The sequence below is a fragment of the Xanthomonas hawaiiensis genome (assembly GCF_031834635.1).
Classification (GTDB): Bacteria; Pseudomonadota; Gammaproteobacteria; order Xanthomonadales; family Xanthomonadaceae; genus Xanthomonas_A; species Xanthomonas_A sacchari.
Genome location: NZ_CP115873.1, coordinates 1,575,708 through 1,633,378 on the forward strand (window position 1 = coordinate 1,575,708; position 57,671 = coordinate 1,633,378).

At 70.3% G+C, this 57,671-nt stretch carries 45 protein-coding genes and 1 pseudogene (2 of these 46 cut by a window edge); 22 read left to right on the forward strand and 24 right to left on the reverse strand.

Going from position 1 to position 57,671, the window contains the following annotated elements; all coding sequences use genetic code 11:
* Positions 1 to 991 carry the 3' portion of a homoserine dehydrogenase family protein gene (locus PG878_RS06860; RefSeq protein ID WP_209029866.1) on the forward strand. The gene continues 50 nt to the left of window position 1, outside the view, so 991 of the gene's 1,041 nt are visible here — the last part of the coding sequence; its start codon lies beyond the left edge, outside the window; its stop codon occupies positions 989 to 991.
* Positions 992 to 1,129: 138 nt separating this feature from the next.
* Here PG878_RS06860 and PG878_RS06865 read toward each other — a convergent pair whose 3' ends face one another.
* The 5 genes and pseudogenes from PG878_RS06865 to PG878_RS06885 all read right to left on the reverse strand — a co-directional run bounded on the left by PG878_RS06865 (position 1,130) and on the right by PG878_RS06885 (position 9,276).
* Positions 1,130 to 2,374: a glycoside hydrolase family 18 protein gene (locus tag PG878_RS06865; protein ID WP_244672462.1), complete on the reverse strand. Its 1,245-nt coding sequence runs from the start codon at positions 2,372 to 2,374 to the stop codon at positions 1,130 to 1,132.
* Positions 2,375 to 2,434: 60 nt separating this feature from the next.
* Positions 2,435 to 3,181: pseudogene (locus tag PG878_RS20840) on the reverse strand (Ig-like domain-containing protein); the annotation flags it as partial.
* Between the two features lie 429 nt (positions 3,182 to 3,610).
* On the reverse strand, positions 3,611 to 4,621 hold the full coding sequence (locus PG878_RS06875) for an alpha/beta fold hydrolase (protein ID WP_209029683.1): 1,011 nt from the start codon (positions 4,619 to 4,621) through the stop codon (positions 3,611 to 3,613).
* Between the two features lie 68 nt (positions 4,622 to 4,689).
* Positions 4,690 to 7,698, reverse strand: coding sequence for a diguanylate cyclase domain-containing protein (locus tag PG878_RS06880; protein WP_311186028.1), 3,009 nt, complete (start codon positions 7,696 to 7,698; stop codon positions 4,690 to 4,692).
* A gap of 195 nt (positions 7,699 to 7,893) precedes the next feature.
* Entirely contained in the window at positions 7,894 to 9,276 is a 1,383-nt protein-coding gene (locus tag PG878_RS06885; RefSeq protein ID WP_010344168.1) for an L-serine ammonia-lyase, read from the reverse strand.
* Positions 9,277 to 9,362: 86 nt separating this feature from the next.
* On the opposite strand from PG878_RS06885, the gene PG878_RS06890 reads away from it, so the two are divergent.
* Complete coding sequence (locus PG878_RS06890; protein WP_209029685.1) at positions 9,363 to 9,602, forward strand: glutaredoxin family protein; 240 nt, start codon at positions 9,363 to 9,365, stop codon at positions 9,600 to 9,602.
* A 77-nt stretch (positions 9,603 to 9,679) separates the two neighbouring features.
* Here the strand turns inward: PG878_RS06890 and PG878_RS06895 are convergent, their stop codons facing one another.
* From PG878_RS06895 to PG878_RS06905, 3 genes are read right to left on the reverse strand one after another with little or no spacing between them, the layout of a single operon-like run.
* Positions 9,680 to 10,249, reverse strand: a complete 570-nt coding sequence (locus PG878_RS06895) for a YceI family protein (RefSeq protein ID WP_209029686.1) — start codon at positions 10,247 to 10,249, stop codon at positions 9,680 to 9,682.
* 12 nt (positions 10,250 to 10,261) lie between these two features.
* Positions 10,262 to 10,828: a cytochrome b gene (locus PG878_RS06900; protein WP_017907780.1), complete on the reverse strand. Its 567-nt coding sequence runs from the start codon at positions 10,826 to 10,828 to the stop codon at positions 10,262 to 10,264.
* The gene (locus PG878_RS06905; protein WP_209029687.1) at positions 10,825 to 11,493 is read right to left on the reverse strand and encodes a YceI family protein; all 669 of its coding nucleotides are present in this window, start codon (positions 11,491 to 11,493) and stop codon (positions 10,825 to 10,827) included. The genes PG878_RS06900 and PG878_RS06905 overlap by 4 nt, the downstream gene beginning before the upstream one ends.
* Before the next feature lie 231 nt (positions 11,494 to 11,724).
* On the opposite strand from PG878_RS06905, the gene PG878_RS06910 reads away from it, so the two are divergent.
* The gene (locus PG878_RS06910) at positions 11,725 to 15,288 is read left to right on the forward strand and encodes a hybrid sensor histidine kinase/response regulator (RefSeq protein WP_209029688.1); all 3,564 of its coding nucleotides are present in this window, start codon (positions 11,725 to 11,727) and stop codon (positions 15,286 to 15,288) included.
* 111 nt (positions 15,289 to 15,399) lie between these two features.
* Complete coding sequence (locus tag PG878_RS06915) at positions 15,400 to 18,954, forward strand: hybrid sensor histidine kinase/response regulator (RefSeq protein WP_209029689.1); 3,555 nt, start codon at positions 15,400 to 15,402, stop codon at positions 18,952 to 18,954.
* Positions 18,955 to 19,127: 173 nt separating this feature from the next.
* On the opposite strand, the gene mdtD is transcribed toward PG878_RS06915, so the two are convergent.
* From mdtD to PG878_RS06950, 7 genes are all read right to left on the reverse strand, one after another.
* Positions 19,128 to 20,558, reverse strand: coding sequence for a multidrug transporter subunit MdtD (gene mdtD, locus PG878_RS06920; protein WP_209029690.1), 1,431 nt, complete (start codon positions 20,556 to 20,558; stop codon positions 19,128 to 19,130).
* Positions 20,559 to 20,874: 316 nt separating this feature from the next.
* Positions 20,875 to 21,261 (reverse strand): VOC family protein, encoded by a 387-nt coding sequence (locus PG878_RS06925; RefSeq protein ID WP_209029691.1) that lies wholly within the window; start codon positions 21,259 to 21,261, stop codon positions 20,875 to 20,877.
* Between the two features lie 172 nt (positions 21,262 to 21,433).
* Positions 21,434 to 21,721 carry a hypothetical protein gene (locus PG878_RS06930; protein ID WP_209029692.1) on the reverse strand — a complete coding sequence of 96 codons (288 nt, stop codon included), beginning with the start codon at positions 21,719 to 21,721 and terminating at the stop codon, positions 21,434 to 21,436.
* Positions 21,718 to 22,659 carry a hypothetical protein gene (locus PG878_RS06935; protein ID WP_209029693.1) on the reverse strand — a complete coding sequence of 314 codons (942 nt, stop codon included), beginning with the start codon at positions 22,657 to 22,659 and terminating at the stop codon, positions 21,718 to 21,720. Before PG878_RS06935 ends, PG878_RS06930 begins: the two co-directional genes overlap by 4 nt.
* 264 nt (positions 22,660 to 22,923) lie before the next feature.
* The gene (gene hemE, locus PG878_RS06940; RefSeq protein ID WP_209029694.1) at positions 22,924 to 24,000 is read right to left on the reverse strand and encodes a uroporphyrinogen decarboxylase; all 1,077 of its coding nucleotides are present in this window, start codon (positions 23,998 to 24,000) and stop codon (positions 22,924 to 22,926) included.
* A gap of 10 nt (positions 24,001 to 24,010) precedes the next feature.
* On the reverse strand, positions 24,011 to 24,265 hold the full coding sequence (locus PG878_RS06945) for a WGR domain-containing protein (protein WP_010344159.1): 255 nt from the start codon (positions 24,263 to 24,265) through the stop codon (positions 24,011 to 24,013).
* A 63-nt stretch (positions 24,266 to 24,328) separates the two neighbouring features.
* The gene (locus tag PG878_RS06950) at positions 24,329 to 25,282 is read right to left on the reverse strand and encodes a GlxA family transcriptional regulator (protein ID WP_209029695.1); all 954 of its coding nucleotides are present in this window, start codon (positions 25,280 to 25,282) and stop codon (positions 24,329 to 24,331) included.
* 92 nt (positions 25,283 to 25,374) lie between these two features.
* On the opposite strand from PG878_RS06950, the gene PG878_RS06955 reads away from it, so the two are divergent.
* The 5 genes from PG878_RS06955 (at position 25,375) to PG878_RS06975 (ending at position 32,499) form a co-directional block, all read left to right on the forward strand.
* A complete protein-coding gene (locus PG878_RS06955) occupies positions 25,375 to 25,998 on the forward strand; it encodes a cysteine hydrolase family protein (protein WP_209029696.1) in 624 nt (207 codons plus the stop codon).
* Positions 25,995 to 26,318, forward strand: coding sequence for a cupin domain-containing protein (locus PG878_RS06960; RefSeq protein WP_209029697.1), 324 nt, complete (start codon positions 25,995 to 25,997; stop codon positions 26,316 to 26,318). The genes PG878_RS06955 and PG878_RS06960 overlap by 4 nt, the downstream gene beginning before the upstream one ends.
* A 363-nt stretch (positions 26,319 to 26,681) precedes the next feature.
* A complete protein-coding gene (locus PG878_RS06965; RefSeq protein ID WP_244672441.1) occupies positions 26,682 to 27,857 on the forward strand; it encodes an efflux RND transporter periplasmic adaptor subunit in 1,176 nt (391 codons plus the stop codon).
* On the forward strand, positions 27,854 to 31,054 hold the full coding sequence (locus PG878_RS06970) for an efflux RND transporter permease subunit (protein ID WP_209029698.1): 3,201 nt from the start codon (positions 27,854 to 27,856) through the stop codon (positions 31,052 to 31,054). Before PG878_RS06965 ends, PG878_RS06970 begins: the two co-directional genes overlap by 4 nt.
* Positions 31,054 to 32,499 carry an efflux transporter outer membrane subunit gene (locus PG878_RS06975; RefSeq protein ID WP_244672442.1) on the forward strand — a complete coding sequence of 482 codons (1,446 nt, stop codon included), beginning with the start codon at positions 31,054 to 31,056 and terminating at the stop codon, positions 32,497 to 32,499. Before PG878_RS06970 ends, PG878_RS06975 begins: the two co-directional genes overlap by 1 nt.
* A 68-nt stretch (positions 32,500 to 32,567) precedes the next feature.
* Here PG878_RS06975 and PG878_RS06980 read toward each other — a convergent pair whose 3' ends face one another.
* Positions 32,568 to 33,593 (reverse strand): alpha/beta hydrolase, encoded by a 1,026-nt coding sequence (locus PG878_RS06980; RefSeq protein WP_209029700.1) that lies wholly within the window; start codon positions 33,591 to 33,593, stop codon positions 32,568 to 32,570.
* A 112-nt stretch (positions 33,594 to 33,705) separates the two neighbouring features.
* Between PG878_RS06980 and PG878_RS06985 the strand changes: the two genes are divergently transcribed.
* Positions 33,706 to 34,524: an AraC family transcriptional regulator gene (locus PG878_RS06985; RefSeq protein WP_209029701.1), complete on the forward strand. Its 819-nt coding sequence runs from the start codon at positions 33,706 to 33,708 to the stop codon at positions 34,522 to 34,524.
* 62 nt (positions 34,525 to 34,586) lie between these two features.
* On the opposite strand, the gene aroB is transcribed toward PG878_RS06985, so the two are convergent.
* Positions 34,587 to 35,696 carry a 3-dehydroquinate synthase gene (gene aroB, locus PG878_RS06990; RefSeq protein WP_209029702.1) on the reverse strand — a complete coding sequence of 370 codons (1,110 nt, stop codon included), beginning with the start codon at positions 35,694 to 35,696 and terminating at the stop codon, positions 34,587 to 34,589.
* A complete protein-coding gene (locus PG878_RS06995) occupies positions 35,693 to 36,235 on the reverse strand; it encodes a shikimate kinase (RefSeq protein ID WP_010344147.1) in 543 nt (180 codons plus the stop codon). The genes aroB and PG878_RS06995 overlap by 4 nt, the downstream gene beginning before the upstream one ends.
* 134 nt (positions 36,236 to 36,369) lie before the next feature.
* Here PG878_RS06995 and pdxH point away from each other — a divergent pair, with 134 nt between their 5' ends.
* Positions 36,370 to 36,969, forward strand: coding sequence for a pyridoxamine 5'-phosphate oxidase (gene pdxH, locus PG878_RS07000; RefSeq protein ID WP_209029703.1), 600 nt, complete (start codon positions 36,370 to 36,372; stop codon positions 36,967 to 36,969).
* Positions 36,970 to 37,039: 70 nt separating this feature from the next.
* The gene (locus PG878_RS07005; protein WP_209029869.1) at positions 37,040 to 37,840 is read left to right on the forward strand and encodes a cobalamin-binding protein; all 801 of its coding nucleotides are present in this window, start codon (positions 37,040 to 37,042) and stop codon (positions 37,838 to 37,840) included.
* Between the two features lie 147 nt (positions 37,841 to 37,987).
* Here PG878_RS07005 and PG878_RS07010 read toward each other — a convergent pair whose 3' ends face one another.
* Positions 37,988 to 39,379: an MFS transporter gene (locus tag PG878_RS07010; RefSeq protein WP_209029704.1), complete on the reverse strand. Its 1,392-nt coding sequence runs from the start codon at positions 39,377 to 39,379 to the stop codon at positions 37,988 to 37,990.
* Positions 39,380 to 39,481: 102 nt separating this feature from the next.
* On the opposite strand from PG878_RS07010, the gene soxR reads away from it, so the two are divergent.
* Complete coding sequence (gene soxR / locus PG878_RS07015; RefSeq protein WP_010344143.1) at positions 39,482 to 39,919, forward strand: redox-sensitive transcriptional activator SoxR; 438 nt, start codon at positions 39,482 to 39,484, stop codon at positions 39,917 to 39,919.
* Between the two features lie 550 nt (positions 39,920 to 40,469).
* Here soxR and PG878_RS07020 read toward each other — a convergent pair.
* From PG878_RS07020 to PG878_RS07035, 4 genes are all read right to left on the reverse strand, one after another.
* Positions 40,470 to 40,922, reverse strand: coding sequence for a DUF4426 domain-containing protein (locus PG878_RS07020; RefSeq protein WP_209029705.1), 453 nt, complete (start codon positions 40,920 to 40,922; stop codon positions 40,470 to 40,472).
* Between the two features lie 14 nt (positions 40,923 to 40,936).
* The gene (proC, locus tag PG878_RS07025; RefSeq protein WP_209029706.1) at positions 40,937 to 41,782 is read right to left on the reverse strand and encodes a pyrroline-5-carboxylate reductase; all 846 of its coding nucleotides are present in this window, start codon (positions 41,780 to 41,782) and stop codon (positions 40,937 to 40,939) included.
* Between the two features lie 129 nt (positions 41,783 to 41,911).
* Complete coding sequence (locus tag PG878_RS07030; RefSeq protein ID WP_209029870.1) at positions 41,912 to 42,940, reverse strand: hypothetical protein; 1,029 nt, start codon at positions 42,938 to 42,940, stop codon at positions 41,912 to 41,914.
* 317 nt (positions 42,941 to 43,257) lie between these two features.
* Positions 43,258 to 43,914 carry a YggS family pyridoxal phosphate-dependent enzyme gene (locus PG878_RS07035; RefSeq protein ID WP_244672465.1) on the reverse strand — a complete coding sequence of 219 codons (657 nt, stop codon included), beginning with the start codon at positions 43,912 to 43,914 and terminating at the stop codon, positions 43,258 to 43,260.
* A gap of 122 nt (positions 43,915 to 44,036) precedes the next feature.
* Between PG878_RS07035 and PG878_RS07040 the strand changes: the two genes are divergently transcribed.
* The 9 genes from PG878_RS07040 to PG878_RS07080 all read left to right on the forward strand — a co-directional run bounded on the left by PG878_RS07040 (position 44,037) and on the right by PG878_RS07080 (position 56,557).
* A complete protein-coding gene (locus PG878_RS07040) occupies positions 44,037 to 45,074 on the forward strand; it encodes a type IV pilus twitching motility protein PilT (RefSeq protein ID WP_010344138.1) in 1,038 nt (345 codons plus the stop codon).
* 127 nt (positions 45,075 to 45,201) lie between these two features.
* The gene (locus tag PG878_RS07045; protein WP_209029708.1) at positions 45,202 to 46,332 is read left to right on the forward strand and encodes a PilT/PilU family type 4a pilus ATPase; all 1,131 of its coding nucleotides are present in this window, start codon (positions 45,202 to 45,204) and stop codon (positions 46,330 to 46,332) included.
* 149 nt (positions 46,333 to 46,481) lie between these two features.
* On the forward strand, positions 46,482 to 47,762 hold the full coding sequence (locus PG878_RS07050; RefSeq protein ID WP_209029709.1) for a WD40 repeat domain-containing protein: 1,281 nt from the start codon (positions 46,482 to 46,484) through the stop codon (positions 47,760 to 47,762).
* Positions 47,759 to 49,258 carry a GGDEF domain-containing protein gene (locus tag PG878_RS07055; RefSeq protein ID WP_209029710.1) on the forward strand — a complete coding sequence of 500 codons (1,500 nt, stop codon included), beginning with the start codon at positions 47,759 to 47,761 and terminating at the stop codon, positions 49,256 to 49,258. Before PG878_RS07050 ends, PG878_RS07055 begins: the two co-directional genes overlap by 4 nt.
* Positions 49,259 to 49,965: 707 nt before the next feature.
* A complete protein-coding gene (locus PG878_RS07060; protein WP_209029711.1) occupies positions 49,966 to 50,565 on the forward strand; it encodes an MFS transporter permease in 600 nt (199 codons plus the stop codon).
* A gap of 175 nt (positions 50,566 to 50,740) precedes the next feature.
* Entirely contained in the window at positions 50,741 to 51,415 is a 675-nt protein-coding gene (locus PG878_RS07065) for a YitT family protein (protein WP_160960052.1), read from the forward strand.
* A gap of 500 nt (positions 51,416 to 51,915) precedes the next feature.
* Entirely contained in the window at positions 51,916 to 53,286 is a 1,371-nt protein-coding gene (locus PG878_RS07070) for a hypothetical protein (RefSeq protein WP_311186029.1), read from the forward strand.
* 37 nt (positions 53,287 to 53,323) lie between these two features.
* Positions 53,324 to 55,393 carry a LodA/GoxA family CTQ-dependent oxidase gene (locus PG878_RS07075; protein WP_209029712.1) on the forward strand — a complete coding sequence of 690 codons (2,070 nt, stop codon included), beginning with the start codon at positions 53,324 to 53,326 and terminating at the stop codon, positions 55,391 to 55,393.
* Between the two features lie 45 nt (positions 55,394 to 55,438).
* Positions 55,439 to 56,557, forward strand: coding sequence for an FAD-dependent oxidoreductase (locus PG878_RS07080; protein ID WP_311186030.1), 1,119 nt, complete (start codon positions 55,439 to 55,441; stop codon positions 56,555 to 56,557).
* A 256-nt stretch (positions 56,558 to 56,813) separates the two neighbouring features.
* Here PG878_RS07080 and PG878_RS07085 read toward each other — a convergent pair whose 3' ends face one another.
* A protein-coding gene (locus PG878_RS07085; RefSeq protein WP_209029714.1) for a DUF72 domain-containing protein crosses the window boundary here: on the reverse strand, positions 56,814 to 57,671 show its 3' portion. The gene runs 57 nt beyond the window's last position; only the last 858 of its 915 coding nucleotides appear in the window; its start codon lies off the right edge, out of view; it ends in the stop codon at positions 56,814 to 56,816.

A 57,671-nucleotide genomic window follows, 5' to 3' on the forward strand; every position in this document is an offset into this window, starting at 1 on the left:
GGGCCGCGCCTTCGTCGCGCGCTACCAAACGCTGCAGCAGCGCCGGCCCGGCTTGCCGACCTTCGCCTGGCTGGCCAATTCGCGCACCGTCGCCGACTGCGCGCTGACCCCGGCGCAGGCCCTGGCCGCGGCCAATGCCGCCGTGCGCACGGCGCAGGCGGTGACGTTGCCGGAGGACCTGGGCCGTGGCGACATCGTGGTCGACGCCACCGCCAGCGAGGCGGTGGCGCAGCGCCATGCCGAATGGCTGCGGCGCGGCGTGCACGTGGTCACCGCCAACAAGCTCGGCCAGGGCGCCGCGCTGGCACGGGCCGAACAGATCCAGGCCGCACGGCATGCCGCCAGCACCCACTACGGCGACAGCGCCACGGTCGGTGCGGGGCTGCCGTTGCTGAGCAGCCTGCGCGCGCTGGTCGCCGGCGGCGACCATATCCACGCGGTGGAGGGCGTGCTGTCCGGCTCCCTTGCCTGGCTGCTGCATCGCTACGATGGCCGCCGCGCTTTCTCCGCGTGCGTGCGCGAGGCTGCGGCCGCCGGCTACACCGAGCCCGATCCGCGCGAGGACCTGTCCGGCGAGGACGTGCGGCGCAAGCTGCTGATCCTGGCCCGCGCCGCCGGCCTGCCGTTGCGTGCCGAGCAGGTGCAGGTGGAGTCGCTGGTGCCGGCCGACCTGGCCTCGGTGCCGCTGGCGCACCTGGATGCCGCACTCGAACACTTGGACGCGCCGCTGGCGTCGCGCCTGGCGCAGGCACAGGCCGCCGGCGCCTGCCTGCGCTTCGTCGGCCGCTTCGATGCGCACGGTGCCTCGGTGGGACTGCGCGCGCTGCCGCTGACGCATCCGCTGGCCAGCGGCGCCGGCACCGACAACCGCGTCGCCATCCACAGCGACCGCTACCTGCAGCAACCGCTGCTGATCCAGGGGCCGGGTGCGGGCGCCGACGTCACCGCGGCGGCCTTGCTCGACGACGTGCTGCGGATCGCGGTGCGCTGAGCGAAGCGAACGACGCCCGCATCACGTGCGGGCGTCGCGGTTCGGACTGGCGTCGACGGCCAGTCTGGGGAGTGCCGGCGTTGCCCGCAACGCCGATGCCGATGCGGGCACGCCATACGCGGCGGCCGGCGCCTCAACTCATTGCAGACCCTGGCCCATGGTCTTCAGCAACTCGCCCTGGTAGTCGCCGCTGAATTCCCAGAAGAACGCGCCGCCCAGGCCCTGGGTCTTGACGTAGTTCATCTTCTCGGTGACCAGTGCTGGGTTGTCGTAGCTCCAGAAGGTGCTGCCGTCGTACTTCCAGTGCGCGTGCGCCTGGGCGTCGACGTAGTCGGTGCCGCTGCGGCCGCGCAACACCTTGTAGTCCTCGATGCCGGCCTCGTAGGTGCCCGCCGCGGCGCTGCCGCTCTGGTACAGGCCGTGGTTGACGTTGGGCACGTTGGTCCAGCCGCGCCCGTAGAAGCCGATGCCGAGGTTGAGCTTGGCGGCGGGTACGCCGCGGTCGAGGAAGGCCTGGATGGCGTCGTTGCTGTTGTAGTAGCGCTGGTCGCCGCTGGACGGATCGGCCGACGACTCGAACAGGGCGGAGTGGTGGTTGGTCTGCGGATCCCAGGCGCCGTGGAAGTCGTAGGTCATCACGTTGAGGTAGTCCAGGTACTGCGCGTACAGGTTAGGGTCGGTGACCCGGATCTTGTCGATGCCGGCGCCGACCGCCACGGTCAGCAGCAGCCCCGGCCGCACCTGGTCGAGCTGGCGGCGGAATTCGGCCAGCAGCGCGGTGAAGTTCTGCCGGTCCTCGGCGCTGCCGCAGGCGATGCCGCATGCCACCGGGTATTCCCAGTCGATGTCGATGCCATCGAACACGCCGGCCGCGGCCGCACTGCCGCCGGCGCCGTCGGTGACCGGCAGGTTGCCGCGGATGTAGGCGTCGATGCACGAGGCGACGAAGGCTTGGCGGTTCTCGGCGCGCGCAGCGCTGGAGAAGCCGCGCGACCAGGTCCAGCCGCCCAGCGAGATCAGCACCTTCAGCCCCGGGTGCGTGGCCTTGAGCTTCTTCAACTGGTTCCAGTTGCCGCGCAGCGGCTGGTCCCAGGTATCGCCAACGCCGTCCACGCTCTGCGCGGCGGAGAACGCCTTGGTGTAGTCGGCGAAGGCGTCGCCGCCGGCGCCGGTGCTGCTGTCCGACGGCTGGGTCACGCCGACTTCGCAACGGTTGTTGCGCACGTTGCCGAAGGCGTAGTTGAGGTGGGTCAGGTAGCCGGCGGCGCCGCTGGTCTGGATGTCGCGCACCTGGTAGTTGCGGCCGTAGATGCCCCACTGGGTGAAGTAGCCGATCACGCGCTTGCCGCCGCCGGCACTGGCGGGCAGGGTGCGCACGTTCAGCGTGGCGCTGCTGGCCGAGACGTTGCCGGCGTTGTCGCGGGCGCGGACGGCGTAGCTGTAGGCGGTGTCGGCGCTCAGTGCCGAGTCGGTGTAGCCGGTGGTGGTGGACGTGCCCACGCGATTGCCGTCGCGGACGATGTCGTAGCCGGCCAGGCCGCTGCCGCCGGCGTTGTCGGAGGCCGCGTTCCAGCTCAGGGTGATGGCGTTGCTGGCGCGCGTGGCCGCGGCCAGGCCGGTCGGCACGCTCGGCGCGGTGGTATCGGTCGATGCCGCCGCGATGGTGATCGCAACCGCGGCCGAGGTGGTGCGGGCACCGGCGTTGTCGGTGGCCACGGCGGTGAGGCTGTAGTCGCCGGCCGCTGCGCCGCTCCAGGACAGCGTGTACGGCGCGCCGCTGACGCTGCCGAGCGAGGTGCTGCCGCGGAAGAATTCGACGCGCGCCACGCTGCCGTCCGCATCGCTGGCCGACGCCTGCAGGGTGATGGTGGTGCCGACCACGAAGCGGGTGCCACTCGTGGGTGCGGTCATGACCACGCTCGGCGGCTGGTTGCTGGAACTGCCGTCGCAGGTGCCCAGGTCCTGGTACCAGCCGCAACTGGTGCAGTAGGTCGGCGCGGTGTTCCAGATCGGACCGTTGGCGCGGTACAGGTGGCCGGCGTAGGTCATGGTGTCGCCGGCGGCGTAGATCGTGGCCGGGTTCCAGGCGGCGACGCCGCTGCACGCGGCAGCCGAGGCTTGGCCGGGCACGAGGCCGGCGAGGGCGAGACAACAGAACAGCAACCACGATCCAGCGGATTTCGTGTTCATGGTGACGCCTCCGATGCGGTAGGTAACGCGACTGAGGAGCGGCGGTTCGCCGCTGTCTGGTTCCTTGGATCCGATCACCCGGGAGCGTTTGGCGCCGACGTCGTGTGGCGTTCGTGCGCGGACCGGGCAGGCGCAGGGTTCTGGCCAGGAGACAACGTTGTCAACAGACAATTCGGACGACTGCGAGATGTATCCAGAATCACCGCGATGACAACGTTTTCATGAACGGCCGATGCTGCAGCGCAATGGCTGCACATCGGGTGCATCGGCGCGTGGGTGGCGCGAGACTGGCACGGCCAATGGCGGCCAGGCCCGCGCAGCGCGCCGGGCGGCGTGCTGTCGTCGCCGGTACGCCGCCACACTCCCCCTAGCTGTGCGACAAGACGCGGTGGCGCCGCCGCGCAGGCGCGAGGCGTGGCGAACGTCGGGTCAGGGCGCCTTGCCCAGTGCCTCGAGCAGCGCGGCGTTGAAGCGCTGCGGCGCTTCCACCTGCGGCGAATGACCGAGGTCGTCGAAGGCGACCAGCTGCGCGCCGGGAATCGCCGCGGCCGCACGCTTGCCCAGGGCCGGGTAGTCGCCCAGGGTCGCTGCCAGCGCCGGCGGTGCCAGGTCCTTGCCGATCGCGGTCCGGTCGCGCTGGCCGATGAACAGCGTGGTCGGCACGCGCAGTTGCGCGAAGCGCTGCACCACCGGCTGGTTGAACACCATGTCCGAGGTCAGCGCCTGGTTCCAGGCCACGCGGTCGCCGCCGGGGCCGGCATAGAGGCCGGCCTGCATGCTCACCCAGCGGTCGTACTCGGGCTTCCACTGTCCGCCGTAGTAGGCGTTCAACTGGTACTGCTTGATCGAGGCCGCATCGGTCTTGCGCTCCTTGGCATACCAGTCGTCGACGCTGCGCCAGGGCACGCCGGCCGCCTTCCAGTCCTCCAGCCCGATCGGGTTCACCAGCAGCAGCTGGCTCACGTCTTGCGGGTATTGCAGTGCGTAGTGCGCGGCGAGCATGCCGCCCATCGAGTGGCCGACGATCGCGGCGCGGCTCACCCCGGCCTGCTGCAGCAATGCATGGGTATTGGCCGCCAGTTGCGCGAAGGTGAACTGGTAGGCCTGGGGCTTGCTCGACTTGCAGAAGCCGATCTGGTCTGGCGCCAGCACCCGGTAGCCCTGTGCCACCAGCGCGGCGATGGTCGATTCCCAAGTCGCGGCGCAGAAGTTCTTGCCGTGCAGCAGTACCACGGTGCGGCCGTTCGGCGTGCCGGTCGGGCCCACGTCCATGTACGCCATCTGCAGCGGCTGGCGCTGCGAGTCGAAGCGAAACCAGTGCACCGGGTAGGGATAGGCGAAGCCTTCCAGTTGCGCGCCGTAGCGCGGCGGTGCGTCGGTGGCCGCGGCGGATGCGAGCGGCGACAGGGCGAGGGCGGCGATCAGCAGGCAGTGGCGCATGGGAGCGGGTCGGCAGACATGATGGACCCCGACCTTAGCCGTGCCCGCGCTTGCCAGGCGTCAACGCGTCACGCGGGCGGCGGCAGGCCGCCGCCGTTGTGCACCAGGGTCAGGCAGGCGTGGCGCTGCATCTGCGCCAGCGGCTCCTGCAGCGCCGCCAGTACCTGTTCGGCCTGCGCGCCCAGCACCGGCCGGTACGCGGCCCAGCCGTTGCGGCCCTTGGCCTTGGCCTGGTACAGCGCGCGGTCGGCCAGCACCAGAAGTTGCTCCCAGCCGAGCAGGTTGTCGGGGTCGTGCACGAACGGGAATTCGGCCAGCCCGATCGAGCAGGTGACCCGGCCCTGGCGTCCGTGGTCGAACACGAACGGATGCGCAGCGACCGAGCGGCATAGCCGTTCGGCGGCCATGGTGAGGTTCTCGCGCGGCGCCGAGCGCAGCACCAGCAGGAATTCCTCGCCGCCCCAGCGCACCACGTAATCGCTCTCGCGGGTCAGCCGCACCAGCAACTGCGCCATCTGCTGCAGCACGGCGTCGCCGGTGTGGTGCCCGCCGCTGTCGTTGATCGACTTGAAATGGTCGATGTCGATCAGCGCGAACAGCATGCCCGAGGACAGCATGTCCTCGTCGTTGGCGGCCATGCGCCGGTACAGCGCGATGTCGCTGGGGATGTGCAGCGACAGGTAGCGGCGGTTGCGCAACTGGGTCAGCTCGTCGGTGAAGCTGGCCTCCTGCAGGCGTTGGTTGGCCGCCTGCAATGCCTGGGTGCGCTCGCGCACCTGGCGTTCGAGGATGTCGCGCTGGCGCCGGTTGTGCAGCCGTGCCAGGGCCACCGCGCACAGCAGCAGGGCGAACGCGCCCAGCGTCAGCAGCAGCTTGTAGTACGGCGTTTCCTGGAAGCGCAGCGCGATCCGCAGCGGCAACTGCGCCGGCGCTGCTGCCCACACGCCGGCGTTGTTGCTGCCGGTGACTTCGAAGACGTAGTCGCCGCCGGGCAGGTTGGTGTAGCTGACCGAGCGCTGGCGGATGTCGTCGAGGGTGCGCCAGCCGCGGTCGTAGCCGCGCAGGCGGTAGCGCAGCTCGACGTTCTGCGGGGCCTGGAACGAGGCGGCGGTGAACTCGAAATCGAGGTCGCGCGCGGCTTCCGGCAGCGGGGTGGGCAGCGCCTGCGGCGTCAGCCACAGGCCCAGCGCACGTACCCGCTCCACCACCGGCTGCGGCGCCACCGGATTCTTGACGATGCCGGCGGTGTCCAGCGCGACCACCCCATCGCGGCTGGGCAGCCACAGCGTGCCTTGCTCGATGAAGCCCTTGCCGTTGCCGGCGCCGTTGCAGCACATGCCCTGCACGCCGCCGTGGCGCTGCGCGCGTTCGGTGAGCATCAGTTCGGCGTTCAGCGGCGCCTGCGGCGACGCCGCGTGGCGCTGCAGGTCGGCCAGGCGCACGCGGTAGACCCCGCGCAGGCCGGCCACCCAGATCGCGCCGCGGCCGTCGTCGGCGATGAAGAACGCGGCGTTCACCGGCAGCCCGTCCTGCTCGCCGAACGCATACCAGTGCGTGCCGTCGAACAGCCACAGTTGCTCGTTGAGGGTGCCGACCAGCCATTGTCCGCCAGGCAGTTCGTGGATCGCGGTGATGTCGGCGCTGGCCAGCGCCGAGCCCGGCGGCGCCAGTGCGACCAGGCGCTCGCCGCGCAGTTCGTACAGGCCGGACTGCGCGCCGATCAACAGGCGCCCGTCGCGGGTCTCGTGGATGAGCCGCACGCGCGGATCGCGCAGCCCCTCGGCCGTGCCGTAGCGGCGCAGCCGCGTGCCGTCGGCGCGGAACAGGCCGTCGGTGCTGGCGAACCACAGCCGCTGCGCGCGATCGCGGACGATCCCGCTGATCTGCAGGTCGCGCAGCGGCGCCAGCCAGGCCGGCTGGCCGAGCCGGCCGTCGCGGTACAGGGCGGCGCCGTGGCGGGTGCCGATCCACAGCTGTCCGGGCTCGGCCAGCAAGGTGTAGGGGGCTTCGTTGTGCAACTGCGCCAGGTTCAGCACCGGCTGGTAGCGGCCATCGCGCAGCTGCGACAGGCCGCTATCGGTGCCGGCCCACAGCGATCCGTCCGGATCGCGCGCCAGGGTCCACACCAGCGCATCGTCCAGGCCCTCGTGCGTGCTGTAGCGACGGGTCCAGCCGTTCCACAGCCGGGTGGCGCCGTTCCAGCTGCTGCCCAGCCACAGGTTGCGCTCGCGATCCTCGAAGATCGCGTTGACGCCCACGTTCGGCTTGGTTTCCGGGGTGCGTTCGGCGATGGCGCCATCGCGCACGCGCAGCAGCGCGCCGGGCTGTCCCACCCACAGGTTGCGGTCGCTGTCCTCGAACAGGGCCAGCACGGCGCGCCGGCTGGTCCCAGTGGGGTCGGGCAGCCATTGCCAGCGCCCGTCGCGGCGCAGCAGCAGGCCGTCGCGAGTGCCGGCCCAGAGCATGCCTTGCGCCTCCAGCAGATGCTGCACCGGCACCGCGGCGGCCTCCTGCGGCAACGGCAGCGACACCGGCGCGTCCTGGCCGGCGACGAAGCGCAGCACTTCGCCGCGGGCGCCCACCCACAGCGCGTCGGCGCGCGGCAACAGCGCCGAGGCACCGCCGGCGATGCGATGGCGCAGTTGCAGGTGGTCGCCCTGTACCGCGTACACGCCATCCTGCGCCGCGACCAGCACGGTGCCGCGCGCATCGGTCGCGATCGCCTCGATGTTGAGCAGCGGCGCCTGCGGATCCTGCGGCAGCAGCGTGGCGAAGCGCCCGTCGCGGTAGCGCGACAGGCCGCGGTAGGTGCCGATCCACAGCGTGCCGGCGGCATCCACGTGTAGCGCCTTGATCAGGTTGCCGGGCAGGTGCGCCGGCGCGCCCTCGTTGAACGAGGTCATGCGCACGCCGTCGAAGCGGGTCAGCCCGCCCATCGTGCCGATCCACAGATAGCCCTGGCGGTCCTGCGCGAACGCCTGCACGCTCAGTTGCGGCAGGCCCTGGTCCAGGCCCCAGCCTTCGCGCTCGTAGTGATTGAACTGCTTGTCCGGCTGCAATGCCCGCGCCTGCGGCACACACGCGCTCCACGCTGTCGAGAGCATGGCCAGCTGTAGCGCCAGCAGGCGCCAGGAGGCGTGTGGAAACCGCAAGCGCATGCCCATGCCGGATCGGCCGACGTCTCTGTCGTTAGCGGCATCGCCGCGCGGATCTTGATGCGCGCGGCAGCGAGGACGCTGGTGATCACCTGGGCCAGCGTCCATCGGGCTGGCTCAGCACTCGATGACGTTCACCGCCAGCCCGCCGCGGCTGGTTTCCTTGTACTTGTCCTGCATGTCGCGGCCGGTGTCGCGCATGGTGCGGATGACCTTGTCCAGCGACACCTTGTGCTTGCCGTCGCCGCGCATCGCCATCCGGCTGGCGTTGATCGCCTTGACCGCGCCCATCGCGTTGCGCTCGATGCACGGGATCTGCACCAGGCCGCCGATCGGGTCGCAGGTCAGGCCGAGGTTGTGCTCCATGCCGATCTCGGCGGCGTTCTCGATCTGTCCCGGCTTGCCGCCGAGCGCGGCGACCAGGCCGCCGGCGGCCATCGAGCAGGCCACGCCGACCTCGCCCTGGCAACCCACTTCTGCGCCGGAGATGGAGGCGTTTTCCTTGTACAGGATGCCGATCGCCGCGGCGGTGAGCAGGAAGTCGAACACGCGCTGTTCGTCGGCGCCGGGGCAGAACCGGTCGAAGTAGTGCAGCACCGCCGGGATGATCCCGGCCGCGCCGTTGGTGGGCGCGGTGACCACGCGACCGCCGGCCGCGTTCTCTTCGTTGACCGCCAGCGCGTACAGGTTGACCCAGTCCAGCGTGGTCAGCGGATCGCGCATCGCCGCTTCCGGCTTGGACGACAGCTCGCGGTACAGCGCCGGTGCGCGCCGCGACACGTGCAGACCGCCGGGCAGCGTGCCTTCCTCGCGGATGCCGCGCGTCACGCACGCCTGCATCGCGCCCCAGATCTCGCGCAGGCCGGCGCGGATCTCGTCCTCGCTGCGCCAGCATTTCTCGTTCTCGAACATCAGCGCGGCGATGCTCAGGCCGCTGCGCGCGGCCTGCGCCAGCAGCTCGTCGCCGCTCTTGAACGGGTAGGGCAGCGGCGTTTCGTCGGCGACGATGCGGTCGTCGGCGGCGTCGTCCTGGTTGACCACGAACCCGCCGCCGACGGAGTAGTAGTCGCGCGTGGCGACGACTTCGTCGTTGGCCGCGTAGGCGGTGAAGCGCATGCCGTTGGTGTGGTACGGCAGCTTCTGCCGCTTGTTCATCGCCAGGTCGCGCTTCTCGTCGAAGGCGATCTCGTGCTGGCCGAGCAGGTTGATGCGCTTGCTGCCGCGGATGCGCTCCAGCGCGCCGGGGATGATGTCCGGGTCGATCAGGTTCGGACGCTGGCCTTCCAGGCCCAGCAGCACCGCCTTGTCGGTGCCGTGGCCGCGCCCGGTCAGGGCCAGCGAGCCGAACACTTCCGCGCGCACCCGCACCACGTCCTGCAGGCGGCCCTGGTCGAACAGCCAGCGGTGCACGAAGCGCTCGGCGGCACGCATCGGCCCGACGGTATGCGAGGAACTCGGCCCGATGCCGATCTTGAACAGGTCGAACGTACTGACAGCCATGCGCGTGCCGAAGGGTGGGCGAAAGACCGTCTATTCTATGCTTCCGGCGCGCGGCACAGGTCCGCAGCGCAGCATTGCACGCGAGCATGGCCCCGACCCTGTACCAGCGCGACGACTGCCATCTGTGCGACCAGGCCCTGCAGGTGCTGGCGCAGGCGCGCGTGGCCGATCTGGAAAGCGTTTTCATCGACGACGACGCGGCGCTGGAGGCGCGCTACGGTGTGCGCGTGCCGGTACTGCGCGCCGCCGACGGGCGCGAGCTGGACTGGCCGTTCGATGCGGACGGCGTGCGCGGCTGGCTGGCGACTTCGGCCGACCGCACATGAGACGCGCATAAAAAAAGCGGCGGACCCGACGAGGAAATCCGCCGCTCAGCGGCCGCGCGCCCGCGGCCTGTGGCGAATCACTTCGCCTTGAACACCACCTTGGTGCTGATCGCGGTTTCGTTGGGAATGGTCTTGGTGTTGGCCCAATCGCCGCCGCCCACGCCGAAGTCCAGGCGCTTGACCGTGGCCTTGCCGGCCAGTACCGGCTGCGCGCCCGGGGTCCAGGTGAAGGTCAGGGTCACCGGCTTGGACACGCCGCGCAGTTCCAGGGTGCCGTCGGCGGCGAACTGGTTGTTGCCCAGCGCGCGGAACTTGTCGGCGCGGTAGTGCGCGGTGGCGAACTTGGCCACATCGAAGAAATCCGCGCCCTGCAGGGTGGAGTCGCGGTCGTTGTTGCCGCTCTTGGCGCCTGCCAGCGGGATGGTGACGTCGAGCTTGGCGCCGGCCAGGTTGGCCGGGTCGAAGCTGAGCTTGGTGTCGAAGCCGGGGAACTGGCCGGTGAACACTTCGCCGTCGTACTTGCTGGCGAACACCAGGGTGGAGCCGGGGGCCTGCACATAGTCGGCGGCCCGCACCGCGGGGGCGGCGGCGAGCAGGGCCACCAGGCTGGCGGCGACGGCGGCGGGGGACGCAAAACGGGTGGACATCGAAACGGCTCCTCAGGACTTGGGGGTGAGCCAGCCGCGCGGCAGCATCCGCGCCAGGGTGGCATCGCGTTGGAACAGGTGGTGGTAGAAGGCGGCGCCGGCATGCGCCAGGACCACCGCGATCAGCAGCCAGAAGCCCCATTCGTGCACCGTGTGCGACAGGTCGCGCAGGTGCTCGTTCGGGGCGCTGAGCTTGGGCACCGCGACCAGGCCGAACCAGCGGAACGGACGCAGGCCGCTGGCCGAGTCGTACAGCCAGCCGGACAGCGGGATGGCGAAGATCATCACGTACAGCAAGGCGTGGGTGGCGTCGGCGATGCGCTCCTGCCAGCCGGGCGTGCCCGGCACCGGCTTGGGCGCGCCGGCGTACAGGCGCCAGCCCAGCCGCACGATCACCAGCGCCAGCACGGTCAGGCCCAGCGACTTGTGCGCGGTGTAGACCCAGAAATACTTGGGCGTCTTCGGCAGCTCGCCCATGGTCAGGCCGACCACGCCGAGCAGCAGGATCAGGGCGGCGATCAGCCAGTGCAGGGTCTGGCTGACGCTGCCCCAGCGGTCGGGGGTGTTGCGGGCGCTCATGGCGTGCCGTCCTGCGCATTCGGCGCGGTGGGGGTGTCGGTGGGCGTGGCGGGCGGGGTGCCCGGTGCCGGATCCGGCTCGGTCTTGGCGCCGCCTTCGCGGGTGGCCTCGGCCTCGATGCGCAACTCGACCGTGCCGCCGATCACCGACGGCCAGGCGCTGATGCCGAAGTCGGCGCGCTGCAGGGTCGTGGTGGCGGAGAAGCCGGCGGTGCGGCGGAATGGCGGCAGCGGATGGCGCTTGACCGCATTGAGGGTCACGTCCAGGGTCACCTCGCGGGTGACGCCGTGCAGGGTCAACTGCCCGATCACCTTGGCGTGCTGTGCGTCGATCGGCTCGACGCGGGTGGAGACGAACTGCGCCTCGGGGTAGCGGTCGCCGTCGAGCAGGTTGTGCGCCAGCGCGGCGCGGTTCCACTTGGCGTCGCCCAGGTCCAGCCGCTGCAACGGCACCCGCGCCTGCAGCCGCGCGCTGCGCCAGTCGTCCGGGTCGAACACCAGGGTGCCGGTGCTACCGGACACGGTGCCCAGCGCCTTGGAGAAGCCGGCGTGCTCGATCGCGAACAGCACCCGTGTGTGTACCGGGTCCAGCGCGTACTGCGCCGGCGCGGCCAGGGCGGCGCCCGGCAAGGCCAGCAGGAGCGCCACGAGAGAGGGTTTGAGCATGAAGCGGGCCGCGCTGGGAGGGTCGCCGGATTCTAGTCACAGTCCGGCCTGGCTGCGTACCTGTCGCGCGTAACGGTTCGTTGCACGTCGCGGCAGGTGTGATTTTTCCGCGGCCGCGCGGTATAAGAACGCTGCCGCGGCGAGCGGCACACGGAGCGGCCGCCTTGCGCGTCCGGCCCCGGCAGTGCGCCGGTGTTCATCCGCCGACGTCCTTTGCCGGAGCCGATGTCCATGCCCATCCCGCATCCCCCACGCCGGTGGCGCTGCTGGGGGCTGGCCTGCCTGTTGACGTTGGCCGCCGTCTGCGCCGACGCCTGGGCCGGGGTGCCGCAACTGCCGCGCTTCCGGGTGTTCTCCAGCGAGCAGGGGCTGCCGTCCAGCGACATCTCCGGGCTGCTGCTGGACCGCGACGGATATCTGTGGATCGCCAGCGGCGACGGCCTGGCCCGCTACGACGGGCGCGAGTTCCGGGTCTGGCGCCACGACCCGGCCGATCCGGCCTCGCTGCGCTGCAACTACGTGCAGGACCTGCACATCGACGCGCGCGACCGCATCTGGGTGGCCTGCGAGGGCGGCGGCCTCAGCATGCTCGGCGCGGACCGGCGCGGCTTCCGCCACTTCAACATGGCCAACCAGCCGGCGATGCGCAGCGACGAGGTGTTCGCCATCGCCAGCCGTGGCGATGCGGTGTTCTTCGGTACCTACCGCGGCGGCCTGTACCGGCTGGGCGACGATGGCCGGGTGCAGCGCATCCGCGCCGGCGACCCGAAGGTGGACGCGCTGCTCGACAGCGCGGTGCTGACCCTGGCCTTCGACGACGCCGGGGTGTTGTGGGTGGGCACCTTCAAGGGCCTGGTGCGCTACGACGGCCGCCACGCCACTGCCTACCGCATCGACGACGGCATGCCGCAGGAGGAGCAGGTGATCATGTCGATCACCCGGCTCGGCGATGGCCTGTGGTTCAGCGGCAACACCGGCCTGTTCCGGCGCGACCGTGCCGGGCGCTGGTTGCGCGCGGACTGGATCGGCGCGCTGCACCGCGCCGCCAACGCGATCGCCGAGGACGGCGCCGGCGGCTACTGGCTCGGCAACGGCGAAGGCCTGTGGCACAAGCCGGCCGACGGGCCGGCGCGGCGGGTGGACACCGGCGGCGCGGCGGTGTCCGGCGCCAGCGTGGTGGAGACCCTGCTGCGCGATCGCGAGGGCGGCCTGTGGGTGCCGTTGCCGACCCGCGGCCTGGGCTACCTGCGTCCGGACTGGCGCCGGCTGGCGGTGCTGGGCACCGCGCAGGGGCTGCCTGCCGACCAGTACGTCGGCCTGGCGCCGGCGCGCGCGGGCGGGGTGTGGCTGCTTGGCGCCGGCGCGAGCGTGTTCCGCCTCGATACCATCAGCGGTGCGCTGAGCGCGCCGCACTGGTCCAACGGCGCGCCCAGCGGACGCACGCTGTCGGTGCTGGACGACCCGCGCGGCGCGTTGTGGATCGGCGGCAGCAGCACGCTGTTGCGTGGCCCGCTGGACGGCGGCCCGCTGCAGCGCTGGACCCGCGCCGCCGGCGAGGCCGATGCGATCCCGGACGGCACGCTCGCCTGGCTGCAACTGGACGCGCGCCAGCGGCTGTGGATCGGCGCGCCGGGCTATGGCCTGCAGGTGCGCGACGGCGACGGCCACGTGCTGCAGAACATTCCCGCCGGCCAGCACGGCCTGGCCGGCACCGACATCGCGGCGTTCGCGATGGCGCCGGACGGCACGCCGTGGGTGGCCGACGAACAGTTCCAGCACTGGGACGAGGCGGCCGGCCAGTTCCGCACGCCGCCGGAACTGGCCGGCGAGAAGGTGCAGTCGTTCGCCTTCGCCGATGCGCGCACGCTGTGGGTGCACCGGCTGTCGGGGCTGGAACTGTGGCGGCGCACCGGCAGCAGGTGGCAGCGCAGCCAGCGTTACGCGGTGGCCGACGGGCTGCCGGCCACCGAGTCCAGTGCGCTGGTCGCCGATCCGCAGGGGCGCGCCTGGCTGGGCATGCGCCGCGGCCTGTTCCGGGTCGATCCGCGGCGCACCCCGGCGGTGCGCGCGTTCGGCACCCGCGACGGGCTCGGCAGCCAGGAACTGGTGCGGCGCGGGCTGCTGATGACCGCCGACGGCGTGCTGGTGGCCGCGGCCGCGGACGGCAGCGTGGCGCTGCTGGACACCCAGCAGCCGGATCCGGTGCCGGTGCCGCTGGCGTTGAGCATGGAGAGCGTGCAGGTGCGGCGCGGCCCGCGCCTGCTGAGCCTGCCGACGCGCGGCGACTTCACCTTGCGCTCGGACGACCGCGACCTGCGCGTGGCGGTGCGGTTGCTGTCGTACATCGATCCCGAACACATCGTCTACCGGTTCCGCCTGCCGGGCTACGACCGCGACTGGGTCAGCACCGGCGCCAGCGGCGAACGCACCCTGCCGCAATTGCCCGACGGCGCGCAGGTGCTGGAGATCCAGGCGCGCACCCGCAACGGCGCGTGGTCGCCGACGCTGCGCCTGCCGTTCCAGGTGCAGCCGCCGTGGTGGCGCAGCGTCTGGGGCATCGTCGGGCTGCTCGCCGCGGCCGGCCTGCTGCTGCTGGTCTCGCTGCGCGCCTACCGGCGCCGCCTCGGCCGCCAGCACGCCTGGGAACTGGCCCTGCACAAGCAGGAACTGGCCGAACAGGCCTCGCTGGCCAAGACCCGCTTCCTGGCCACGCTCGGCCACGAGGTGCGCACGCCGCTGACCGGGGTGCTGGGCATGAGCGAGCTGCTGCTGGCCACGCCGCTGGATCCCAAGCAGCGCGGCTATACCGAGTCGATCCGCCGCGCCGGCACGCATCTGCTGCACCTGGTCAACGACGCGCTGGACCTGGCGCGGATCGAGGCCGGGCGCCTGCGCCTGGAGTCGCAGCCGTTCGCGCTGCAGGCGCTGATTGCCGAAGTGGTCAACCTGATGGCGCCGCTGGCGCAGGCGCGCGGGCTGCGCTTCGATCTGCACGACGCCATGCCCGGCCCGACCACGGTGGAGGGCGATGCGCTGCGGGTGCGGCAGATCCTGCTGAACCTGCTCGGCAACGCGATCAAGTTCACCAGCACCGGCTCGGTGGCGCTGACGGTCGCGCCGACCCAGGACGGCCACGGGCTGTGCATCGAGGTGGCCGACACCGGCCCGGGCATCGGCGTCGAGCAACAGGCGCGGCTGTTCCAGCGTTTCGAGCAGGGCGACGGCCCGCGCACCGCGGTGCGCCAGGGCGGCAGCGGCCTGGGCCTGGCGATCAGCCAGGAACTGGCGATGGCGATGGGCGGGCGCATCCAGGTCGAGAGCCGGCTCGGGCATGGCGCGCGCTTCCGCGTGGGCCTGCCGCTGCGCTGGCGCCTGGCGCAGGAGCCGGCGGCGCCGGCGGTGGCGCCGCGGGCGCGCACCGCGCTGCGCATCCTGCTGGTCGAGGACGAACCGACCGTGGCGCAGGTGATGATCGAGTTGCTGCGTGGCCGCGGCCACCAGGTGGCCTGGGCCGCGCACGGCCTGGAAGCGCTCACCGAAGCCAGCCAGGGCAGCTTCGACATCGGCCTGCTCGACCTGGACCTGCCGGCGCTCGACGGTCTGGCGCTGGCGCGGCAGTTGCGCGCGCTGGGCCATGATTTCCCGCTGGTGGCGGTGACCGCGCGCTCCGACGGCGAGGCCGAAGCCGCCGCGCGCGCCGCCGGATTCGCCGGATTCGTGCGCAAGCCGGTCACCGGGCAGATGCTGGAAGCGGCCATCGACGCGGTGCTGGACGGCGCGCCACCGCCGTTCTGAGCCGATGCAGGTCGCGGTTGCCAGCGCCGGCGTTTATCGCCGACGATGGCGCCGGTGGCGCGGGACGGATGCCCGTCGGGGGAGACAGAGGCGATGCGGTCGAGACGGATCTTGGGATGGCTGCTGCTGGCGTGGTCCGCGGTCGCCGGCGCGGCGGTGCCGCCGACGCCGCAGCCGCGCCAACTGACCGTGGCCGACGGCCTGCCGTCCAACAGCATCAATGGCTTCGCCGAGGACAAGCTCGGCTACCTGTGGCTGGCCAGCAGCGACGGCCTGGCGCGCTTCGACGGACGCGGCTACCGCATCTGGCGCATCGAGGACGGCCTGCACGCCAACAAGATCTGGTCGGTGCACGTCGATGCGCAGAACCGGGTCTGGTTCGGCACCGACGGCGCCGGCCTGGGCATGCTCTCGGCCGACCGCCGCCAGTTCCGTTACTACGATCGCATCACCTATCCGCAGATCGGCGGCACCTCGGTGTGGGCGATCGCCTCCACGCCGGACGGCAGCATCTGGTTCGGCACGTCCGCCGGCGGCCTGCACCAGTTGCAGCCGGACGGCCGCCTGCGCCGGTTCATGCCGATCGACGGGGACCCGCGCAGCCTGCCCTCGGCCAGCGTGACCCGCCTGGCGACCACACCGGACGGTAGCTTGTGGGTGGGCACCCGCGGGGGCCTGGCGCGCTGGACCGGGCACGATTTCCAGCGGCTCGACGCCGCCGCGCTGCCGCGGCCGGAGGTGCAGGGGCTGACCCCCGAACGCGATGGCACGGTGTGGGTCGCCACCACCGGCGGTGCGCGCCTGGTGCGTGCCGACGCCAGCGTGGTGGAGCCGTACTGGCGCAACCTGCCCGGCGGCAGCGTGCTGGGCATGCTGGCGCACGATCGCCATGGCACGCGCTGGTTCGACACCATGGACGGGCTGGGCCGCGAGAGCGAGTCCGGGGTGATCCGCAACGTGCCGCTGTACAGCAATTCCGCGCACGGGCTGGTCAAGCCGAACTGGTCGCTGGCGTTCGAGGACCGCGAGGGCGGCCTGTGGTTCGCCAGCACCAATGCCGGCCTGTGGCACCTGCCGGCCAACTGGCAGCAGTTCTCGGTGCTGTCCTACCGGGTGGACGACCCGGAGTCGATGGGCAATCCCTACGTGCTGGCCACCGCCGCTTCCCGCGACGGCGCCGTGTGGCTGGTGGGCACGCGCGGGGTGCTGGACAAGCTCGATCCGGCCACCGGCGCCGTGCGTCGGCACATGCGGGCGCTGTTCGGTCTGGACTGGACGCGGGCGATCGCCGAGGACCCGCAGGGTCGGCTGTGGGCGGCGGCGGCCGGCGGCGTGTTGCGCTACGACCCGGCCAGCGGCGAGGTCCGGCGCTGGGACGAGAACGCCGGTGCCGATGCGCCGATCACCGAGCAGGTGGACCGCATCGTCTTCAGCAGCGACCGCCATGTCTGGATCTTCAGCGACCTCGGCGGCGTGCAGGTGCGCGATCTCGATGGCCATGTGCTGCGCAACATGGCGCCGGGGACCGCTGGCGTGCCCATGGATCTGGTGGTGGAGGAGGCGCGCGCCGGGCCGCAGGGCCAGCCCTGGCTGCTGGGGCAGCACGGCCTGCTTGCCTGGAACCCGGCGCACGCGCGGTTCGAGCCGGTGCCGGGCGCACCGCAGCGCGCCCTGAGCGCACTGGCGATCAGCGAAGGCAACGTGGTCTGGCTGGCCAGTGTCGGCTGCCTGGAGCGCTATCTGTGGGATGGCAGCCGGCTGAGCCTGCTCGACCGCATCGATGCCGACCAGGAGTTTCCGGCGCTGGCGCCGAATGGCCTGGTGGTCGACGCCAGCGGCGTCGCCTGGCTGAGCAGCATGCGCGGCCTGATCCGGGTCGACCCGGCGAGCAAGGCGATCCGCTCCTACGGCGTGCACGACGGCCTGCCCAACCAGGAGTTCCAGACCCGCAGCCTGGTGCAGGCGCGCAGTGGGCAGATCCTCGGCGGCACCCCGGACGGGGTGGTGCTGTTCGAGCCGTCGCAGGTGGTGCCGTCGCGGCGGCAGCCGCCGCTGGTGATCGAGCGCATCGGCGTGCGCCGCGGCGAGCGCGGGCTGGATCTGTTGCACGCCGACCGCATCGTGCTGCAGGAAGGCGATCGCGATCTGCACGTGGTCGCGCGCCTGCTGTCGTTCTCCGACACCGACGCCAACACCTACCGCTTCCGCCTCAGCGGCTACGATCCGGACTGGGTCGACGTGGGCGCCAGCGGCGAGCGCCTGTTCTCGCGGCTGCCGTCGGGCCACTACACCCTGGAGATGCAGGCGCGTACCGCCGACAAGGTGTGGTCGAAGGTGATCACGCTGCGCTTCCGCGTGCTGCCGCCGTGGTGGCGCAGCCCCTGGGGCGTCGCCGGGCTGGCGGCGCTGGCAGCCCTGGCGCTGTGGTTGCTCGCCTATCTGTACCGGCGCCGCCTGCGCCGGCGCGCCGCCTGGCAACTGGCGGTGCACAAGCAGGAGGTGGCCGAGCAGGCCTCGCTGGCCAAGACCCGCTTCCTGGCTACGCTCGGCCACGAGGTGCGCACGCCGATGACCGGCGTGCTGGGCATGAGCGAACTGCTGCTGGCCACCCCGCTGGATGCCAAGCAGCGCCGCTATACCGAATCGATCCGCGACGCCGGCTCGCATCTGCTGCGCCTGGTCAACGATGCGCTGGACCTGGCGCGGATCGAGGCCGGGCGCCTGGAACTGGAGCAGCAGCCGTTCGACCTGGGCCGGCTGATCGCCGAACTGGAGGCGATGATGGGGCCGATGGCGCGCAGCCGCGGGCTGGTCTTCGCCCTGGACAACGCCATGCCGCCGCAGGTCACCGCGCGCGGCGACGCCACGCGGGTGCGGCAGATCCTGCTGAACCTGCTCAACAACGCCATCAAGTTCACCGAGCACGGCAGCGTGCAGTTGCGGGTGGCGCCGTTGCAGCCGCAGCAGGGCGTGCGTTTCGAGGTCGCCGACACCGGGCCGGGCATCAATGCCGACCAGCAGGCGCGATTGTTCCAGCGCTTCGAGCAGGCCGACGGGCCGCGGACCGCCGCGCGCTACGGCGGCAGCGGCCTGGGCCTGGCGATCAGCCAGGAACTGGCGGTGGCGATGGGCGGGCGCATCGACCTGAGCAGCCGGCTCGGTGCCGGCACGCGCTTCGTGGTCGACCTGCCGTTGCCGTGGGTGCCCGAGCCGCTGCCGCAGGCGCCGCGCGACGCCCGCGCGTCCGCCGGCGCCGCAGTGCCGCGGCGGATCCTGCTGGTCGAGGACGACCCGACCGTGGCCGAGGTGGTCGGTGGCCTGCTGCGCGCGCGCGGCCACCACGTCACCCACGCCGCGCATGCGCTGGCCGCGCTGACCGAAGCGGCGGCCAGCACCTTCGACATCGCCCTGCTGGATCTGGATCTGCCTGGCCTGGACGGCCTGGCGCTGGCGCGGCAGCTGCGCGCCTTCGGCTACGGCATGCCGCTGATCGCGGTCACCGCCCGCGCCGATGCCGACGCCGAACCGCAGGCGCGTGCCGCCGGTTTCAGCGGCTTTCTGCGCAAGCCGGTGACGGGCGAGATGTTGGCCAAGGCGGTGGAGGGTGAGCCGGGCCCGGAAGAAACACCGCAACCGGGGAAGCACGGCAGCGACGATCGCCCTTAGCGCGTTCGCCGCGCCACCGCCGTCGTAGGAGCGGCTTCAGCCGCGACCGGGCATTGCCGAGAACGCCCGGTTGCGGCTGAAGCCGCTCCTACGCGATTCAACGGATCTGGCAGACCGCGATACCGCCGCCGTTGCGACTCCCCAATCCCGACTCCCCAATCCCCGCTGCCCGGCTACTCCGCCACCTCTTCCACCTGCTTCGGCAACGGCCGCGTATCCGGCAACTGCCAGAAGATCAGCGTCGAGGTCAGGGTGATCGCGCCGACGCAGACGAAGGTCGCATGCAGCGCCGCGGTGGCGCCATGGGTGTCGCCGAGGTGGGTGTTGAACGCGGCCAGCAGGCTGCCGGCGGCCGCGGCGCCGAAGCCGGTGGCCAGCATCATCACCATCGACAGCAGGCTGTTGCCGGCGCTGGCCTGGTCGCGGTCCAGGTCGCGCAGGGTCACGGTATTCATGACGGTGAACTGCAGCGAGTTGACCGCGCCGAACAGGGCCAGCTGCAGCAACCGCCAGCCCAGCGGCTGGCCGGCGTCGAACAGCAGGAAGCTGGCCATCGCGGTGCCGACCAGCACGGTGTTGGTCATCAGCACGCGGCGGTAGCCGAAGCGTTCCACCAGCTTCACCGCCGCGCGCTTGGAGGCCATGCCGGCCAGCGCCACCGGGATCATCATCAGCCCGGCGTTCATCGGGCTCATACCCAGGCCCACCTGCAGCAGCAGCGGGATCAGGAACGGCATGCTGCCGCTGCCCACGCGCGAGAACAGATTGCCGAGGATGCCGATGCGGAAGCTGGTGACCTTGAACAGATGCAGTGGGAACAGCGGCGCCGCCGCGTTGGCCGCGTGCAGCCAGTAGCCGATCAGCGCCGCCAGCCCGGCGATCGCCAGCAGCATCACGAAGGCGTGGCGCAGGCCCAGTTCGGAGATGCCGTCCAGCGCCAGCGACAGCGCGACCATGCCGAAAGCCAGCATGGCGTAGCCGATCAGGTCGAAGCGGGTGCGCTGCTCGCCGTAGAAGTCCGGCATGATCTTCAGCGCGGCGGCGAAGCCGATCGCGCCGATCGGCAGGTTGATCAGGAACACCCAGTGCCAGGACGCCACCTGCACCAGCCAGCCGCCCAGGGTCGGCCCGACCAGCGGCCCGATCAGCGCGGGGATGGCGATGAAGCTCATCGCGCTGAGGAACTGCGCGCGCGACACCGAGCGCATCACCGCCAGCCGGCCGACCGGCAGCAGCATCGCACCGCCGATGCCCTGCAGCACCCGCGCGGCCACCAGATACGGCAGCCGCGGCGCCGCCGCGCACAGCAGCGAGCCGAGGGTGAACAGCACGATCGCGATCAGGAAGGTGCGGCGGGTGCCGTAGCGGTCGGCGATCCAGCCGGAGGCGGGAATGAACATCGCCACCGCCAGGGCGTAGCTGAACACCACCGACTGCATCTGCAGCGGACTTTCGCCGAGGCTGTGGGCCATCGCCGGCAACGCGGTGTTGACGATGGTGGCATCGAGCATCTGCATGAAGATGGCCAGCGACACCAGCCACAGCAGCGGACGGAAACTACGCGCGTTAGGAACGGCGATCGGATCGGAAGAGGGCGCGGACATCGGCACGCAGGGCGACGCGGGGGGGGGGGACAATAGGATCGCGCAGATCGCGTCGCCGTGCCGTGCAGCCGCGCTTGCGGCGCGTGCGTCATCCAGTCGGCGCTCAGCGATGGCGCTGGAAGGGTGGGACCCGTGACCCGGGATTCTTCCGCACGTGCAGCGCGGTTGCGACCGCACTGTGGGAGGGACTTCAGTCCCGACGGGCCTTGCCGGGAAAGTTTGTCGGAACTGAAGTCCCTTGCACAAGAAAATCGCCGCCTCCCATCGGGTCGCGCGATAACGATTTTGCTCGGAACCCCAGGCTTCCCGCGTCCCGTCAGGGCGCGGTGTCTGCAGCGATCGCCGGCACATGCAGCGCGACGCAGTTGCCTTCGCAATCCTCGATTTCCGCGACCTCGCCGAAGGCGCCGACCAAGGTCGGCGGATACAGCACGCGGCCTCCGGCGGCGACCGCTTTGTCGAGCGTGGCGCGGATGTCCTGCACCGTGAAGTACAGGCGCGCCCCAGCCTGGCCGGGCGTGTAGCTGTCGCCTTGGGCCAGCGCGCCGCTGGCGCCTGGATGGCCCGGCGCATAGGGGAAGAACGCCATCGCGTTGCCATCCACGTGCGCACGTTCGAACGTGGTATCGAACACGGCGCTGTAGAAGGCGATGGCACGCTCCAGGTCGGCGGCCGGGATTTCGAAGTAACTGACCGGATTCATGCGCGTGGCCTGGCCGACGGGACCGCATTGTCGCGCAATCGGCGTCGTGGGTGGTCCGGCGCGCACATGGGACGAGAGCCGTAACGACTGCAGTGGTCGTGTTCTAGGAGTGCGATCACGTATAGCCTCGCTGCCACGGATGGACCGACAGCAGCGAGGCCCCGTTCCTGTGCTACAAGCGTACTAACAAGGTAATTAATCCACTTGCGAGAGCCAGCAGGCTAAGAAACAACAAGAAAGTGGAATATCCGTAATTGACGAACGGTCTGCGCTTCTGCAGGGACCTGTGGTAGAAGATGACACCAGTGGCATAGGTGGCGACCATGCCGCCATACAACAAGGCTGCTTTCCAATCCAGATCGTCTGTCGATTGCCACCCGATCGATGCCAAGCCGGTGGCGAAAAACAACAACAGGAACGAGCGGATGAGGGGAATATTACCAATGGGAATCGTATTCATCGGGTCAGGGGCTGTATGGTACACATTGTGCCAGAAGGAGTGGCCGAGCACGCGATTATAAAACCTTGGTTGACGGGGACGCCTGGTGGTGTATTCCACTTCACGCCGAGGGCATCTAAATGATCCACCATTTCGCCCCCCGTTGTTACTCCAGTGACAGTGTTTAGGTAGACGTAATTTGTACTTCCTCCGATGCCGCCGCCCGCATCAACTGTGTTTTCCGGTATGCGGTTTCCTGCAGCGTCATGCGCCGAACCCTTGAGATAGGAGTATGCTCTGGCATTGAAGTCCCAGCCGACTTGAAAATAAGATCCATCGGGGAACTGGATGTTATTTACTATCGTGAAGGGGGTTTTTAAGCCAGTTATGGCCACGAAATTTGTAAGGGTTGAGAGGGCTACGCGGGTTCTGTCTTGGGCCCAGTAGAAAAATCCGAGATTGTTGCGGTTAAAGTTTATATTGATGGCGGCTTCTCGATAGGCGGGCGTTGTCACCGCATCGAACGCCGTCATTTTGCGGGTGGTCTCGCTTGCTGCCCTAAATTTCGATTGCGCTGAAGCGGTAGGGATGTCAAAGTCGGATACGACAGTGTGCCGTATATCTGTAGTTCCGGTGGCATCGTAAAGTTCTAGCCCGTAGTTCAGTAGTTGCGAGTCTTCGGATGTCAGTGGAATCACTGTGACGGAAATTTTGCTTGCAAATGAAGTGCTATTTTTTTGGACATGCGCGTACGGGGTGGTTATGCCCTGCGTGAGGTAATGGGTCAGCTTGCGATTGGTGAAATCCCAAAAGTAGTGATGTCCATTACCGAGATCCTGCGCTTGAAATCTAAGGGCTTGGTTCGAGCATCCGTTGCATACGGATGCAGTATCCTCTGCTTTTGCAAAAAACGAACATGCGAAAAGGATTGAAAATAATCCTGCGAGTGTTTTTTTCATAAGAACCGTCCTTGATTTTTTGATGGGACCGCATGCTTGGCAGCGGTGCGATACAGCGAGTTTGTAAAGCAATGCCTTTACTGCGAAGTGATGCTCTAGCGTCTGTGACGCTCTTCTAAGTTACAATCCTCAGGTCTTGCGCGGGTAGACACCGCGCAGACTGGAGCGGTCGCCTTCGCGATGCATAACGCGGCATTCTGACCCTGGGCAGGCATGTGCAATCTTTCGCCAGCGGGTCGGCAGCGGCTGCCGCTGCCATATGGCTTACCCGAGTCGGTTGCGCCGGCTATGCCGCTGCACCGCTTCCACCAACGCGCCGACGTGTTCGGGCTGCATGTCCGGCGACAGGCCGTGGCCGAGATTGAACACGTGGCCGTCCAGCGAGCCGTTATTGCCGTCGGCATAGCTGCGCAGCACGCGCTGCACTTCGCGTTCGATCGCCTCCGGCGCGCCGTACAGCATCGCCGGGTCCAGGTTGCCCTGCAGGGCGACGCGGCCGCCCGTGCGGCGCGCGGCGTCGGCCAGGTCGATGGTCCAGTCCACGCCCACGCCTTCGGCGCCGGAGCCGGCCAGTTCCTCCAGGTAGGGCGCATTGCCTTTGCCGAACAGGATCAGCGGGGTGCGCTCGGCACCGTCGCCGCGCCCCAGTTCGCGGGCGATGCGCTGCAGGTAGGGCAGGGAGAACTCGCGGTACATGGCCGGGCTCAGCACGCCGCCCCAGGTGTCGAACACCTGCAGCGCCTGCGCGCCGGCCGCGCGCTGCGCCGCCAGGTAGGCGATCACCGCGTCGGTGTTGACCGACAGCAGTTGGTGCAGCGCCGCCGGGTCGTTCAGCGCCAGCGCCTTGATCCGCGCGTAGTTGTCGCTGCCGCCGCCCTCGACCATGTAGCAGGCCAGGGTCCAGGGGCTGCCGGAGAAGCCGATCAGCGGCACGCTGCCGTCCAGTTCGCGGCGGATCACCCGCACCGCGTCCATCACGTAGCGCAGCTCGGTCTCCATGTCCGGCACGCCGAGCCGGGCGATCGCCGCGGCGTCGCGCACCGGGTGGCGGAACTTGGGGCCTTCGCCTTCGACGAAGTACAGCTCCAGGCCCATCGCATCGGGAATGGTGAGGATGTCCGAGAACAGGATCGCCGCGTCCAGCGGGAACCGCGCCAGCGGCTGCAGGGTCACTTCGCAGGCCAGTTCCGGGGTCTTGGCCATGGCCAGGAAACTGCCGGCGCGGGCGCGGGTGGCGCGGTACTCGGGCAGGTAGCGCCCGGCCTGGCGCATCAGCCACACGGGGGTCTGGTCCACGGGCTCGCGGCGCAGCGCGCGCAGCAGACGGTCGTTCTTGAGCATGGGGGATTCCTTAGCGCGGCGCGTCGGCGCCACGGGTGAACATGACCTGGAAGCCGCGCTTGAGCTGGGCGTCGCGGGCTTTCTCGAAGGCGGCGTTGGCGTCTTCCTGCTGCAGGTAGAGCTCGCGCCGGAGCTGCGCACGGCCGCCGATCTGGCCACTCTCGCGCAACAGTTCCCAGCCGCCGAGCAGGTCCGGCTGCAGGGTCAACTGCAGGTAGCGTGGCGGCTCGTTGCCGTCGGGGCGTTGCTGGAGGAAGACGCGCATGCGCCGATTGTAGCGGGTGCCGGTGCAGGCGACGTGGCCCGGTCGGCGGAACGCTGCGGGCGCTCAGCCGGCACGGAAGCCGCGGCGATAGGCCGAGGGCGGCAGCCCCAGGTCGCGCGTGAACTGCAGGCGCAGCGCGCCGGCGCTGCCGAAGCCGCAGTCGGCGGCGATGCGCTCCAGCGGCAGGTCGGTGCGCTCCAGCAACTGCTGGGCGCGCACCAGCCGCTGGTGCGCCAGCCACTGCACCACGGTGGTCCCGGTCACCTGGCGGAACTGCCGGGTGAAGCTGCGCCGGCTCATCCGCGCGTGCGCGGCCAGCGCATCCAGCCGTTGCGGCTGGTCCAGGCGCTGCAGCATCCAGTCCAGGGTCGGGCCGAGCAGGGCGTCGCGGCGACTGGCCGGCAGCGGCTGTTCGATGTACTGCGCCTGGCCGCCCTGGCGATGCGGCGCCACCACCAGGCGCCGGGCGATGCGGTTGGCGACGTCGGCGCCGTGGCGGCGTCGCACCAGGTGCAGGCAGCAATCGATGCCGGCCACGGTGCCGGCCGAGGTCAGCACGTCGCCGTCGTCGACGTACAGCACGTCCGGCTGCAGCCGCACCTGCGGATGGCGCTGCGCGAAGCGCGCCAGCGCCGCCCAGTGGGTGGTGGCCGGACGGCCGTCGAGCAGGCCGGCGTCGGCCAGCACGAAGGTGCCCAGGCATAGCCCCACCACCTGCGCGCCGCTGGCGTGGGCGCGGTGCAGCGCCTGACACAGCGCTGCCGGCGCCGGCTCGGCGGCATCGCGCCAGGACGGCACGATCACCGTGTCGGCACCCTCGAGCGCTTCCAGGCCGTGCTGCACCTGGATGGCGAAGCCGGCGTCGGTGCGCAGCGGGCCCGGATCGGTCGCACAGACCCGCAGGTCGAAGGCTGGCAGGTCGGTGTCCGGCCGCGCCTCGAACACCTGGCAGGGCACCGCCAGGTGGAAAGGGCTGATGCGGTCGAAGGCGACCACGGCGATGCGATGCGGCGACATGGCCCGATTTTAGCGAAAACGGTGGTTCGGGCCACTCGTCGGCGCGGGGGCGGCCGCCGACACTGGCCGCCCCTTTGCCTCGGAGCCACCGCATGTCTTCTCCCCGCCGCGCCCTGCTGGTCATCGATGTCCAGAACGAATACTTCGATGGTGGGCTGCCCATCGCCCATCCGCCGGTGGCGCAGTCGTTGCCCAACATCGTGCAGGCGATGGATGCGGCCCAGGCGCACGGCGTGCCGGTGCTGGTGGTGCAGCACACCGCGCCGGCGCAGGCGCCGGTGTTCGCCGACGGCAGCGCCGGCTGGGCGCTGCACCCGCAGGTCGCCGCGCGGCCGCATGCGCGCCTGCTGCGCAAGACCCGGCCCAGCGTGTTCGCCGACACCGACCTGGCCGCCTGGCTGCAGGCGCAGGCGATCGACACCCTCACCGTGGTCGGCTACATGACCCACAACTGCAATGCTTCCACCGCGTACGAGGCCTTCCACCGCGGGCTGGCGGTGGAAGTGCTGGGCGACGCCAGCGGCGCGCTGCCGTATGCCAACGCCGCCGGCCAGGCCAGCGCCGAGGAGATCCACCGGGTGTTCGGCGTGGTGTTCCACAGCAACTTCGCCGCGGTCGCCGACACCGCGCAGTGGATCGCGGCGGTGCAGGCAGGGCAGCCGCTGCCGCGCGACAACGTGCTGCAGTCCAACCGGCGCGCGCGGGGCCTGGCATGAGCGGCGTGCCGCGGGTGTTGCGCGCGCGCGATTTCACCGGCAGCCGCGCCTGGGAGGCGTTGCCGGTGGCGCTGCTGGACGGGATCGGCGTGCGCATCCACTGGACCGATCAACCCTATGTCTGGCACGTCAACGACGGGCAGGAGGTGTTCGTGGTGCTGGATGGGCGGGTGCAGATGCGCTGGCGCGTGCATGGCGTCGAGCAGGCCACGCTGCTGCAGCCCGGCGACGTGTTCCATGCACCGGAAGGCACCGAGCACGTGGCGCATCCGCAGGGGCCGGCGCGGGTGCTGGTGGTGGAGCGCGACGGCAGTCCGTGAGCCCTCGGGATCCGCTCCCGGCAGGCGGGGGTTGCGATGGTGCCCGATGTGTCGCTGTCGATGACGCGTGTACAGGGCGACGCACACGGCGCATTCTGATGTGCGTTCTATCACGGAGCCATCACTGTCGATCTGGCGTCATTGGGACAGGCTATGCCGCTGCGTGCGCACAGAGATCCTGGTGTCACGGCATCGCCATTCACCACGAGTGCGGACGCGGCCGGTATGCGAAGCCAGAGCGATGGGCGGTTCCCTGGGCAGCACCCCGAGGTTGGCGCGGGACGGGATCCCGCGCGGCCTGCTGCTACTTTCGACGATTTCTCACTGCCGTGCGCGCCACCCTGGCGTGCCGGCGAGCGCGCCATGCCACGCGCCGCGCACGGCATGGGGCGCGTCGCGATCTTCGCCGGACTGGCCGCGCTGTGCCTACTGATCCTCGGCGTCTGGTACTGGCGCACACACCGCCAGCAGCCCGCGCCGGCGCCCGAGCCCTTGCGGGTGCAGACCATGACGGTCGCGCCGCACCGGGTGCCGGACATCATCGAGACCTCCGGCACGCTGCTGTCGCCGCAGACCGTGGAAGTGCGCGCGCAGGCGGACGGGGTGCTGCAGTCGGTGCTGATCCATGACGGCGAGCAGGTCCACGCCGGGCAACTGCTGTTCACCATCGATCCGCGGCCGCTGCGGGCGGCATTGGCGCAGGCGCGCGCCACCCTGGCCCGCGACCAGGCGCTGGCGGCGGATGCGGCCGATACCGAGGCGCGCTATGCCAAGCTGTCCAAGACCGGCGCGGTGGATCCCAAGACCTACACCACGGCGGCCGACACGCTGCGCTCGCTGCGCGGCACCGTCGCCGCCGACCAGGCGCAGGTCGAGCAGACGCAGCTGTCGCTGGCCTACACCCAGGTCCGCGCGCCCATCGACGGCCGTGCCGGTGCCATCGCGGTCAAGCCGGGCAACCTGGTGTCCAGCGGGTCCAGCACCGCGCTGGTCACGCTCAACGTCAGCACCCCGATCGAAGTGCGTTTCGCGCTGGCGCATGTGCAGGTCGATGCCGTGCGCGCCGCGCCGCTGGGGCACCAGGGCCTGGGGCTGCCGGTGCTGGCACTGGATGCGGTGAGCGGCACGCTGCTCGATCGCGGCGAGGTGGCGTTTCTCGATAACGCCTTCGACACCAGCAGCGGCACGCTGGAGTTGCGCGCCCGCTTCGCCAACGCCGGCGCCATGCTGTTGCCGGGACAGTTCGTCACCGTGCGGGTGATCCTGGCGGAGGAACCGCAGGCGCTGTCGGTGCCCGAGAGCGCCCTGCAGCAGGGACAGCAGGGGCCGTACGTGTATTGCGTGGTCGATGGCCACGCTGCGGCGCGGCCGCTCAGCGTGGCGCGGATGGTCGACGGGCAGGCGGTGATCGCCAAGGGCCTGCGCGCGGGCGACCGCGTCATCCTCACCGTGCCCAACGAACTGCGCGACGGCAGCGCGGTGCAATCCGGCAACCCGCACGCCACGCCGAACGCGGCGGCGACCGGACGGCCTGCGTGAACCTGTCGGCGCTGTTCATCCGCCGCGCGGTGATGACCTCGGTGCTGATGATCGGGCTGGTGCTGGCCGGCGGCATGGCCTATTTCGCGCTGCCGGTCAGCGAGCTGCCCGACGTCAGCTTCCCGACCATCACCGTCAACATGTCGCTGCCCGGCGCCAATCCCGAGACCATGGCCGCGGCGGTGGCGACGCCGCTGGAGCGCCAGTTCAGCGGCCTGCCGGGGCTGGACACGATGAGTTCGACCAGCAGCGTCGGCAGCACCCGCATCGTGTTGCAGTTCGCGTTGAGCCGCAATGTCGATGCCGCCGCGCAGGACGTGCAGAACGCGGTGTCGCAGGCGGCCGGCCTGCTGCCGCGCGAGATCAACCCGGCGCAGATCCAGAAGGAGGATCCCAGCGCCGCGCCGATCATGCACCTGATCCTGCGTTCCAAGACCATCGCGCTGCCGCTGCTCAACCAGTTCGCCAAGGACCGCGTGGCGCTGCGCCTGGCCTCGGTGCCGGGCGCCGGCCAGATCGACGTCAACGGCGCGCAGAAGTACGCGGTGCGCCTGTTCGTCAATCCGCACCTGCTCGCCGCCCGCCACCTGGGCTTCGACCAAGTGGTCTCGGCGGTGCAGGCGGGCAACAGCAACGCCCCGTCCGGCACGCTGATGGGGCGCGCGCGGTCCTACACCGTGCGCGCCGACGGCCAGCTCAAGCGCGCGGTCGATTTCGACGCCATGGTGCTGAGCTATGCGGACGGTGCGCCGGTGCGCCTGCGCGATGTCGGCCATGCCGAGGACAGCGTCGAGAACCTGCAGACCGCGGCCTCGCTCAACGGCCAGCGCGCGATCGAGATCAACATCCATCGCCAGCCGGGCGCCAACACGCTGTCGGTGACCCAGGGCATCCAGGCGGCGCTGCCGGGGATCCGCGCGCAGTTGCCCGGCGACGCCCAGCTCGACGTGCTCTACGACCGCGGCGACTACATCGGCGCCTCGGTGGAGGACGTGGAGTGGACCCTGGTCGGCTCGCTGGTGCTGGTGATCGTGGTGATCCTGCTGTTCCTGCGCAGCTGGATGGCGACCCTGATCGTGGCCCTGGTACTGCCGACCTCGCTGATCGGCACCTTCGCGGTGATGCGCCTGCTGCACTTCAGCCTCGACAACATCTCGATGCTGGCGCTGACCCTGTCGGTCGGCTTCGTGGTCGACGATGCCATCGTGGTCATCGAGAACATCGTCCGCCACGCCGAGCAGGGTGCCAGCCGCATGGACGCGGCCATCGCCGCCTCGCGCGAGATCGGCTTCACCGTGCTGTCGATGACGGTGTCGCTGTCGGCGGTGTTCCTGCCGATCGTGTTCATGGGCGGATTGGTCGGGCGGTTGTTCTCCGAGTTCGGCATGGTGATCGCGATCGCGGTGATCCTGTCCGGCATCGTCTCGCTGACCCTCACGCCGATGCTCGCCAGCCGCTGGCTCGATCCGAAGAAGAGCAGCGGCTGGGTGTTCGAGCGCTTCGACCGGCTGGTCGACGCCAGCGAACGCGGCTACGCGCGCTCGCTGGCCTGGGCGACCGAGCGCATCGGCCTGATGTGCGTCGTCGGCCTGGCCACCCTGGTCGGCACCGCCGGCGTCTACGCCGTGGTCGAGAAGGGCTTCATCCCGCAGGTCGATTCGGGAAAGATCGACGGCGACACCCGCGTGCCGGAGGGCACCGCCTTCGCCGACTTCGTCGCCAAGCAGGCGGCGGTGGTGAAGATCATCCAGCGCAATCCCAACGTGGCCAACGTGGAGTCGGTGATCGGCTCGGACAATTCGCTCAGCAACAGCGGGCGCCTGCTGATCGGGCTCAAGCCGCTGTCCGAGCGCAGCGGCAGCGCCGAGCAGGTGATCCAGGACGTGCGCAAGCAGGTCGCGGCGATCCAGGGCATCACCCTCAACATGCGCAATCCGCCGGCGATCGACATGGGGCCGACCGCCTCGAACGGATCGCTGCAATACGTGCTGCAGTCCACCGACCAGAAGGCGTTGTACGCCCAGTCCGACACCATCCTGCAACGCATCCGGCAACTGCGCGAAGTGCAGGATCCGCAGAGCGACCTGCAGCTCAAGAACCCGGAGATCGAGGTGGTGCTGCACCGCGAGCAGGCCGCCGCGCTGGGCGTCACCGCCGCCGGCCTGCAGGACACCCTGGCCAGCGCGTATGGCGGCCGCAAGATCAGCACCATCTACGGCGACACCGATCAGTACGAGGTACTGCTGCAGGTCGACCCCGCGGCGCAGGCCGACCTCAACGGCCTGGATGCGCTCTCGTTCAACGGCAACCAGAACCCGGGCATCACCGCGATCGGCACGCAGACCTCCAACAGCAGTTCCGGCACCAGCGCGGTGCTGACCGCGGCCGGCGGTCCGATGGTGCCGCTGCGCGCGGTGGCCGACGTGCGCATGGGCGTGGGACCGGTGGCGATCAACCATTACGCCGGCCTGCCGGCGGTGACGCTGTCGATGAACCTGGCGCCGGGCGTGTCGCTGGGCGATGCCGCCACCGGCATCGGCAACCTGATGGCGCAGACCCTGGGCAAGGACGACGCCCGCGCCATCAGCGGCCAGTTCGCCGGCTCGGCGCAGGCCTTCGAGAATTCGCTGAAGACGCTGCCGATGCTGCTGCTGATCACCGTGCTGCTGATCTACGGCGTGCTGGCGATCCTGTACGAGAACGCGCTGCATCCGATCACCATCCTGACCTCGCTGCCGCTGGCCGGGTTCGGCGCCATCCTCATGCTGGTGCTGTTCCGCCAGGAGCTCAATCTCTTCAGCTTCGTCGGCCTGATCCTGCTGGTCGGGCTGGTCAAGAAGAACGGCATCATGATGGTGGACTACGCGCTGGACCTGGAGCGCTCGGGCGAGGAACGCTGGAAGCAGCCGCGCGCGGCGATGCTGGAAGCGGCAACGGTGCGCTTCCGCCCGATCATGATGACCACCCTGGCGGCGGTGCTGGGATCGTTGCCGATCGCGCTGGGCTTCGGCGCCGGCGCCGAGGCGCGACGCCCGCTCGGCATCGCGGTGGTCGGCGGCCTGCTGTTCTCGCAGGCGCTGACCCTGTACCTGACCCCGGCCTTCCACATCGCGATGGCCGAATGGCTGGCGCGCCGCCGCGCACGTCGCGATGGCGCCGCGCCGCCGTCGGCACCGACGCTGCCGGAGCCGGCCTGATGCGCGCGTTCGCGCTCGCTGCCGCGTGCCTGCTGTCGGCGTGCAGCCTGACGCCGGCCTACGTGCGGCCCGCCGCACCGATTCCGCCGTCGTGGCCGGTGGGCGATGCCTACCTGGCGCAGCACGAGGCCACGCTGCCGTCGCTGAGCTACCGGCAGGTGTTCGCCGACCCGCGGCTGCAGGCGCTCGTCGCGCAGGCGCTGGACAACAACCGCGACCTGCGGATCGCGCTCGCCGACATCGCCCAGGCGCGTGCGCAGTACCGGATCCAGCGCGCGGCCCTGCTGCCGGAGGTGGGGACCAGCGCGACCTATATACGCTCCTATCGCGGCAAGGGCGCGGCGCCGGCCAACGACGCCACGCAGGGCGGCAACGCAGCGGCCGCGCCGGCGGCGGGCTATGCCAGCAATTACGATCTTGGCCTGGGCGTCACCGCCTTCGAGCTCGACCTGTTCGGCCGGCTGCATGCGCTGAGCATGGCTGCGCAGCAGCGCTACCTGGAGCAGGAGGCGGCGGCCCGGGCCACGCGCCTGACCCTGGTCGGCGACATCGCCACGGCCTGGCTGACCTACGCCAGCGACCGCAGCCTGCTGACGCTCGCGCAGGACACCGTGCGCAGCGCCGGCGCCAGCGTGGCGCTGACCGCGCAGCGTGTGGACGGCGGCATCGTGCCGCACTCGGACCTGGACCAGGCCAACCAGGTGCTGCATGCCGCGCAAGCCGACCTGGCCGCGCAGACCACGGCGCTGGCGCAGGACGCCAATGCCTTGCAGTTGCTGGTGGGCGCTCCGGTCGATCCGGCGCTGTTGCCGGGTTCGATCGAGGAGGTCGCGGCCAGCATCGGCGATCCGCCGGCCGGCCTGGACACCAGCGTGCTGTTGCGTCGGCCCGACGTGGTGCAGGCCGAATACGAACTGCGCGCGGTCAACGCCCAGATCGGTGCGGCGCGCGCGGCGTTGTTTCCCAGCATCAGCCTGAGCGGCCTGCTGGGCCTGACCAGCACCGCGCTGTCGCAGTTGTTCACGCACGATGCGCGCACCGCGTCGCTGGGCGCCGGCGTCGCCTACACGGTGTTCGATGGCGGCGCGGCGCGCGCAAATGTGCGCTACACCGAGGCGCAGCGCGATGCCGCGGTGGCCGGTTACGAAAAGACCGTGCAGACCGCCTTCGGCGAAGTGGCCGATGCGCTGGCCCGGCGCGGCACCATCGATGCGCAGTTGCAGGCGCAGCGCGCGCTACTCGCCGATGCCGCCAACACCTACGACGCCAGCGCGCAGCGCTACCGCGAGGGCGTGGAGAGCGCGCTGTCCAACCTGGATGCGCAGCGCAGCTACTACGCCGCGCAGCGCAGCCTGGTCGCGGTGGAACTGACCGCGGCCACCAATCGGGTGACGTTGTATCGCACCCTGGGCGGGGATGCGTCGCTGGAGCGCACCCAGCCCTGAGTGCGTCGGACGTGGTGGGCGGCACGCTGCAGCCGTGAGCGCTGCATGGCGTGCCGCCCATCGTGCGCTTACTTCAGGTGCTCGCGCAGGCCGTCGCCGGCCTGCTGGATGGCGGTCCGCACCGCGGGCACGTCGCGCAGGGCATTGAGCAGGCCGAAGTCATGGATCAGCCCGTTGTAGCGGGTCACCGTCACGGTGACCCCAGCCTGGTCCAGCGTGCGGCCGAAGGCTTCGCCCTCGTCGCGCAGCACGTCCAGTTCGGCGGTCTGAATCAGCGTCGGCGGCAGGCCGGCCAGTTGCGCCGGGGTGGCGCGCAGCGGCGAGGCGGTGATCTCGGCGCGGGCCTTGGGATCGGTGGTGTAGTTGTCCCAGAACCAGGTCATCATGTTGCGCGTGAGGAAGTAGCCGCTCTGGAACTGCTGGTACGAGCCATCGTCGAAGCGGGCATCGGTCACCGGCCACAGCATCAGGTCGTAGCGCAGCGCCGGCGTTCCGGCTGCCTTGGCCTGCAGCGCCACCGCCGCGACCATGTTGCCGCCGACGCTGTTGCCCGCCAGCGCCAGGCGCTTGCCGTCCACGCCGATCTGCGCGCCGTGCTCGGCGACCCAGCGGGTGGCGGCATAGGCCTGGTGGATGGCGACCGGGTACTGCGCTTCCGGCGACGGCGTGTAATCCACGTAGACCGCCACCGCGCCAGAGGCGTTGACCAGGTCGCGGATCAGGCGTTCGTGGGTCGGGAAGTCGCCCAGCACCCAGCCGCCGCCGTGGAAGAACATGAAGGCCGGCAACACCTGGCCATCCGTGTGCGGCGGCCGCACGATCACCAGGTTCAGCGGCTTGCCGTCGGCCTGGATGGTGGTGCGGCTGACCTCGGCCGGCGGCAACGGCGTATTGGCCTGGGCGTCGCGCAGCACCTGCCGCGCCTGCGCCGGCGTGAGCTGTTCGATCGGCGTGCCGCCGCTGCCGTTGAGCGCAGCGAGGAACTGCGCGACCGGGCGCAACGGCGCGGGCTGGTCGGCCGGCGTCGCGGCGGTGGCGGTGCCGATCGCGCCGGCCAGCAGCGAGGTGGCGAGCAAGGGAAGCAGGGTCTTCATGGCGGTTTCCTGGGGCATGCCGGGCGGGGGTGCCGGCGACAGGCGTGACTTTGCGCGCCGAGGCGATACGATGGGTGGCGAATCGTCCAGAAAACTTTGCCTGGAGTCCAAAATGGCCGACCGCCTGGCCGCCCTGTTGACCCACTTCTCGGTCAGTGCCGAGGTCTTCCACGCCGGCACGCTGTGCGGCCTGCACCGGCTCGACGATGGCGACCGCGGCCAGTTGCACCTGCTGCGCCAGGGCCGCGTGGTCGTCCGCAACGGCGATGGCAGCGTGCTGCGGATCGACCGGCCTAGCCTGCTGCTGTACCCGCAGCCGCTGCCGCATCATTTCGAGACCGATGCGCAACGGGGCGCGGATTTCGCCTGCGCGCACCTGCGCTTCGGCGGCGGCGCGGCCAATCCGCTGGTGCGCGCCTTGCCGGCCTGCATCTGCCTGCCGCTGGACGCGCTGCGCCAGGGCGAGGCGCTGCTGCAGCTCCTGTTCGAGGAGGCGTTCGCGCAGCATTGCGGGCGCCAGGCGGTGTTGAACCGCTTGTTCGAGGTGGTGCTGGTGCACGTGCTCCGCGAGTTGATGGAGCAGGGGCTGGCCGACGCCGGCATGCTCGCCGGCATGGCCGATGCGCGGCTGCGGCTGGCGCTGACCGGCATCCACGACGCCCCGGCGCAGCCGTGGACGCTGGAGACCCTGGCGGCGCGTGCCGGCATGTCGCGCAGCGCGTTCGCGCGCAGTTTTCGCGAGACGCTCGGTTGCACGCCGGGCCAGTACCTGCAGGACTGGCGCATCGCCCTGGTGCAGCGCGGCCTGCGCGAGGGACGGCCGCTGAAGCAGCTTGCCGACGAGGTGGGCTACGGCAGCGAGGCCGCGGTGTCGCGCGTGTTCAAGGCGCAGGTGGGGCAGAGCCCGCGCGCGTGGCGGCAGGCGCGCTGAGGACGGGGGCCATTGGCGCCAGCGCCTTGGGCGCGCGTGGCGTCTGCGCGATGTGCGCCGGCTCAGCCGGCGGCCAGCACCGCCAGCACCTCGGCCTCGTCCACGTCGGGCACGATCTCGGCGTGGCCGATGCCGCGCCACAGCACCAGCCGCAGGCGCCCGGCCAGGTTCTTCTTGTCCAGGCGCATGCGCGCCAGCAGCGCCTCCGGCGCCAGCCCGGCCGGCAGCGCGGTGGGCAGGCCGAAATCGTGCAGCAGCGCGCGCAGCTGCGCCGTGTCCTGCGCGCTGGCCATGCCCAGCCGCGCCGACAGTTCCGCGGCCAGCACCATGCCCACCGCCACCGCTTCGCCGTGGTTGAGGTTGGCGTTGTCCGGGGCGCCGTAGCCCTGTTCGGTCTCGATGGCGTGGCCGAAGGTGTGGCCGAGGTTGAGCAGGGCGCGCTCGCCCTTCTCCAGCGGATCGCGGGCGACGATCTCGGCCTTGTGTTCGCAGCTGCGCGCGATCGCCTGCGCCAGCGCGGCCGGCTCGCCGGCCAGCAGCGCGCGGCGTTCGGCATGCAGCCATGCGAAGAACAGCGGGTCGCGGATGGCGCCGTACTTGATCACCTCGGCCAGCCCGGCGCGCAGTTCGCGCGGCGGCAGGCTGCGCAGCGTGGCGGTGTCGGCCAGCACCGCGCGCGGCGGATGGAACGCGCCGACCAGGTTCTTGCCCTGCGGGATGTCCACCGCGGTCTTGCCGCCGACCGAGGAGTCGACCATCGCCAGCAGCGTGGTCGGCAGTTGCACGCAGTCCACGCCGCGCATCCAGCAGGCGGCGGCGAACCCGGCCAGGTCGCCGACCACGCCGCCGCCCAGGGCCAGCACGCAGGCGTCGCGGGTGGCGCCCAGCGCGGCCAGCGCGGCGATCGCCGCGGCGAAGTGGTCCAGGGTCTTGGAGGCCTCGCCGGCGGGAATCACGAAGTCGCCGATCTGCAGGTCCGGGCGCGTCGCCAGCAGCGCGCTGCGGACCTGCGCGGCATACAGCGGCGCCACCTGGCTGTCGCTGAGCAGCAGCACGTGGCGGCCGCGCACGTGCGCGGCGAGGGCGGCGCCGTCGTCGAGCAGGCCGGGGCCGATGCGGATGGTGTAGGCCGGGTCGCCAGCGACCTCGACCGTGCGCGATGTTGCGGTCATGCAGTGGGTTCCGGAAGTTTCCACGACGCGGCCAGGCGCACGACCAGTTGCGCGGTGGCCTCGGCCGGGGTGAGGTGATCGGTGTCCAGGATCAGGTCGGCGACCTCGCGGTACAGCGGTTCGCGCACCGCGTGCAGGTCGCGCAGCACCTGCTCGCGGTCGCCGCGCTGCAGCAGCGGGCGGCTGCGGTCGCGGTGCAGGCGCTGCAGTTGTGCGGCCACGCCGACCCGCAGGTACACCACGAAGCCGTGCTCGCGCATCTCGCGGCGGCTGTCGGCATTGAGCACGGCGCCGCCGCCGGTGGAGATCAGGTGGCCGGGCGTGCTCAGGATGCTTTCCAGCACCGCGCGCTCGTGCTCGCGGAAACCGGCTTCGCCGGCGTGTTCGAACAACGAGGCGATGCTGGCGCCGGTGCGCTCGACGATGGTCTGGTCGCTGTCGACGAAGACCAGGCCGAAGCGCTCGGCCAGGCGGCGACCGATGACGCTCTTGCCGGCGCCCATCGGGCCGACCAGCACCAGGTTGGGGGCGGGATTCATCCGCCGATGCTAGCAGAGACCGACGCCGCCCCGCGCGCCGCGCAGGCGCCGCGCGCGGGACGTTGCGCGGCGAAGCGTGCGTCGCGCGGTGCATGGCGCGACAATGGCGCATCGTCCGCCGAGTGCCTGTCGCCATGCCCGATCTCTACGCCGAAGCCCTGTCCACGTTCGCCGACCTGTTCGCCGAGGCGCGCACCAGCGACGAGGCCGAATACAACGCCATGGTCGTGTCCTCGGCCACGCTGGAGGCGCGCCCCTCGTCGCGGGTGGTGCTGTTGAAGGCCTACGACGCGCGCGGCTTCGTGTTCTACACCCACCTGGACAGCCAGAAGGGCCGCGAGTTGCAGGCCAATCCGCAGGCCTCGCTGCTGTTCCTGTGGCGGCGCATGCGCGAGGACGGGGTGCAGGTGCGCATCGACGGCGAGGTGCAACTGGTCGCCGCGGCCGAGGCCGACGCCTATTTCGCCTCGCGCCCGCGCATGAGCCAGATCGGCGCCTGGGCCTCGGCGCAGTCGCGCACGCTGGCCTCGCGCGAGGAGTTCGAGGAACGCGTGGCCAAGGCCGAGGCCACCTTCGAGGGCCGCGAGGTGCCGCGCCCGGACGGCTGGGGCGGGTTCCGCGTGGTGCCGCGCAGCTTCGAGTTCTGGTACGGCGCCAAGTACCGCCTGCACGAGCGCTGGCGCTACGAAGCCGACGCCGCCGGCCGCTGGAGCAAGCGGATGCTGTTCCCGTGAGCGGTGCCGGCCCGGGCTGTCGCGGCACCGCCGCCGCGGTGCGGGCGTGCTCGTGCGAGGCGCACTGAGCGTGGGCCCGCAGCGCATCGTCTGCCTGACCGAGGAGCCGACCGAGACGCTGTACGCGCTCGGCGAGCAGCAGCGCATCGTCGGCATCAGCGGCTTCACCGTGCGTCCGCCGCAGGCGCGCCGCGACAAGCCCAAGGTCAGCGCCTTCACCAGCGCCAGGATCGGCGAGATCCTCAAGCTGCAGCCGGACCTGGCGATCGGTTTTTCCGACATCCAGGCCGACATCGCCGCCGAACTGGTGCGGCACGGCGTGGAGGTGTGGATCGCCAACCATCGCAGCGTCGACGGCATCCTCGACTACATCCGCCGGCTCGGCGCGCTGGTCGGCGCCGGGCCGCGCGCCGCGGCCTACGCCGACGATCTGCAGCGCGGCCTGGATGCCATCGCCGCGCAGGCCGCCACGTTGCCGCGGCGGCCGCGCGTGTACCTGGAGGAGTGGGACGAGCCGATCATCACCGGGATCCGCTGGGTCGCCGAACTGGTGGGCATCGCCGGTGGCGAGGACGTGTTCCCGGAGCTGTCGGTGCAGCCGCTGGCCAAGGCGCGGATCCTCGCCAACGGCGACGAGGTGGTGCGGCGCGCGCCGGACATCATCCTCGGCTCCTGGTGCGGCAAGCGCTTCCGCCCCGAACGTGTCGCGGCGCGGCCGGGCTGGTCAGCGATGCCGGCGGTGCGCGACGGGCAACTGTTCGAGATCAAGTCGCCGCTGATCCTGCAGCCGGGACCGGCCGCGCTCACCGACGGCGTGCGCGCCATCGCCGACATCATCCAGGCCTGGGCCGTGGGCGTGGGCGCGCGCTAGGGCGGGGCTGCCTGCCAGGCCGCAGTCGAAGCGGTCGCGATGCGTCCGTTGCCGCGGCATCGTGTGTCGCGGAAGAACAGCCGCTTCGCATCCTCTTGCGATGCGCCCGTCACCACGACGCGGCAGCGAACGGGCGCGATGACGCCTCTAGCCAGGCCCCGGCTGGGTCCGGCCGGCGATGCCCAGGCCGAGCAGGGCCATCAGCGCGGCCACGGCGAAGGTCGACAGGTAGGCCGCCGCGGCCGAGTAGGCCAGCAGCGCGGCGAACAGCGAGCCGCCGACCGCCAGCGTGGTCGCCACCGCGATCGCCTCGCTCAACTGCAGCGCCGAACTGTTGCGGCCCTGCCGCGCTGGTGGCGACAGGGTCAGGGTCAGCACCGCCAGGGTCGGGTAGATCAGGCCCATGCCCAGGCCGGTGGCGGTCCAGCCGCCGATCGCCAGCGCCGCGGGCACCGCCGGCAGCAGCGCCAGCGTGGTGGTCGCGATGCCCAGCGCCATCAGCGTGCAGCCCAGGCGCAGCCGCTGCAGCCGGGTCGCGTCGCGGCCGTAGTGGCCCTGGTACCAGGAGCCGGCGAACCAGCCCAACGCACCGGCGCTCAGCGCCACGCCCGCCCACACCGGCGACAGCCCGCGTTCGCGCGACAGCAGCAGCGGCAGGAACGCCTCGCAGCCGAAGAACGCCGACCCGGCGACGCCGCGCAGCGCGATCACGCTGGGCAGGCCGCGCGCGGCGCGCAGCGTGCCCGCAGGCAGCAATCGCCAGGTGCACAGCCCCAGCAGCACCAGCGCCGTCGGCAACAGCAGCGCCGCCCACAGCCCGCGCTGCTGGCCGCCCAGGTACAGCAGGCACACGCCCGCGGCCGCACCCAGCGACCATAGCCGCGCCGCGCCGCTGGCGCCGTCCGCGCTGGTGGCGGGCGGCAGGCGCCGCAGTGCCGGCCACAGCAGCGCCGCCGCCGGCAGCGCCAGCAGCGGCACCGCCAGGAACACCCAGCGCCAGCCGACGTGTTCGACGATCAGCCCGCTGATGCTGGGGCCGATCAGCGAGGGCACCACCCAGCCGGCGGAGAACGCGGCGAACATGCGCGGGCGGATCGCCTGCGGATACAGCCGCGCGACCAGCACGTACAGCACCACCGAGATCGCGCCGGCGCCCAGGCCCTGCACCAGCCGGCCGGCCAGCAGGACGTCCATCGACGGAGCGAAGCCGGCCAGCAGCAGGCCGCAGACGAAGCAGGCCAGCCCGGCCCACAGCGGCGCCGCCGGCCCGTGCAGGTCGCTCCAGCGCCCGGCCACGGTCATGCCGATCACGCTGGTGGCCAGGGTGCCGCCGAAGGCCAGCGCGTACAGCCGCAGGCCGTTCAGTTCGCGGGCCACGGTCGGCATCGCCGCGGCCACCGCCAACGCCTCGAAGGCGATCAGCGAGACCAGCGCGACCATGCCGATGGTGGTGGCGCGGTAGGCCGGCGCCAGCACGGAGCCGGCAGCGTCGGCGCTGGGCGGGGCATCGGCGGCGCTGGCGGTGGCGTGTTCTTGCATCGGAGTACCTGGGAAAACGGATGGATGGGGGGCATGCGGCGACTTGCGTGGGCGCCTGCGGTCCGTGCAGCATGCAACCTCAACCGGACTCGAGGTCAAGCGATGCAGGAGGAACTGAGCGTCGGGCAGGTCGCCGCGCGCAGCGGCGTGGCCGTGTCGGCGCTGCATTTCTACGAGAGCAAGGGCCTGATCCGCAGCATGCGCACCGCTGGGAACCAGCGCCGCTACACGCGCGACGTGCTGCGCAGGCTGGCGGTGATCCGCGTGGCGCAACGCGTCGGCGTGCCGCTGGACAGCGTCAAGGCCGCCTTCGCGCAGTTGCCCGACGCGCGCACCCCGACGCGCGCCGAATGGGCACGGATGTCGGCGGTGTGGCGCGAGGAACTGGACGCGCGCATCCTGCAGCTGACCCGCCTGCGCCACCAGCTCACCGACTGCATCGGCTGCGGCTGCCTGTCGCTGCGCCGCTGCCGGCTGAGCAACCCGGCCGACACCCTGGCCGCGCACGGCGACGGTCCGCAGCGCTGGGCGGAGGAGTGAGCGGCGCGTCTGTGCATGGCGACTTCTGTGATTGCCTTGCTCGTGCTTACGTCGGTTTGTCCGTAGGAGCGGCTTCAGCCGCGACATGCCTCACCGGTAACGCCCGGTCGCGGCTGAAGCCGCTCCTACGGCACGCGACGGCGCCGCAATGTGGGATTGAGACGGTGTGGGAGGGACTTCAGTCCCGACGCGGTACCGATGGACGTCGCGGCATGGCCGCTTTTGCGCGCTCAGGCGATGCGCAGAGTGATTGCCTTGAGCGCGGCGCGGGTGCAGAACTTTTCGAGATGATGGAGACGTAGTTCCTTCATCCTGCTCTCAGTTTGCACGAGCGAAGAGGAAAGGGCCCCTGACGCTGCATGCAGTCGGGACTGAAGTCCCTCCCACAATGCGTATCCGATGATCACCTTGTTCGGTGTCCGTATGTCGGGGTGTCCGTAGGAGCGGCTTCAGCCGCGACCGGGCGTTACCGGTAACGCCCGGTCGCGGCTGAAGCCGCTCCTACAGATGGGACGGCGCACGTTGGAAGGCGCGCGCACTAGGCTGCGCGCTAGAAATTGCGGGTGAAGCGCACCGTGCCGCTGCCGTCGGCGCTGCGCACCTGCACCACGAAGCGCAACTGGTCGTGGGCGCTGCTGCGTACGGTGCCGACGTAGTCGGTGTAGGCGTCGGTGCGGACCGCGCGCAGCGCCACCGGCTGGCGCTGGCCGCTGAGGTCGGTCGCCACCGCCTCCACCGTGCCCACCGCCGGCGCTTCCTCGCCACCGCGCAGGGTGCGCAGCGCGATCATCACCAATGCGGTGTCGGCTTCGCGGGCGATGCCGTAGCGGCGCGCCACGTCTTCGCTCATCGCCAATGTGGGCAAGGCGTTGTAGTGCACGCGCAGTGCGCCGAAATCCGCCTGCGCCGGGGTGGCGGCGAGCAGGGTCGCCGGGCGTGGGGTGTCCTGATCCGAGCAGGCGGCCAGGGCCAGGCACAGCAGCGCAGCGGGCAGGGCACGCATCGGCGTTCTCCGGATCAGTCGTCGTTGGCGGCGGACAGGGCACGGCCGCGCGCGGCCGCCGCGGCGATCGCGGCCGCGGTCAGCGCCTCGAAGCCGCCGTGCTGGAAGGTCTCGATCGCGGCCTGGGTGGTGCCGTTGGGCGAGGTCACCCGGCGGCGCAGTTCGCTCGGCGCCTCGCCGGACTCGGTGAGCATGCGTGCCGCGCCCAGCACGGTCTGCAGGGTCAGGGTGCGCGCGGTGTCGGCGGGCAGGCCCTGGGCGATGCCGGCTGCTTCCATCGCCTCGGCGAGCAGGAACACGTAGGCGGGGCCGCTGCCGGACACCGCGGTGACCGCATCGATCAGCGCTTCGTCCTCGACCCACACGGTAACCCCGGCCGCGGCCAGCACGCGCTCGGCGTGGGCGCGCTGGCCGGCATCGACGCCTTCGCTGGCGAACAGGCCGGTGACGCCGGCACCGAGCAGGGCCGGGGTGTTGGGCATCGCGCGGACCAGGGCGTGGCCGCCGCCGAGCCAGCGGTCCAGTTGCGCGGTGGTGATGCCGGCGGCGATGGACACCAGCAGTGGCCGTTGCGCCTGCGCCAGCGTGGCCAGTTCGGTGCAGACCCCGCGCAGCACCTGCGGCTTGACCGCGAACATCCACAGCGCCGCGCCGTCGGCGGCCTCGGCCGCGGAGGCGACCGCGTGGACGCCGTAGTCGGCGGCCAGTGCCTCGCGCAGAGCCGCCACCGGTTCGGCCACGCGGATGCGGCGCGGATCGGCGCCCTGCCGGACCAGCCCGGCGATCAGGCTGCGCGCCATGTTGCCGCCGCCGATGAAGGCGATATCGGCCGCGTGGGAATCGGGGGAAGCGGAAGCCATGTGCGCACCGTCGCGAAGAGGGAGCGCCATGGTAGCGGCTGCGCCGCGCCGCGTTGCTGCGGTGCGGCGCAACCCGGAGCACGCTGCGGGAAAGACGCGCCGGCCGCCATGCGGACCGGCGCGGTGGACTCAGTTGGACTCGGTGAAGGTGATCGACGGCGTGCTGCCGCCGGCCGTCGAGCAGCTGCCCAGGTTGAGGTTGTTGGTCTCGCCGGTGCTGCCGGCATTGGCCGCGCAGGTCGGGGCGGCGGTGGAGCCGTTGGTGGCGGCCACCTTCACCGTGATCGACGAGCCGGAGTTGAAGTTGGCGCTGGAACCGCCGGCGTTGCCGACCACATTGAACTCGGCGTCCTTCCACACCGTGGCCAGCTTGACCACGCTGTCCTTGGCGCTGACGCTGTAGGCGGTGCCGTTGTCGGTGAAGGTGATGGTGTCGTTGCCGTTGGCGGTGGCCGAACCGGTCAGCTTGAGGTTGGCCAGTTGCGTGGCCGGCACGTCCGGCGCGCTGACCGCATTGCTGTTGCGGTAGCAGTCCGAGCCGCCGCCGCTCATCCAGCCGCTCGGGCAGCTGCTGCCGTAGCCGATCAGCCAGTACTGCATGAACACCGCGGCCTGGCCCTGGGTCTCGTAGTCGGTGGCGTAGACGAACTGCTGCCACACGGTGCAGCCGGAGCGGCCGCCGCAGACGCTGGTGGTGGCGTTGTAGTTGGAGTTGATCTGCAGCGAGTACTCGTTCGGGCCGAGGATGCCGCCGCCGCCGAAGGCCGCCACGCCGACGCCCTGTTCCGAGGTCACGCCGGTGACCTGCGGGAAGCTGCCCACGGCCTTGCTGATCAGGGTGCTGGAGCGCAGCGCGTAGTCGTAGCCGTTGCCGGTGGTTTCGGTGGCGCCGAAGCGGATCTTGTGCGGCACCGGATGCAGGTGGCGGGTCAAAGTCTTGCAGACGTCCGTTTGCCACTGCGTGTCGGGGTAGCTGGCATGGAAGCAGCCTTCCGCCGGCGTCGGTTGATGCGCCATGGTTTCGCGCCAGGCGGTGCGCGCCTGCACTTCCGCGGGCGACATCATCGCTTCTTCGTTGGTCCAGGCCGGCGTCGCCGTCGGCGCGGCCATGGCCGCGGGGACGTGCAGCAGACCGATGAAGCAGGAAGCGAACAGCAATCGGGTGGATGCTTGCATCTGTGACCTCGTTCGAGCCGAGCGCATTCGGCGATGGACTGCGGAGGACCCGCGGTCGGCCGCCATGTGAAGCGAAGCGCCTGCGTCTGAAACGTGACTGAATTAACGGTTCGCAACCGTGTTGCATGGTTCAGGAAGCACTGTCGGCGCGAACCTTTCATTCATCCTGAAATTCTATGGTTTTCAAATAGATCGGCTACGACAGAATTCCGATGTTGGTGAATCGTTTTTGAAGCTGTCGTAGACAAATCATCACGGTGTCACGGGCGATGCGGTAATGCGGCACGGCAGCAGTCCGTTCAGCCGGAAACGCGCGGGCCGCGTGCGCCGAACAGGGCCGTGCCGACCCGCACCATGGTGGCGCCGGCGGCGATGGCGTCGGCGAAGTCGCCGCTCATGCCCATCGACAAGGTATCGACCTGCGGATGGGCGGCGCGCAGCCGCACGAACAGCGCATGCATGCGCGCGAATGCGTCGATGCGGCGCGCGGCCTCCGGCCACGGCGCGGGAATAGCCATCAGCCCGCGCAGGGCCAGCGCCGGCTGTGCGGCGATGGCCGCGGCCAGGGCGTCCACGGCGTCGGGCTGACAACCGTGCTTGCTGGCCTCGTCGTCGATGTTGACCTGGATCAGCACGTTCAGCGGCGCGCGCGCGGACGCAGTCGCACGGCCCTTGGCCAGGGCGGCGACCAGCTTGGGCCGGTCCACCGTCTGCACCCAGTCGAACAGCGTCGCCGCCTGTTCGGCCTTGTTCGACTGCAGGTGGCCGATCAGATGCCACTCCAGTCCGGCCTCGGCCAGCGCGGCGATCTTGGCCGCCGCTTCCTGCACGTAGTTCTCGCCGAAGGCGCGCTGCCCCTGTGCGGCCAGCGCCGCCACGGCCTCGGCCGGCTGGGTCTTGGACACCGCCAGCAAGTGCGCGTGCGGGCGCCCTGCGGCGTCGGCGGCGCGGTCCATGTCCAGGCGGATCTGTTGCAGCGGAGAGAGGGGCACGGGCGGCGTTCCGGCAAAGGGAAGGGCGCTATACTGCCGGCCGGGGAATCATCCTTCCAGTCGCAGCCCAAGGGGAAAAGCAGCGTATGGATATCGCTGAACTATTGGCGTTCTCGGTCAAGAACAAGGCGTCCGACCTGCACCTGTCCGCGGGCCTGCCGCCGATGATCCGGGTCGATGGCGACGTCCGCCGCATCAACATTCCGGCGCTGGACCACAAGCAGGTGCACGCGCTGGTCTACGACATCATGTCGGACAAGCAGCGCCGCGACTACGAGGAATTCCTCGAGGTCGACTTCTCCTTCGAGATTCCCAGCCTGGCGCGCTTCCGCGTCAACGCGTTCAACCAGAACCGCGGCGCCGGCGCGGTGTTCCGCACCATTCCGTCGGAAGTGCTGACCCTGGAAGACCTGGGTTGCCCGCCGATCTTCCGCCAGCTGATCGACCAGCCGCAGGGCCTGATCCTGGTCACCGGGCCGACCGGCTCGGGCAAGTCGACCACGCTGGCCGGCATGATCGACTACATCAACAAGAACGAATACGGCCACATCCTCACCGTCGAGGATCCGATCGAATTCGTGCACACCTCGCAGAAGTGCCTGATCAACCAGCGCGAGGTGCACCGCGACACCCACGGCTTCAACGAGGCGCTGCGCTCGGCGCTGCGCGAAGACCCGGACATCATCCTGGTCGGCGAGTTGCGCGACCTGGAAACCATCCGCCTGGCGCTGACCGCGGCGGAGACCGGCCACCTGGTGTTCGGCACCCTGCACACCAGCTCGGCGGCCAAGACCATCGACCGCATCATCGACGTGTTCCCCGCCGGCGAGAAGCCGATGGTGCGCTCGATGCTGTCCGAATCGCTGCGCGCGGTGATCTCGCAGGCGCTGCTGAAGAAGGTCGGCGGCGGCCGCACCGCGGCCTGGGAAATCATGGTCGGCACGCCCGCCATCCGCAACCTGATCCGCGAGGACAAGGTGGCGCAGATGTACTCGGCGATCCAGACCGGCCAGCAGAACGGCATGCAGACCCTGGACCAGCACCTGCAGGACCTGGTCAAGCGCAGCCTGATCACCCGCAACCAGGCCCGCGAGTACGCCAAGGACAAGCGGTTGTTCGAGTGAGGCCGGGAATCGGGAATAGGGAATCGGGAATGGGAAGAGCAACCGCCCCATCCTTCCCGCTTCCGGATGCCCGCTGTTGCGATTCCCGATTCTCCATTCCCGATTCTCAGCTCCGAAGGAGCCGACCATGAGCACCATCGACTTCACCTCTTTCCTGAAACTGATGGCGCACCAGAAGGCGTCGGACCTGTTCATCACCTCGGGCATGCCGCCGGCGATCAAGGTGCACGGCAAGATCACCCCGATCACGCAGACGCCGCTGACGCCGCAGCAGAGCCGCGACCTGGTGCTGAACGTGATGACGCCGTCGCAGCGCGAGGAGTTCGAGAAGACCCACGAGTGCAACTTCGCCATCGGCGTGGCCGGGGTCGGGCGCTTCCGCGTCAGTTGCTTCTACCAGCGCAACCAGGTCGGCATGGTGCTGCGCCGGATCGAGACGCGCATTCCCAGCGTGGACGAACTCAACCTGCCGCCGGTGATCAAGACCCTGGCGATGACCAAGCGCGGCATCATCATCTTCGTCGGCGCCACCGGCACCGGCAAGTCGACCTCGCTGGCGGCGATGATCGGCTACCGCAACCAGAACTCCACCGGGCACATCATCACCATCGAGGACCCGATCGAGTTCGTGCACAAGCACGAGGGCTGCATCATCACCCAGCGCGAGGTCGGCATCGACACCGACAGCTGGGAGAACGCGCTGAAGAACACCCTGCGCCAGGCGCCGGACGTGATCATGATCGGCGAGGTGCGCACCCGCGAGGGCATGGACCACGCCATCTCCTTTGCCGAGACCGGCCACCTGGTGCTGTGCACCCTGCACGCCAACAACGCCAACCAGGCGATGGACCGCGTGATCAACTTCTTCCCCGAAGACCGCCGCAGCCAGTTGCTGATGGATCTGTCGCTGAACCTGCGCGGCGTGGTCGCCCAGCAGCTGATCCCGACCCCGGACGGCAAGGGCCGCCGCGTGGCCATGGAGATCATGCTCGGCACGCCGCTGGTGCAGGACTACATCCGCGAGGGCGAGATCCACAAGCTCAAGGACGTGATGAAGGAGTCCACCAACCTGGGCATGAAGACCTTCGACCAGAGCCTGTTCGAGCTGTACCAGGCCGGCGAGATCAGCTACGAGGATGCGCTGCGCCACGCCGATTCGCAGAACGAGGTGCGCCTGCGCATCAAGCTGGCCCAGGGCGGCGACGCACGCACCCTGGCGCAGGGCCTGGACGGGGTCGAGATCGCCGAGGTGCGCTGAGCCGCCCCGGCAGGCGCGCGACCGGGCGCTCGGTGCGGCGAGGGCCCCACGCTCGGCGGTGCCTCCGCTTCGTTCACGGGTGTCGTGTTTCAGTCCAGCGTCCGCCTTCCGTCGATGGCGGACGCTTCAGCCGAAGGGAGAGAGCCGCGATGAACGACGTGCCTGAACTGCTCTGGTCGACCCAGCCGCATGCCGGCTACTACATCAACTCGGTGGCGGTGTCCGACGATGGCAATGTCATCGTCGCCGGCACCTTTTTCCACCAGTACGGCGGCCTGTCGCAGATTCCCGGGCTGGAGGCGGTGCCGGTCGAGCAACGCAAGATCTTCGAGCGCATCGCGCCTGCGGCCACGCGCAGCGACGTGGGCGACAACCAGCAGGGGTGTTTCGGCACCTATGCCTGGGATCGCGCCGGCAACCGTCTGCTGACGAAGGAGTTCGATGGCTGGCAGGGCGTGTACTGGGTCGACGTGGCGGCGGACGGTGGCATCGTGGCCAGCTGCGGCTGGCAGAGCCAGTCGCCGTATGCGGGCTTCGTCGGTGCCTGGGCGGTTCCCGGCGGCGACGAGCTGCTGTCCTTTGCGCTCCCCGTCCGCGGCAACATGGTGGCGCTGGACGCGTGCGGGCGGACGCTGCTGGCCGGTGCCGAGCAGGGCTATCTGTTCTATCGCGAGGGCGATGCAGCGTTCTCCGCCACGCCCGCGTGCATTGCGCTGACCGCCGGTGGCACCGGCGACAGCGCCGACAGCGTCATCGCCACCGGCATCGCCGCCGATGGCACGATCGGGCTGGTGGCCAGCGCGCAGGGCGAGATCATCCTGTTCCCGATCGCCGCCGGACAACCGGGGACGCTGACGCGCTGGCAGTTGCCCAGGCAGGCCCGCGTCCATGCCGCGGCGCTGTCGGGCGATGGACGCCGGGCCTATGCCGGTGCCAGCGACGGCACGTTGTACGCGTTCGACGTGGCGGCGTTCCAGAACACGCCTGGGCCGGCCTGGACCCAGACGGTGCCCGAGGGCGCCACGACCATCTACGGGGTGGCCTGCGATCGCGCCGGCAACAAGGTGGCGATCGCTGGCAATCTCACCGGCGGTGGCGTCGTCGCCGTGTACGCCGATGCCGGCACCGCCGCGACGCTGCAGTGGACCGCGCACAGTGCGCACTCGCCCAACGACCTGGCGTTCGACCCGGACGGACAATGGCTGGGGCTGGCCGATGGCCATCCCGACGGGACGCCCGGCGCGTTCACCGTCTGGAACGCGGGCGACGGCACGCAGCAATGGTCCTATGGCACGGACAACATGAGCTGGCCGATCCGGCTGAACAGCGGTGCCACGGTGGTGGTGGGTGGCAGCGACGACAGCACGGTCACCGCCTTCGTCGGCCCCGGTTCGGCCATCGGCCGTGGCCGCGCGGAGTCGGATGGATGACAGGCGAGGACGCCGAGGCGCCGTTTCGCACGCGCGCCGCGGCGCCGCACCGCCCCGGCGCGCTGGTGCTGCTGTCGGCGGTGCTGGTGGTGGCGTGGCTGGCGGTCTTCGAGTTGGCGCGGGTGCTGGGTTATCAGCCGCACACCAACCTGTGGTTCCCGCCGGTGGCGGTGACGCTGGCCACGTTCATGGTGCTGGGCTGGCGCGGCGCGCCGGCGATCGCCATTGCCTGCGTGCTGGCCACGCTGCTCAGTTTCTATCGCGCAAGCGACCACGCGGCCGTCCCCGACCGCGCGGTGCTGGTCTATGCGCTGCTGTTCACCGCGCAACAGTTCTGCATCTGGGGCGGGCTGGCCTGGCTGCTGCGCCGGGTCGGCCGTGGCGTGTCCTCGACCAGCCTGCCGCGCGTGGTCACCTCCTTCATCCTGGGCGGCGGCGTGGCGGCGCTGCTGTCCGCCTGCCTGGGCGGGGCCGGGCTGGCCGTCACCGGCGCCATCGATCTGCCGACCCTGCTTGCCCAGTCGATCCCGTGGGCGATCGGCGACTACGCCGGCCTGCTGGCGCTCGGTCCGCTGGCGATCGTCGCGGTGCTGCGCCTGGCCGAAGCGCTGCGGATCGTGCCGCAGCCGGGCATCCCGCGCTTCTCCGGGATGATCGCGCCCACCGGCAGCGTCTCGGGCTATCTGGTCAAGCTGGCGCTGCTGCTCGGCGTCACCCTGGCGGTGATGGGGCTGGCCGCCGCATTGCCGCGGCAGCCGGCGGTGGTGTTCGCACTGTTCGTGGTGGTGGTGATCCAGCTGTGGATCGTGCATACCCACGGGATGCTGCAGGCGCTGGTGGCGATCGCCGCCTTCAGCCTGCTGATCGCGCTGGCCACGCCGGTGCTGCGGCTCGAGGCGCAGGCGCTGGCGTTGCAGTTCGCCATGATCAGCCTGGCGGCGAACAGCTATTTCGGCCTGGCGGTCCCGGGGCTCTATGCCGACAACACGCGGTTGCGCCATGCGCTGGTACGCGATCCGGTGACCGGGGCGTTGTCGCGGACCGGCTTCCTGGAGCAGGTGCTCAACGATCTGCAGTTGGCCGCGCAGGATCCGCGTCCGCTGGCGGTGATCGTCGCCGACATGGACAACCTCAAGGCGATCAACGACCAGTTCGGACACGCCGCCGGCGATGCCGCCTTGCGCGCCTTCGTCAAGCGCTGCCGGCGCTGCCTGCGGCCGGGCCAGTTGCTGGGGCGGCGTGGGGGCGACGAATTCGCGCTGTACCTGCCGCTGACCACGCCGGAGCGGGCGGACGCGCTGATCGACGCGCTGCGCGGGGCGCTGGCCAAACCCGGCGACGACGACGGCTTCGCGACCGCACTGTCGGCCAGCTTCGGCCTGGCCCTGTGCAACCTGCGGGATCTGGATGCGGAAGCGCTGGAGGAACTGCTCGCACGCGCGGATGCGGAGATGTACGCCGACAAGCGGCAGCGCCGCGCCGTGGTGATGCGCTGAGGGTTGCGCTAGTCCCGTCTGGAGAAGGTGGCCCGCAGGGGCGGATGAGGGTAGGGCGAAGCATCGTGGTCTTGGTTCGGCGAGACGCCGTCGCGCCGGACCCTCACCCCAACCCCTCTCCCGGTGGGAGAGGGGCTTTAGCCGTTCCTTCTCCCGCCGGGAGAAGGTGCCCCGCAGGGGCGGATGAGGGTACGGGCGAAGCCTCGTGGTCTTGTGTCGGCGGGACGCGTTCGCGCCGTACCCTCACCCCAACCCCTCTCCCGGTGGGAGAGGGGCTTTAGCCGTTCCTTCTCCCACCGGGAGAAGGTGCCCCGCAGGGGCGGATGAGGGTAGGGCGAAGCATCGTGGTCTTGTGTCGGCGAGACGCCTTCGCGCCGGACCCTCACCCCAACCCCTCTCCCGGTGGGAGAGGGGCTTTAGCCGTTCCTTCTCCCATCGGGAGAAGGTGCCCCGCAGGGGCGGATGAGGGTACGGGCGAAGCCTCTTGGTCTTGTTTCGGCGAGACGCTTCGCGCCGGACCCTCACCCCACCCCCCGCTCCGCGCCCCGGCCCACTTGCGGCGCGGGCGCTCCAGGGTGCGCGCGTCAGTGACGCGCAAGCCGCACCCTGTTGCCCCGAAGGGAGAGGGGCTTTAGCCGTTCCTTCTCCCGCCGGGAGAAGGTGCCCCGCAGGGGCGGATGAGGGTACGGTGAGCCAGAATGCCACGCATGCAAACAGACAATCCCTACGCCGCTCCCGTCGCCACGCTGCCCGACACCGAGACCGCTGCGGCAACCGCCGATCCCCTGTCCATGCTGTTCGCGCCCTCGGCGGCCAAGCTGGCGCTGCTGTGCGCGAGCAGCTTCGGCTGGTATGCGCTGTACTGGTTCTACCGCAACTGGCGCGCCTTGCGCCTGCTGTCCGGGCGCCGGCGCATCTCGCCGGTGTGGCGCTCGGTGTTCTCGTTGATCTGGGTGTTCGCCTGCTTTCGCGGGCTTGAACGCACCATCGGCGCACAGCGCGGCGCGCTGGTCGGCTGGCTCGGGCCGGCGCTGGCCTATGTCTGCCTGAGCCTGCTGGGCGCGTGGCCCTCCGCGTTGTCGCTGTTGACGCTGCTGACCTGGACGCCGCTCCTGCTGGTCAACCAGCGGCTGGCGCGGTTCAAGCAGGCGCGCGGCCTGCCGCGCAGCGCGGCGGAGCGGTTCAACGCGTGGACGTGGACGTGGCTGGCCGTCGCCGGGCCGGTGGCGCTGCTGGTGATGGTCGGAATGGTGACGGCGATCGTGTGGTCGCAGCATCACATTGAAATCGACTTGCCGGCTCGATAGGACGGCAGTGGGCCGGCGGCGGCTGGCAGCGCGTTCGCCCATCCTCTGCAGTCGTGCAGGTCGCCATCAAAGTTTCATGTGCAACCACTGCCTGGCTGGTGTCTAATACCGCCCCCCACGCTGCGCCCCTCCCGTGAGCCTTCCCGATTCCGATCTGCGTCCGGACCTGGACCCATTGCCCGACGACGGCACCGTCGTCACCGCCGGACCGCTGACCCCGCCGCCGGATTCGGCCGGCACCATGCAGGATGCGCGCGCGCTGCGCCACAGCGTGGCCGAGGACGTGCAGGGCATGCTGCTGGCGACCCTGGTGGCCTCGCTGGGGCTGGCGGTGTTCGCCCATGGCGGCCTGATGATCGGCGGCATGGCTGGCGTGGCCTTCCTGCTGCACTACGCGCTGGGCTGGAACTTCGGCCTGATGTTCGTGCTGGTCAACCTGCCGTTCTATTGGCTGGCGGTGCGGCGCATGGGCTGGGAATTCACCCTCAAGACCTTCGTCGCGGTCGCCGCCTGCGGCCTGCTGACCGACCTGCTGCCGCGCTGGGCGCAGTGGGCGACGATGACGCCGCTGTTCTCGGCGCTGGTCGGCGGCGCGCTGGTCGGGCTGGGCATCCTGTTCTTCATCCGCCACCGCGCCAGCCTGGGCGGCGTCGGCATCCTCGCGGTCTACCTGCAGCGCAGCCGCGGCTGGAGCGCGGGCAAGGTGCAGATGAGCTTCGACGCGGCGCTGATGGCGGTGGCGTTCTGGCTGCTGGCGCCGCAGCAGGTGCTGTACTCGGCGATCGGCGCGGTGGTGCTGAGCCTGGTGCTGATGTTCAACCATCGCGCCGGGCGCTACATGGGCGTGTGAGTCCACGGCCGGTCGCCGTCGCGCGATCGGCGACGTGCGCATCGTCGCATGCAGGTGTTCCTCGCGGATGCGCGAACGTCGCGCGATCTGTACGCACCGATCTGGTCGCGCATGACATGCATGCGCCGCCCGCAGGCCAACGACACACTGTCGCGCCGTGCTGCGCGCGACATCGCCCTCGCGGCACGGCAACTGTCTACGGAATCGCCGCGGTGTCTACGGATTGGTCTTGCTGTCCAAGTGTGACGCAGCGCATGCTGCTGTCGAAGCAAGGGTGAGTGCGCACAGACGGCGCATGCGATCGCGGGGAGCGCGATCCACCCGCATGACACGACCACGATGTTCGACGCCGCGCCTGCGCGGCGGCGCGGTGCCGCCTGTCCGGCGCACTGCGGCGGATGCCGGCGCCTACAGCTTTTCCACGGAACGAGGGCAGTGCGATGAAACGTGCGATGGGATTCGCGGCATTGGTCTGTGTGGTGGTCGCGGCATGCTCTGCCGTGAATCCCGGGTCGCGGCCGAAGCCCGGCAGCGGTGGCGGTACGCCCACGCCGGGGCCGGCACCGAGCGCAGCGGCGTGCACGCCGCCGGGGCCGCCAGCGCCGTCGTGGTTCCCGCATGCGCAGACGCCGGCACCGGATTCGGCGGGCTTCGCGTCCAGCAGCAATTGCGAGTTCCATCAGTGGTCGTGGAATGCGTTCCTGTGGCTGACCCAGGACGTGGGCGGGCAGCCGCGCTTCCTGACCATGCCCAGCGACGGCATCGGTGGCGTCGCCAACGGCGTGCTCGATCCGTTGATCGGTCGCTCGCAGCAGGCGCGCACGGTGGAGCTGATCGATCAGGCAGGCCCGGATGGCGTGCTGGTGGATCGGCACGGGCGCGCGGTCTATTACTCGATCCATTCCAACGACGTGTTCGGCCAGTTCATGGCCAGCAACCACCTGCAGGATCCCAAGGCGTTGCGCGCCTTCGATCCGAAGACGCCCTTTCCGGTCGGCAGCATGACCCTGAAGGCGGCGTGGAAGGTGGTGCAGCCGGGCGAGGACGTGTCCACGTTCTATACCCGGCAGGCCACGATCGCCAAGGTGGGCATGCGCAAGGGCAAGCTCGTCGCCACCAGCGACACCGAAACCCAGACCGTGGCGCTGGTCGGCTTCCACATCGGCGGCACGGTCAACGGCCATCCGGAGATGATCTGGGCCACGTTCGAGCACCGCGACAATGCGCCGGACGTGGACGCGCCGCTGAATCCTGGCCAGCCGGTCTCCGACAAGGACTGGACCTTCTACAAGGCCGGCACGCCGATCGAGCAGTGCAACGTCAACGCCGCCGGTGCCGGTGCGCTGACCTTGAACGCGCAGACCCAGACCCTCAGCCCGGTGACCCAGGTCTGCCGCATGGTGCCGTACGGCGGGCAGAAGCCATGCCCGAGCGGCCAGGACTGCAACATCGCCAACATCCAGTCGATGAACACGTCGGTGCAGGGCCAGTTGAACGACGTGTGGAAGAACTACTTCGAGGTCGGCGCGATCTGGTTCGTCGCCAAGGATGCGTTGGCGCCCAACTGCACGTTCCAACCGGGTTCGGCCCTGGAATGCATTCCTTCGCCGACACCCGAAGGTGCGCCGCCGCTACTCACCGGCTCGATCAAGCTGTCCAATTCCACCATCGAGACCTTCACCCAGGTGCAGAGCACGCAGAACAACTGTTTCGCCTGCCACAACACCACCCAGGTGATCTCGCCCGATCCGCGCGCGCAGTCGTTGCCGGGGCTGAACGTCAACATCAGCCACGTGGTGATCAACGACTACTTCCAGGCGCAGCTGCCGCAGAAGGCACCGCCGGCGGCGCGGCCGGCCACGCCGCGCTGAGGCGCGTCCCTCTCATCCGGATCAGGAGCAAGTCACCATGACCAGCAACGTGTTTCGCGTGCATCCGGCGATCGGCATCGGCCGCGTCGGCGACAGCCAGGAATTCTATCTCGCGCCGGTCACCGCGGCAGGCACGCGCGGCGCCGACGGGCTGATGGGCGGGCTGCCGGTGCAGCCCGGCACCGAGTCCACGCCGATCACCGCCGAGCAGTTCCGCGATGCCGCCGGCAACGTCAAGCGCCAGGCGGCGCGCTTCCACATCTACGCCTACCCCAGCGGCAGTTCCGGCAGCTATCCCAACGGCGGCGGCGTGCGCGTGGACATCGGCAGCACGATCGACGGCAAGACGGTCAAGGACATCGTCTGGACCGTGCATCTGGCCAACAAGAAGCTCAACAACTATTCGACGGTGAGCCAGGGCGGCCAGTTCCGCGGCATCGGTGCCTACGAGTCCCCCGGCTTGCTGGAGCTGCGCAATCCGAACTATCCCGATGCTGCCGATCCGGCCGATCCCAGCGATCCCACGCGTCTGCGGCAGTTGGTCATCGATGCAGGCCCGCGCGCACTCAGCGCCGCGGCCGCGGGCGGCGACGTGGTGGCGTTCGACATGACCACCACCGCCAGCTACGCCGATGCCAGTGGCACGATCCACCCGCAACCGGCCTATCCGGTCAGCTTCCCCTCGATGTTCCATACGCTGCACGAACCGCTCGGCAAGCTCGATTCGCTGGGCGACATGCGCACGGAGGCCACCGGCGCGCTGATCGTGGCCGGCGGCTTCGCTCGGACCTCGGCGGTGATCGGCGCCGATGGCAACTATCCGCCGCTGGAGGACGCGACCGAGAACGGCCTGTGGTACGACGATGCCGCCGATGGCCCGGTCAATGCCGTGCTGATCTTCAACGACGGCACCACCGCCAGCGTGCAGGGCGCCTGGTACGTCACCGGCGACCCGGGCTATGCGCCGCAGACCCGCAACGTGGTGTCCACCTGGGACGACGTCTACGACGTGTGGGTGCGCGCGCTGGGCCTGGTGCCGTCGCTGTACGCCAACAACGCCTTCGTCGGCACTTACCAGCCGTCCTTCAGCGACGACATCCAGCCGATCTTCCACGCGGCGATGCTGCAGCGCTGGAACACGAACCTGCCGTCGGGAGCGGTCAAGGGCCACGACATGATCGGGCAGATCCAGCCCACCGACGATCCGAGCGCGAAGATTCCCAACCTGAAGACGCTGATCCGCGATCCGGCGTCCGCCGCCGACACCGAGACCGGCTCGCCGATGATGCCGCTGTCGCTGGGCGATGCGCAGAAGAGCTTCCTCAGCGTCAGTTCCACCCAGTACTTCCTGCTGAGCCAGTGGCACGGCAACAACTACGTGCAGGTGGGCGCGCCGACGCTGGGGCCTGGCGAAGCGCTGGATCGGGTCACCCTGCAGAACTGCCTGGGCGGCCGCTACAGCCCGGGCATCGAGGTGTCGTTCCCGATCCGCGACGTCAATCTCTACGTGCAGGACTGGAAGACCCTGGACTGCGGTCCGTTCCGCATCAACCAGGCGCCGCTGGACTACAGCAAGGCGAGCAAGGACAGCGCGTTCCTGAGCTTTGGCTATGTGCCGCTGCAACCGCATCCGGTGGAGCCGGGCGATCTGTCCAAGTTCATGTCGGTGCCCTGGCATACCGACTACAACTCCTGCGCCACCCATCTGCCCGATCCCAATCCGGGGCAGCAGACGGTCAATCCGAACAACACCTTGTTCTGGTCGTGGCCGGCGGAGCGGCCGTTCGCGGTCTACCCGGCGGCGCTGTGCCAGGTCGATCCGGACGACGACACCTGGTATCTGGGGCAACAGGTGTACTCGGTGCGCGGCGCCGGCACCGACAGCCCGTATCCGACCAGGGCCGGGCGCTTCCAGGCGTACGCGGACTTCGTCGCCAACTGGTCCAAGGTCGGCTTCGTGATCAGTGGCGCGCAGATCGCGCAGGTCCCCGGCAAGCCGCCGTATCCGCCCGAACTGTTCCTCGAAGTGGCGAGCCAGTTCGATCCGGGCCAGGAGTTCGTGGCGCCATGGCCGATGGCGAACATGCCGGTCGATCCCTTGGTGTGACGCCGGAGCGTGTCGCGCGCGATGACCTTGCCTGAGACTGCCGTCGTGACCGCCGCTGCGGATCGCCATGCCGTCGCCATCGTCGGCGGCGGCGCCGCCGGCTGCGCCACCGCGCTGGCGCTGGCCGCGCGCGGGGTCGAGGACGTGGTCGTGCTCGACATGGGCCGCGCCGCGGGCTGGCGGCTGGGCGAGGCGCTGGCGCCGACCGCCAGCGCGGCGCTGCAGCGGCTGGGCGTGTGGGAGGCGTTCCTGGCGCAACGGCCGCTGGCCTCGGCCGGCAGTTGCGCCAGTTGGGGCCGGCCGGAGCTGGGTTACAACGACTTCATCGTCGCCGGCCAGGGCAAGGGCTGGCACGTGGACCGCGCCGCCTTCGACGCGATGCTGGCCGCGGCGGTGCCCGCGCAGGGCGGCACGCTGATGCGCGGCCTGCGGCTGGGTGCGGTCGGCCGCGCCGCCGATGGCGATCACGTGCTGGAACTGCACGGCGAGGAAGGTGGCGTGCGCCGGCTGCGCGCCGGGTTCCTGGTGGATGCCAGCGGCATCGCCGCCGCAGCGGTGCGGCGTTTGGGTGTTGCCCGCAACGAAGTGGACTGCCTGGCCTTCGTCGCCGGCGTATTCGCGCTGGAGCGGTCCCAGGCGATTCCGTCGCAGGCCTTGCTGGAGGCCTGCGCCGACGGCTGGTGGTATGCGGCGAAGTTGCCGGACCAGCGCCTGATGCTGGCCCTGGCGCTGGAGCCGCGCCGGCAACGGCACTTCCTGGACCGCGACGTGTGGCTGGCGGCGGCGCACCAGACCCGGCATGTCGCACAGTGGCTGGCGCAGGGTGCGGCGCGCGCGCCCGAGGCCGATGGCCTGATCGCGGCGCTGGGGCCATCGGCGATCCTCAGTCGCGTGGTGGGCGCCGACTGGTTGGCGGTGGGCGACGCGGCCAGCGCCTACGATCCGCTGACCGCACATGGCATCGTCAAGGCCCTGCAGGACGGCGAGGCGGCCGCGCACGCGCTGGCGGCGCATCTGCAAGGCGCTGGCCCGGCACCGCTGGCGGTGTACCAGGACGGCGTGTTCGCGCGCTTCCGCGCCTACTTGCGCGAACGCGGGGCCTTGTACGCGCGCGAGCGGCGCTGGGCGCAGGCGCCGTTCTGGCAGGCGCGGCTGGCGGGGTGAGGCGGCGGGCGCTGGAGTGCGGCGCCTGCTTCGCCCAGTGCGTCGGCAGCGCGTCCTTGAGTACGGCTGGAGAGTCAGGTGCGCGTAGGCGTGATGTCCGCGATCCTTTCATCGCGACGAAAGGCCGTGCGCAGGGGCGGCTTCGGCCGCGACGGGCCTTGCCGGTAACGCTGGGTCGCGGCTGAAGCCGCTCCTACCAGACAACGTCATGGTTGCGACCCTCAGTCCCGGCACGCCGCTTGTGGCGAGATGCCGTTCAATTCTCGCTGTCGCTGTCGCTGTCGCCGCGCGCCGGGCACGGCGTCGGCACGCCCAGCCGTTGCGCCAGGCGCCGCGCGTCGAAGGGTGCGTGCACCTTCATGTCGTTGTCGAAGTAGCAATACACGTCGCGCCGCGCCCGCGCCGGGGCGCGTGGGCCGACCCGCTGTGCGTCGGCCGGCTCGCTGCCGCGGTGCCATGCGTCGATGCGCCTGGCCCAGGCGTCGAGCGCCGTGTCGTCGTAGCCGCTGGCGTAGAGCTGCGCATCGCCATGCAGGCGCAGGTACAGGAAGTCAGCGGTCACGTCTTCCAGATACGGCCACTTGCCGGCGGTGTCGGCCTGCACCAGTGCCACCCGGTGCCTGCGCAGCAAGGCCACCGCCTCGGGCGTGGCGAAGCTGGGATGGCGCACTTCCAGCGCATGGCGCAGGCGCCGGTTGCGGTCGATCTGCAGCAGGCTGCGCTCGCGCATGCGCGCCGTGTCGCGTTTGCGCGCCAGCGCCAGGGCGGCCTCGCTGGTGCGTGGCAGCAACGAAAGGAACGCGTCCAGCAGGTCGTGATCGAAAGCCAGTGACGGCGGCAGCTGCCACAGCAGCGGCCCCAGCTTCGGCCCCAATCCGAGCAGGCCGGAAGCGAAGAAATTCGCCAGCGGCTGTGCGCAGTCGCGCAGCCGCTTCAGGTGGGTGACGAAGCGCGGCCCCTTGACCGCGAACACGAAGCCGCGCGGGGTGGCGTCGTGCCAGGCGGCATAGCTTTTCGGGGTCTGCAGCGAATAGAACGAGCCGTTGAGTTCCACCGAGCGGAAGCAATGCGCGGCGTACTCCAACTCCCGCCGCTGGGTCAGGTCGGACGGGTA

Coding starts and splice junctions, on each gene's coding strand:
- PG878_RS06875 (WP_209029683.1), bottom strand. CDS start 4,621: ATGCGCCACTGCCTGCTGATCGCCGCCCTCGCCCTGTCGCCGCTCGCA.
- PG878_RS06885 (WP_010344168.1), bottom strand. CDS start 9,276: ATGGCTGTCAGTACGTTCGACCTGTTCAAGATCGGCATCGGGCCGAGT.
- PG878_RS06890 (WP_209029685.1), top strand. CDS start 9,363: ATGGCCCCGACCCTGTACCAGCGCGACGACTGCCATCTGTGCGACCAG.
- PG878_RS06895 (WP_209029686.1), bottom strand. CDS start 10,249: ATGTCCACCCGTTTTGCGTCCCCCGCCGCCGTCGCCGCCAGCCTGGTG.
- PG878_RS06900 (WP_017907780.1), bottom strand. CDS start 10,828: ATGAGCGCCCGCAACACCCCCGACCGCTGGGGCAGCGTCAGCCAGACC.
- PG878_RS06905 (WP_209029687.1), bottom strand. CDS start 11,493: ATGCTCAAACCCTCTCTCGTGGCGCTCCTGCTGGCCTTGCCGGGCGCC.
- PG878_RS06910 (WP_209029688.1), top strand. CDS start 11,725: ATGCCCATCCCGCATCCCCCACGCCGGTGGCGCTGCTGGGGGCTGGCC.
- mdtD (WP_209029690.1), bottom strand. CDS start 20,558: ATGTCCGCGCCCTCTTCCGATCCGATCGCCGTTCCTAACGCGCGTAGT.
- PG878_RS06925 (WP_209029691.1), bottom strand. CDS start 21,261: ATGAATCCGGTCAGTTACTTCGAAATCCCGGCCGCCGACCTGGAGCGT.
- PG878_RS06930 (WP_209029692.1), bottom strand. CDS start 21,721: ATGAATACGATTCCCATTGGTAATATTCCCCTCATCCGCTCGTTCCTG.
- PG878_RS06935 (WP_209029693.1), bottom strand. CDS start 22,659: ATGAAAAAAACACTCGCAGGATTATTTTCAATCCTTTTCGCATGTTCG.
- hemE (WP_209029694.1), bottom strand. CDS start 24,000: ATGCTCAAGAACGACCGTCTGCTGCGCGCGCTGCGCCGCGAGCCCGTG.
- PG878_RS06945 (WP_010344159.1), bottom strand. CDS start 24,265: ATGCGCGTCTTCCTCCAGCAACGCCCCGACGGCAACGAGCCGCCACGC.
- PG878_RS06950 (WP_209029695.1), bottom strand. CDS start 25,282: ATGTCGCCGCATCGCATCGCCGTGGTCGCCTTCGACCGCATCAGCCCT.
- PG878_RS06955 (WP_209029696.1), top strand. CDS start 25,375: ATGTCTTCTCCCCGCCGCGCCCTGCTGGTCATCGATGTCCAGAACGAA.
- PG878_RS06960 (WP_209029697.1), top strand. CDS start 25,995: ATGAGCGGCGTGCCGCGGGTGTTGCGCGCGCGCGATTTCACCGGCAGC.
- PG878_RS06965 (WP_244672441.1), top strand. CDS start 26,682: ATGCCACGCGCCGCGCACGGCATGGGGCGCGTCGCGATCTTCGCCGGA.
- PG878_RS06975 (WP_244672442.1), top strand. CDS start 31,054: ATGCGCGCGTTCGCGCTCGCTGCCGCGTGCCTGCTGTCGGCGTGCAGC.
- PG878_RS06980 (WP_209029700.1), bottom strand. CDS start 33,593: ATGAAGACCCTGCTTCCCTTGCTCGCCACCTCGCTGCTGGCCGGCGCG.
- PG878_RS06985 (WP_209029701.1), top strand. CDS start 33,706: ATGGCCGACCGCCTGGCCGCCCTGTTGACCCACTTCTCGGTCAGTGCC.
- aroB (WP_209029702.1), bottom strand. CDS start 35,696: ATGACCGCAACATCGCGCACGGTCGAGGTCGCTGGCGACCCGGCCTAC.
- PG878_RS06995 (WP_010344147.1), bottom strand. CDS start 36,235: ATGAATCCCGCCCCCAACCTGGTGCTGGTCGGCCCGATGGGCGCCGGC.
- pdxH (WP_209029703.1), top strand. CDS start 36,370: ATGCCCGATCTCTACGCCGAAGCCCTGTCCACGTTCGCCGACCTGTTC.
- PG878_RS07010 (WP_209029704.1), bottom strand. CDS start 39,379: ATGCAAGAACACGCCACCGCCAGCGCCGCCGATGCCCCGCCCAGCGCC.
- soxR (WP_010344143.1), top strand. CDS start 39,482: ATGCAGGAGGAACTGAGCGTCGGGCAGGTCGCCGCGCGCAGCGGCGTG.
- PG878_RS07020 (WP_209029705.1), bottom strand. CDS start 40,922: ATGCGTGCCCTGCCCGCTGCGCTGCTGTGCCTGGCCCTGGCCGCCTGC.
- proC (WP_209029706.1), bottom strand. CDS start 41,782: ATGGCTTCCGCTTCCCCCGATTCCCACGCGGCCGATATCGCCTTCATC.
- PG878_RS07035 (WP_244672465.1), bottom strand. CDS start 43,914: ATGGACCGCGCCGCCGACGCCGCAGGGCGCCCGCACGCGCACTTGCTG.
- PG878_RS07040 (WP_010344138.1), top strand. CDS start 44,037: ATGGATATCGCTGAACTATTGGCGTTCTCGGTCAAGAACAAGGCGTCC.
- PG878_RS07045 (WP_209029708.1), top strand. CDS start 45,202: ATGAGCACCATCGACTTCACCTCTTTCCTGAAACTGATGGCGCACCAG.
- PG878_RS07050 (WP_209029709.1), top strand. CDS start 46,482: ATGAACGACGTGCCTGAACTGCTCTGGTCGACCCAGCCGCATGCCGGC.
- PG878_RS07055 (WP_209029710.1), top strand. CDS start 47,759: ATGACAGGCGAGGACGCCGAGGCGCCGTTTCGCACGCGCGCCGCGGCG.
- PG878_RS07060 (WP_209029711.1), top strand. CDS start 49,966: ATGCAAACAGACAATCCCTACGCCGCTCCCGTCGCCACGCTGCCCGAC.
- PG878_RS07075 (WP_209029712.1), top strand. CDS start 53,324: ATGACCAGCAACGTGTTTCGCGTGCATCCGGCGATCGGCATCGGCCGC.